Origin of the sequence: Desulfovibrio sp. Fe33 (assembly GCF_028532725.1) — a bacterium.
In the GTDB taxonomy this organism is placed as follows: Bacteria; Desulfobacterota; Desulfovibrionia; order Desulfovibrionales; family Desulfovibrionaceae; genus Pseudodesulfovibrio.
The window spans coordinates 341,180-397,258 of record NZ_JAQKGU010000001.1 but is presented as its reverse complement, the minus strand read 5'-3'; the positions used below and the strand labels follow the sequence as shown (position 1 = coordinate 397,258).

Sequence of the window (56,079 nt, the reverse complement as noted above, 5' to 3'; positions counted from 1 at the left end):
CGCCGTTCTTGCGCCGGTTGACGATGCGCCCCTTCCAGACCTTGCCGCCGGTGATGGTCTCCCATGTCCCGGAGGAAACGTTTCCGTTTCGCTCCCCGCCCTGGAAAAGGCCCGACGTCCTCCCCACGGCCTCCCCCCTCGAATAACCGGAGACTTCCTCGAAGGCAGGGTTCACGTAGGTCGTGATCCCGTCAAGGTCGGTCATGACGATCATCTCGGCAGCCTGGTCGATGGCCGCGGTCAGGCGGCTCATGGCCATCTGGGTCTCCTTGATCTCCGTGATGTCGGTGAAGGTGTGGATGTTTCCGGAGGGCTCGCCCCTGAGATTGCCCATCTCGACCACCTGCCACAGGGCCCAGACGAATTCCCCGTTGCCGGACATGAGCCGCAGCTCGACCTTGTCCGTGGCCGGGCCGACCCGTTCCAGCCAATGCTTCCAGACCAGCTTGCGGTCCTCGCGATGCACGCTGTTGAGCCATCCCTGGCCCGCCAACTGGACCTCGGTGGCCCTGGTCATTTCATGCATCTTCTCGTTGGCGTACAGCAGGTTCCCGGCGATATCCGTGATGATGATGGCCACCGGGGACGCCTTGGCCAGCCCGCGGAAGCGCTCCTCGGACTCCCGCTGCGCCTTGTTCGCCTTGTGGATGCGGGTGGCGTCGTTGCCGATGCACAGCAGCTCGGCGGGACGGCCCTGGTCCATGACCAGCTTGACCGTCCAGGCAACGTAGCCGTCCCGTCCGTCCGCCATGCGCACGGGGATCTCGTTCTGGCGGCCTTCGCCGCCGATGAGCTCCACCACCGCCTCCAGCCTTTCGCCCGCAGCCTCCACCATGAAGAAAGGCATGAGCTTGCGCCCCAGGAGCTCGCCGTCTTTCCCGACCAGGAAACCCCGGGCAAAGGAATTGGCGAAAGTGATCTCACCCTCCTCGTTGATGCGCAGGATCAGGTTGTTCGCGCCTTCCACCAGGTCGCGATAACTCTCCTCGCTCACCTCGATGTCCCGGATAAACGGCTCGCTGACCTTGAAAAACAAAAAGACGCCGAGCACGGTCAGGCCCACGCCCACGAAAAAGACGTTCAGGTTGGCCCGAATGAAGGGCGCGCGGATTTCGTCCAGATCGATCTGCGCCACCAGGCCGAAGCGTTCCCCGCCAAGAGGCAGGGGTGCATAGGCGGACAGGACATCGCTCCCCTGGCGGTCGGGTCCCACGAGGGTTCCGCTCTTTCCGGACAATGCCAGCATCATCGGTTCCACACCGAGCGCTTCGGGGGAAAAGCCCGCGCCCGAGGTGAATTCGCTCACGCCCCTGCCGTTGACCAACAGATAACGTACCTTGCCGCCGTCAAGCCGGGCCACGGCGAATTCGCCCGACCGGCTCTCCATTCCGAGCCTGCGCTGGGCGTGCGCCAAGCGGTCGAGAATCGCCTCGCGAGTGACGCCGGAACCGCCTGAATCCCCCCCGGCATGGGGCATTCGGCACATCTCGACGGCAAGGGCGACCTGGCTTCGCACCACATCCTGAAGCCTGACCCCTTCCTCCTCCATGGCCGTATGAAACATAAGTCTTGTGCCGTATATGGAAACCGCCGCCACCAGCGCCACCATGATGAACGACAACGACAATACCCTGCGATTCCGTCCCCGCATTCGTGTACCTCCGCGATCTCGGACTCCCGGGCAAAATGCCACACCTGGCGTCATTGTTCCTTTATTATTTGGAATCCTGACGGATCGAGGCTACAAAGGACATTGGCCATTCGCCGAGCGGTTGACTTCCTGTACAAAAATGAAGCATTTTATACTATGATGAACCGGGGGTTGCGCCCCCGAACCGGAGACGCGAATGAATACAATGGGGCCAGGGCTGCCAAGGGTCTTCCTGCAAACGGGCGACTGTTTCATCGGGGTGCAGCCCACCCTGGTGACGACCATTCTCGGTTCGTGCCTGGCCGTTACCATCCACGCACCCGGAATGGGCATCGGCACAATCTGCCACGCCTTTTTGCCGGACAGCACCGCTTCGGGCCATCACCCCCGCGGCGCGGAGCCGCAAATCTGCCGCTTCGTGGATACCGCCTTGCAGAACATGCTTGAAACGATGGATAAAATCGGCGTGCCTCGCAGGGACCTGGTTATCAAAATGTTCGGCGGGGGCCAGGGAGTGGCGATCGGCAGCGTGGAGCCGCCGGGCTCCTACAACGTCGGCAGGCGCAACATCGAGATGGCCAAGAAGCTGCTCAAATTCGCCCGCCTGGATATCAGGGCCCAGGACATAGGCGGGCCGCAGGGACGCAAGCTCATGTTCAACACCCTGACCGGCGACGTCTGGGTCAAGAAACTGGTCAAAACCCAATCAGCCGGAAACGGCAACTCGGCCGGTCCCGATTTTTGAGCGGAAGAATCGACAACGTTGACCGCAGTCATCAAGGAAGTAAACCGACTATGCGTATCCTCATGTTCGCCATCAACGACCCGGCCGGAACAGCCATCCAGTTCTGCAAGGCGTTGAACCGTCATACCGGGCACTCCGCCCGGCTCGTCACCCTGGAGACCCGCTACACCCATGGTTGGGAAAAGGATCTGCATATCCCCGACCTCGGCCCGGACGGCATGGAAGAGGTCGCTATCCTCATGCGCGAGGCCGACGTATTCCACTTCCATATGACCTGCGACGAGAACCAGTCCTTCGGGGGGCTGAAGCCCGCCGATCACCTCAAGGGCAAGGCGATCGTCCACCATCACCACGGACACCACGATTTCCGATCCAATCCCGAATCCTTCCGGGAGAAGTACCGGCGGCTCAAGCGGACCAACCTCCTCGTGTCCACTCCGGACCTGCTCAAGCTCCTGCCCGAAGCGCGCTGGCAGCCCAACCTGGTGCCCATCGACGACCCGCTGCTCAAGCCCATGTGGGGCCGCTTCGACGATCCCGGCCAGCTCAAGGTCTGCCACTCCCCCACCCGCAAGGACCTCAAGAACACCGAAGAGTTCATGGCCGCGGTCAAATACGTCAACCGACGCAACGTCTATCTTTCCGTGGACCTCATCGACGACGTGCCCAACTCGGAATGCCTGGCCCGCAAACGGCGCTGCCACGCCATGTTCGACCATATGCAAGGCTACTACGGCGTATCCAGCCTGGAAGGCCTCTCCCAGGGCCTTGCCGTCATCGCCGGACTGGACGACTGGAACCGCGCCCGCATCGCCGAATTCGCCGGGACCGGGGACCTGCCCTGGCTTACGGCGACCGGCCAGGACGACCTGGCGGCACTCCTGTTCAGATTGGCCAAGGACCGGGAATTTTGCGAGCGGACCGGCGAGGAGGGCCGCAGCTTCATGGAAAAATGCTGGTCGGACCGGCGCATAGCTCTTGAGCTGGCCGCCTTCTACGACGGCCTCCGATAGCGTCCGGCTTTGCCTTTGGACGGCAATTCCAGTATAGCCCTCTAGAGTTTTTCAATCAGCGAGGGGTACGCATGTCCAAAACGTTCAGGCACTTGTTCCTTTTACTGACGGTCTGCGCCGTGACCGCGCTCGCCGCCGGGCTTCTGTCCGCCCGGCAGGGGTTGGCCGATGACGCCGCGCGCCACCAGGTCCGCATGGCCGTCGACTTCACCGTCCTGCCCATGGTCATGCCCGACGGCAGCGAATTCCCGACCGCGCCGGGTCTTTCCCCGGAGCTCCCTGCCCCGGCGGCTCCTCCCGAGGCAGAGACATCCGCCCCCGCCGAAAGCGTCGAAAAGGCCGAAGCCGAGACAGCGCCCGCGCCAACGCCCGCGGACGGCGAGACGCCGGCCATGGCCCCTTCCGACGGCCCCGGCCTGATCCGGGCCGTGAGCCTGGACGAAACATCGCAGGGCTTCGGCATCGTCGTGGTCGCCGACCGCGCCCTGGGCGACACCTCCGTCATGAACCTGAGCGATCCCAACCGGCTGGTGGTGGACATCCTGGGCACGTGGCTACACTCGGGCGACAGCGTGATCCGGTCGGAAGGCATCGTCAAACACGTGGTCATGGGCGAACATCCGGACCGTTTCCGCATGGTCGTCCACTACCGCACCCCGCCGGACAAACCGGTCCGGCCCGATATCCAGAAAGCGGGAGAGGAACTCCATGTGCTGGTCGCCCTGCCCTAGCCCCGGCTGTTACGCAATTGTCACAAACGGGTCATTGACTCGTAACTCCACCGGGTTACTCGTGTTGCGTTGCGCTACAGGCGGAACACATCTTTTTTTATTTGCCACGGAGCACGAACAATGACGACGACCATAAAAGTGTCTTCCACCAACCTAGATTTCCACTACGGGGATTTCAAGGCGTTGGAAAACATAAGCATCGACTTCGAGTCCAATAGGGTCACGGCGCTCATCGGACCGTCCGGATGCGGCAAGTCCACATACCTTCGCTGCATCAACCGCATGAACGACCTCATCCCGGGCACCCGGGTGGACGGCAAGATGACCCTGGACGGCCAGGAAATCTACGCCCCCGGCCTGGATGTCGTGTCCCTGCGCAGACGCATCGGAATGGTCTTCCAAAAGCCCAACCCCTTCCCCAAGACCATCTTCGAGAACGTGGCCTACGGCCTGCGCGTCAACGGCGTGAAGGACAAGCAGTTCATGGAGCAGAAGGTCGAGGAAAGCCTCCAGGGAGCGGCCCTGTGGGACGAGGTCAAAGACCGTCTGCACACCTCGGCGCTGGGACTGTCCGGCGGCCAGCAACAGCGGCTGTGCATCGCCCGCGCCCTGGCCGTGGAGCCCGAGGTCCTGCTCATGGACGAACCCGCCTCCGCCCTGGACCCCATCGCCACCCAAAAAATCGAGGACCTGATCCACGAGCTCAAAAAGGAATTCACGATCATCATCGTCACCCATTCAATGCAGCAGGCGGCCCGCGTATCCGACAGGACGGCCTTCTTCTACATGGGCAAGCTGATCGAGGTGGACGACACCAAGACCATGTTCACGAACCCCGCCAACAAGCAGACGGAAGACTATATCACGGGCCGTTTCGGTTAAGCCCGGACGGCAAAGGACGCAACGCATTATGGAACAACGCGCACATTTCTCCAAGAAGCTCGAAGATTTGAAGGTCATGGTCCTGCGCATGGCGGCCCTGTCCGAGTCTGCCGTGCACAAAGCCATCCGCGCCTACCTCGAAAACGACGCGGACCTGGCCGAATCGGTCATCCTCGGCGACGAGGCCATCAACGAGATGGAAGACGACATCGACAACTTCAGCCTGGAACTCCTCGCCCTGGACCAGCCCATGGCAGTGGACCTGCGGACCATCGTCGGCGCGCAGCGCATCACGGTCAACCTGGAACGGCTCGGCGACGAGGCGGTCAACCTGGCGCATCGGGCCATCTTCCTGTCCACCAGGCCGCCCATGCCCCACAACCCCAAAATGGAAGATCTGGCCAACACCGCCAAGAAGATGCTCTCCGAGGCGCTCAAGGCCTACGTGGACGACGACGTCTCCCTGGCCGGACAGGTTTGCCGCATGGACGACAAGGCCGACGACCTGACCATCGCCATCCTGCGGCAGATGGTGGCCGACATGGTCGCCGAATCCCGCATCGTGGAACGGGGCGTGCACGCCATCATCGGTGCGCGCCACCTGGAACGGGTCGGCGACCTGGCGACCAACGTGGCCGAGACCGTCGTCTTCATCGTGGAAGGCACCAGCATGAAGCACAATTGCCGAGGCTGATCCTCTCCCGCATCGCATGAAAAAAACCCGCACGGTCCGGCTTGGGACGGTGCGGGTTTTCTCTTGAAACCTATAGGTTAACTTCCCGTTTTCGCGGCAGAGCGCGACGGAGCGAAAAACTCCCCGCCGAAGGCGCTTACAAGGGCTGCAAGGGTGCGAACCCTTGCCCGCCGGAGGCGAAATCATCCGACTATCGCCGCGAAGCGGCTTTCAACGCCTGATTTTTCTCTTCAACAACTTAAATTGACCGCTTCCTTTCAAACCGGACTTAAACGTCGTCCAACTCCGCCAGCAGTTCGGCGGCGCGCTCTTCGAGGCAGGTCAACATCCCTGCGCATCGCGCACACTCGCCCTCCTTGGCGCAACGCTCCATGGCGATGGCGGCATCGCGGACGGCTTCGGCCCGCAACGTAGCGACCACGCTCTTCAGCGTGTGGCTGTTCAGGGCCACCGCACGCAAATCCTCTTCGGCAACCCCCTGCCGCACGGCGTCGAGCCGGAACCGGATTTCCCTGGCGGCCTTGGCCAGAAGAGGAGTGAACTCCTCAAGCGTGAGACCCAAGGCCCGGCTGGCTTCGGCCGGATCGAAAACGGCTCCTCCAGGGGCCGGATTTCCTTCGTATCCCGATACATCGTTCATAAGGCTCCCCCTTACTGCCAATCATACCCCACCGCCTACCGCGAGAAAAGGGAAATCCCCTTCCGCTCGGTCCCGCTCTCGAACGGCCGCCGGGCAAACCACTCCTCGTACCGCTCCCCCCAGCGGCAGAGATTGCCGATGACCGGCATGACGCTCTCCCCCAATTCGGTCAGGGAATATTCGACCTTGGGCGGAACCTGCGCATACACTTCGCGCCGGACCACACCGTCCGACTCCAACTCGCGCAACTGCTGGGTCAGCATCTTCTGGGTGATGTTCGGGATGGACCGCTTGACCTCGCTGAAACGCATGGTCCCCTCGGAACCCAACCTGTGAATGATGATCGGCTTCCACTTGCCGCCAATGACCTGAAGGGTCAATTCCACGCTGCAATAGTATTTCTTTTCGCCGCAAACCTTCAGGGAACACGCTTCGCTCATGGTCCTTCTCCCGGTCCGACGATGCCGCGGAGCCCGTCGACCTAATGGTATATTTTTGGTTACTATAGAACTTCGAAGTGCGTACTTGAAATTTCTTCCCCATTAGCAGAAAACATCATTAAGATAAACAACGCTCCCCACCCCGAACCCGGAGGATGAATATGGAGACCCTGGAAGCCCTGCGCACCCGGCGCAGCGTACGAAAATTCGAAGACAAGCCCGTGTCCGAGGAAATGGTCCGCCAAATCCTCGAAGCCGCCATGATGGCTCCCAGCGCGGGCAACGGACAACCGTGGCAGTTCATCGTCATCAATGAACGGGAACGGCTCGACGCCATGGCCGATCTGCACCCATACGTGAAAATGGTCATGCAGGCGCAGGTGGGCATCATCGTCTGCGGCGACCTGACCAAGGAAAAATATCCGGGCTACTGGGTGCAGGACTGCGCCGCAGCCATGCAGAACTTGCTGCTCGCCGTCCATGCCCTCGGCCTGGGCGCGGTCTGGACCGGCATCTACCCCAAGGAGGAACGCGTGGCGGGATACCGGGCGATGTTCAACATCCCCGAACACGTCATTCCCCTCGGCTTCGCCCCCATCGGCTGGCCCGCGCAACGCCCGAAGTCCGAAAGCCGTTTCAATCCGAAGCGGGTCCACTACAACACCTATTAGGAGACGCCCCATGAAAGTCGTCGCGTTCAACGGCTCGGCCCGCAAGGGCGGCAACACAGCCGAATTGACGAAGCGCGTCCTGGCCAAACTGGAAGCCCAGGGCATCGAAACCGAAATGATCGAACTGGCCGGCAAGAAGATGCACGGCTGCATCGCCTGCTACAAGTGCGCCGAAAACAAGGACCGCCGCTGCGCCGTCAAAAACGATTTCGTCAATGAATGTATTGAGACGATGGACGCGGCCGACGGCATCCTCCTCGCCTCGCCCACCTACTTCGCCACCATCACCACCGAAATGAGCGCCCTTATCGACCGGGCCGGAATGGTCGGCCTGGTCAACGGCAACATGTTCGCCCGCAAGGTCGGCGCGTCCATCGTCGCCGCCCGGCGCGGCGGAGCCATGCAGACCTTCAACACCCTCAACTCCTTCTTCTTCATCCAACAGATGATCGTTCCCGGTTCCCGCTACTGGAACATGGGCTTCGGACGCGAAAAAGGTGAAGTCCTCAAGGACGAGGAAGGGATGCTCACCATGGATATCCTCGGCGACAACATGGCCTGGCTCATGCAGAAACTCCACGCCTGACGCCAAGATGACCGCCGGTAGGCATTTCCCGAAGGGACGCCTGCCCGGCGGTCTCCTTTTGAGAGACCAGAGCACCGCCTGCCCCCCCCATCGCCCCCTACGCGAAGGAAGACCGAGACAGAATCCCTTCCGCCATGCTGGAATACGAATCGGCCCGCCTCCTCCAAAAATAAAAAAGACAAACAACCTCTTCGACATCACCCAAAACCATCGCGTCCGACACCCCCGCGAAGCGGCGCCAAAAAGTTTGGGAGAGTCCAGAGGACCCTTTTCAAAGGGTTCTTTGGCGGGGTCCGGGGCCGCGCCCCGGCGGGTTGCAGGGCAGCGCCCTGCCCCCCGCTATTGCGGAAGGGTAATGATGACGCTGGTCTCGCCCGGAGCGCCGGTTTCCACGGAGATGTCGCCGCCATGCGTGCGGGCGATGAGGCGCGCCGAGTAGGTGCCGAGGCCGGAACCCCGCGCCGGGCTGGAAGTGGAATATTTGTCGAAAAAGGTTTCGCGCACGGACAGGGGCACCTCGCCCTGATTTCGGATGATGATGGTCAGCCCGTTGCGCTTTTCGAGGACTATGGAAACCGACCCGCCCTCGGGAGAGGCTTCCAGGGCATTGCTCACGAGATTGGAGAGCATGGAACGGAAGAGCTCGGCGTCGGCGGAAACGGGCAGGACTCCCGCCACCTCGCCGCCAAGGACCTCGATGCCCACGCTGATCCCCTTCCCGCTGATATGGGTCAGGGATTCGGCCTTGATCTGCTCGAGCACGTCGAGAACGTCCACGGTGGTCCGGTCGAGGACGTAGGTGCCGCACTCCATCTTGTAGAGGTCCAGGGAGCGGTTGATGAGTTCGAGCATGGAGGAGCCCGCGTTTTCGATGGTGGCGAGCATGGTCTCCTGCCCCGCGTCGAGATTGCCGCGTCGGCGTATTTCCTCGGGCAGTCCGATCACCGCGCCCAGCGGCGTTTTGAGGTCGTGACGGGCCATGCGTTCCACGTCTTCGCGCAGGGCCTCGGCCAGCTTGCGGTCGGTGATGTCGCGGCTGACGCCCTGTAGGCCGATACGCACACCTTCTTCGTTGAAAAGGATGCCGAGATGGGATTCGAGCCAAACGGAAGCGCCGTCGAAGCAGGTGAACTCGAGGTCCTCGGTGACGGAGGTAAGAGGCCCCTGGGTATCGGCCTGATCGTCGAGAACGCGAAGGATATCCTTAAAACGGGTCCTGGAGACGGGGGTGAGGAAGTCCTCGATATGGCGTCCCAGGACGTCGGACCGCTTGAAACCGCGCACGACCTCGTCCGATGGGCTCACGTAGGTAAAGCGGTAGTCCGCATCCAGCCCCCAGATGATGTCCGTGACGTTCTCGGCCAGAAGCCGATACTGCTTTTCGCGCTGGCGCAGGGCCTCTTCCATGAGTTTGCGGTCGGTGATGTCGGTTCCCACGCAGAGCAGGCCGATGGTCGCCCCGTCCTTGGAACGGACCGAATCGTTTGCCCAGGCCACCCATACGATTTCGCCGTTGCGGCGCAAGTTCATTGTTTCGTTGAAGGGATGAGCCGAAGGATCGAGGAGCAGCCTGTCCAGGTAACGGCGCATGGACCGCCCTTCCAGAGCCTTGCGCGGGACCAGGGTGCCCACCAGGGGTTTGCCGATGAGCTCGCCGGGCGCGTAGCCGTAAAAGTCCTCCGCGTACTCGTTGCAGAAAACTATGTCCCCGTCCATGTTGATGCGCAGGATGATGGACTTGGCGCTGTGCACGAGCTGATAGTATCGTTCCCGGTCCTTGAGGCGCCCCATGACGATGACCACAATGGCCCACAGCGTGGCCGGGATGAACACCACGGCCAGAAGGCCGACGACGAGGATCAGGTTGCGGCGGGGTGAAACCTGCCAGCCTCCCCCGGGGGCTCCGGCCAGGAGCCACTCGCCCGAGGGGACGGATATGCCCCGGACTACGGGGGCCATGTCGAAGACGACGGGATCGCCCGCAAGTATGGGATTCTGTCCTTCCTGGGGGGACTTGTCGCGCAGGGCCAGGAGGACGCCGCCCGACACGCCGATGCCCGCGCTCCGGAACAGCGTCAAGGCGTCGAGGTGGACGCAGGCGACCCCCCAATAGTTTGAAGGGGCCCCATCTCCGGGGAGGAATATGGGAGCCAGGAGGACTATCTCCTCCGGCTCGAAGGCGTGTCCGTCAGGGATCATCACTTGCCGCCGTCCGGAGACCTTGGCCCGCTGGAGCAGCACACGCACGGGTTGGATCTTGTTCAGGTCCGTTCCGATCACGCCGTTGGTATTCCAGAAAGGATAGGTATGGGAAATGGTGTCGTTCCGGGCGAGTTGCAGAGAGCGCACCGTTGGCATGTTCGCCAACAACGCTTCGGCCAACACCACAAACTGCGCCTGGTCCAATTCCGGGGAGACCTGAAGAAACGCCTCCAGGGCGGCGGCCAGATGAACGCCCGCATCGATGGACGCGTCAAGGCTCGCCTTGCTCCCGTTGATGGTCTGCACCACCTTGCCGCGCACCAACTGGGCGTAATTGTCCCGATCCGCGCGGTAGCCCACGTAGACGACCACGGCGACAAATATGCCGATCAGCGGAGGGATAAGGTAGGCGATGCGTTTGAGCATGAGAACAGTTATCCGTTATTGCAGCCGTTTTTTGCGCAGCATGGATACAAGCATAGCAAAATGGCGGTCGAAATGGAACGGATCGCCCGATTCCCGCGCGGCTAGCTCCCGACTCGCCCCAGAACGGGCTGCCCGCTGTCCGCAGCGGGACGCGGGATGGAGAGCAAATCCTCGTCCGGGACGAACTGCGCCACGGCCTGCCGTTTGAGGCGCATCTCGCGCACAAGCCGGAGGTTGCCGCTGCCGATGGGATCGAAGGACACGGCCGGGGAGCGATCCAGGCTGTTCAGGCAGTCGAAGACCAGGTTCTTCGACAGGGAGAACATCTCGTCCAGCCCGCGGTTGACCCTTGAGGAATGGAGGAGGCGATCGGCCAGCCGCAGAGAATCGGTCCAGGACTTGCGTCCGGTCAGGGAAAGGCTTCCCTTGAGCAATTGCTTCTTGACCAGGAAAGGCAGTCGGCGGCGGTGCATCGCCGAAAGCAGGGTGTCGTCCTGGGCGCGATTGGGCATACGGAGCAGGGCCAGTGCGGTCTCATGCTCATGCCGGAAACGGCGGTCGGCCTGGGCCTCCACGTACACGTGCGAAAGCTTGGAGCCGGACCGCATGTCGGCCAGGGAATTGGGCACGAAATAGTTGTGGGCCACAACGTCGGCCGCCAGGTGAGTCAGGTAGCCGTAGGCGTAAGCCGTGACGCGCGGTTCCGGGGCGGACCGGAGAAGCTTGAAGCCCGTCACCCAGTTGTGACTGTGGCCGGGCTTGATCCGGGTTCCCTTGCCGATGAATATGTCGGCGGACAGGCTGCCGTAGAGGAACGCCTCGCGATGGCGCGCCAGGAGAGCGGCCAGCAACGGAGGCAGGCAGCCAAGGTTGCCGAGCACGGCGTTGCCCAGGGCCAAGTGCACCCCAGGTCCCCAGGCTAGGGCCTGGTCGGGCAAAAGCGCGACAAACAGGCAGGCAAGAATCAGAATAAGCTTCATCCGCAAGTCTCTCTCCGAAGGAGAAACTAAGTGTCTGCACCGAAAAGTCAACGATAATCGTGCGGGCAACTCCGGCCCGGCGAGGGCCGTCGCGGGCAACCCACCGTTCGCCCTGAACAAAGGGGCAAAGGGAGAATTCAGCCTTTTTCCGGGGGGACGCGGTCCCGCCGTCGGCGCTCCGCCTCGGCCCGGTCCGCGATCCCGCGCAGGAATTCGGACTTGCCCCGCGTGTAGGCAACGCGGTCGCCGGGATGGCGGGCCAGCAGGTCCCGCTTGAGTCGCTCGTAGTCCGCCGCCGCATCCGGATGGGCGCGGAGATAGTCGCGGAAGACCAGCCCCTCCCACAGGGTGGAGTCGGCCACGGTCATGTGGATGTGGTGGGTGCGCTCCCCACCCGGACCGCGCCGGATGAACCAGGGATAGTGCGGCGGGGTCGCCCCCCCGGACTGGGGCCGCCAGAAGCCGTCGTAACCGAGCCCCTCCAGGGTGGGTATGGCCTCTTCCCGGGCCCGGTCCAGGTCCGCGACCTCCACGAGCATGTCCACCACGGGCTTGGCCCATATGCCGGGGATGGAGGTGCTGCCGAAGTGCTCCACGCGCACCACGAGCCCCGGAGGCAGACAGGCGAGCAAACGGGCCTTCTCCTCCTCGAACTGGCGGGGCCAGGCCGGATCGGGCGGGACCAGTTCGATGTGGTCCCGCAGGACCCGGGCGACCTTTTGCTCCAGGGTCTCGGTCATGCCGCGCCCGCCATGCCGCCCGTCTCCACTTCGAGGATGAAGGCTTCCACAAGGGCCGCGTCCAGGGTGGACCCGGCCAGGCGGCGGAGAATGCCGAAGGCCTCCTCCGGCGAGCGGCCCCGCTGATAGGGCCGGTTCGTGGTCATGGCGTCGAAATAGTCGACCACGCAGAGGATGCGCGCGCCCAGGGGGATGGCCTCCCCCGCCAGCCCGCGCGGATAGCCCGATCCGTCCATGAGCTCATGATGGGCGTAGACGTATTCCAGGGCCGGGCCGAGGAAATCGAGATTCTTGAGAATGTCGCGGCCCCATTCCGGGTGGCGGTGGATTTCGTCGACCATCTCCCTGGTCAGGGGCGTGTCCTCTCCGGCGAAAATCCGGTCGCTGAAGCCGATCTTGCCGATGTCGTGCAGCGTCCCGGCGATACGGATACGCTCCACCTCGTCGGCGGGCAGCCCAAGCCGTTGGGCCAGCCGCCGGGCGTAGACTCCCACCCGCTCGCCGTGCCCCTCGGTGTAGGCGTCGCGCGCGCCCAGAGCGTGCGCGACAGCGGTGATGGTGTTCACGGTGTCGCGGCGGATCTTGTCCAGCAGTTGTTCCAGCCGGTCCTCCCTGGCCTCGATCTTGGCCAGCATCACGGCCACGGCCTCGGCCAGCTCCTGGATATCCGGGTCGTATTCCGGTCCGGTCAGGGCGTGAATCCCGTCGGCCGGGCCGCCCGCCGAAATGGCCCTGATGATCCGAAGCAGCTCCTCCCGCCCCTTGAGCCCGACCACGCTATCTCCAGGCGTCCGCGTTTTCTTCGGCAAAGGCCGCGAAGGACCTCGCCGGAACGCCCGTCAGGTATTCCACGGCCTGGGTCACGTTGCCCATCATGCCGAGCTTTATCACCCGGCTCAGGCTGACCAGCATGTTCCGGTTCCATTCGGGCAAGCCCGCCGCATCCAGGCTTTCAATATACGCATCCTCGTCGGCCGAAACATATTCCACTTTGATTCCGGCCGCTTCGGCGATGGTCGAGGCCACGTCCGAGAGGGTCAGCCCCTGGGGGCCGGTCATGGCGTAGAAGCCGCCCGTGAACCCTTCGTTGTCCTTGAACAGCCGGGCCGCGCAGGCCGCGACGTCGCGCACGTCGATGTAGCTGACCTTGTAGTCCTCCTCGGGCAGGGCGATGGTCCCGGTTCTGACCATGGGGGCGAGGAAGGCGCTGAAATTCTGCATGAAGGTGTTGGGCCGCAGCACCGTGAACGGAATTTTGGAATCCTCCACGAACTGATCCACCATGCCCTGCTCCCGCCCCAGCCGCCAATGGGCGTCCGAAGACGCGCCGTACCGGCTGGACCGGACGATATACCCGATGCCGGCCTCCTTGGCGGCGTCCACGGCCAGCCGCCCGAACCGGGCCAGACGCTCCTGCATGGGAATGACCAGGAACATGCGGTCGCACCCGGCCATGGCCGCGACCATGGATTCCTTGTCCGCGAAGTCGAACACCCTCGCCTCCACGCCCTTCCCGGCCAGAAGTTGTCCCTGTTCCGGGGAGCGCACCCCGGCCACGATTTCGGACTTGTCGGCAAGTGTATCGATCAGCGCCGAACCGAGATTCCCGGCAGCGCCAGCTATGAATATCCTGCTCATGGAAACGCTCCTTTTCAAGCGGGCCGGACCGGCTCGCGATGATTTTCCTTGTGACTCCCGCACGCTACACGAAGAAGGCAGGGAAAGGCAAACGACCCGCCCCGGACTTTCCGCGAAAACCGACCGGACCATTCCCCGCCCGGATTCGACCGCTTACCGAATGGATGCTTGCGCGCCGCGCCCAAGGAGGTTACCCCGAAAGGAAGCCTGAACAAATACGGAGTGGAAATGTTATTAGGAATCGACGTGGGCGGCACTCACACGGATGCGGTCGCCATCGACCTGACGGACGTTCCTTCGGTAGCGGCCTCATGCAAAGTGCCCACCCGGCATGACGACCTGCTCTCCTCGGTCACCGAGGCCCTGGCCGTCATACTCGGCAAGGTGGACAAGGACGCCGTCACCCAGCTCAACCTGTCCACCACCCTGTCCACCAACGCCATCGTCCAGAACAAGACCGAGGACGTGGGCGTCATCGTCTCGTCCGGGCCGGGCATCGACCCGCACAATTTCATGCCCTGCAGGGATTTTCACGTCATCGAAGGGTCCATCGACCACCGGGGCAACGAGGTCCGCGCGCTCTCCTCGCGCCAACTCGCCGAGGCCGTCGACCGCTGCCGCGAAAACGGCGTGCGCGTCTTCGCCGCGGTATCCAAGTTCTCCACCCGCAACCCGCGCCACGAGAACCTCATCCGACGCACGATCTGCAACTGCAAGAGCGTGGACGTCTGCGAACACGCCGACTTCGTCACCTTGGGACACCAGCTCGGCGGAGCGCTGAATTTTCCTCGCCGCGTGGCGACCGCCTACTTCAACTGCGCGGTCTGGCGGCTCTACAACGAGTTCGCCACGGCCGTGGAAAAGGCCCTGGCCGACATGGGGCTGGCCAAGGTCAAGGTCAACATCCTCAAGGCCGACGGCGGGACCATGCCCCTGCCCCAGTCCCGGACCATGCCCGTGCAATCCATCTTTTCCGGTCCCGCCGCCTCGGTCATGGGCATCATCGCCCTGACCGACATCTTCCACGACTCGATCATCCTCGACATCGGCGGCACCACAACCGACATCGCGGTCTTCGCCGACGGCGCGCCGCTCATCGAACGCGAAGGCATCGACATCGGCTCCCACCCGACCCTGGTCTCCGCGTTGAAGGTCCACTCCATCGGCATCGGCGGCGACTCGGCCATCTCCGTGGCGGGCAAAGACGTCCGCGTCGGCCCCAACCGGCTCGGCCCGTCCGTCTGCCTGGGCGGCGGACACGTCACCCTGACCGACGCCCTGAACTGCGCGGGAGCCTGCGCCGTGGGCGACGTTCAGGCTTCCCGGACCGCCATGGAGGCCTTCGCCTCGGCCCGAGGCCTGAGCGTCGAAAAGCTGGCCGGAGACGCCGTGAGCTACGCCGCCCGGACAATCCAGAACGCCACCCGCGACCTGGTGGAGGAGATCAACTCCAAGCCCGTCTACACCATCCACGAACTGCTCGAAGGCAAAAAGATCGTCCCCAAAAAGGTCTACCTCATGGGCGGCCCGGCCGAAGCCCTCAAGGACGAGCTCCGCGACTGCTTCCAGCTTTCCACCGAAGTGCCCGCCAACTTCGATGTAGCCAACGCCATCGGCGCGGCACTCACCCGGACCACCTGGGAACTGGAGCTCTTCGCCGACACCCAGCGGCACGTCCTGTTCATCCCCACCCTGTCGTACCGGGAAAACGTCCCCTCGGGCTACGACCTTGAAGACGCCAAGCGCGACGCCGTCAACCAGCTCACCATGCAGCTCGATTCCATGGGCGTGTTCCTCAAGTCCGAGGACGCCCAGATCACCCATGCTTCAAGCTTCAACATGGTCGAGGGCTACGATCAGGTGGGCCGGAACATCCGCGTCAAGTGCCAGGTCCGTCCCGGCGTAATCAAGACCTTCGGAGAGGGGTGCTAACTCATGCTCAAAGCCAAGAACTCCCTCGGCATCATTTTCTTTCCGGCCTTCGACTGGGCCATCTCGCCCACCCACCCGGAACGGCAGGAGCGGCTGCTCTACACCCAGGACCAACTGCGTGAGGAAGGCCTCTTCGATATCGAGGGCATCAGCGAATACAAACCGGACGTGGCTTCGGTCGAAGACGTCGAACGCGTCCATTTCTGTTTCCCGGACGTGCCTTCCGTGGCGACGCGCTCCCACCTCATCTCGGCAGGCGGAGCCATGAAGGCCGCCGACATGATTATGGAAGGCGTCTGCGAACGCGCCTTCGCCATGGTGCGTCCCCCCGGCCACCACGCCATGAAGGTGGTCCACGGCTCGCGCGGCTTCTGCACCATCAACATCGAAGCGATCATGATCGAGCGCATCCGGGAGAAATACGGCCGCAAGCGCATCGCCATCGTGGACACCGACTGCCACCACGGCGACGGCACCCAGGACATCTACTGGCACGACCCGGACACCCTGTTCATCTCGCTGCACCAGGACGGCAGGACCCTCTACCCCGGCACGGGCTTTCCCCGCGACCTGGGCGGGCCGAACGCCATGGGCCGCACCCTGAACATCCCACTGCCCCCCGGCACCTCGGACGAAGGGTTCCTCATGGCCGTCGAGCGCGTGGTCATGCCCATTCTCGAAGACTTCAAGCCCGACCTGGTCATCAACTCCGCCGGACAGGACAACCACTACACCGACCCGATCACCAACATGAACTTCTCGGCGGGCGGCTACGCGGCCATGAACGACATGCTCAAGCCGGACATCGCCGTGCTCGAAGGCGGCTACTCCATCCAGGGAGCCCTGCCCTACATCAACCTCGGCATCTGCCTGGCCATGGCCGGAGTGGACTACTCCCACGTGCGCGAGCCCAACTTCAACGCCGAACGCATCCGCCAGGACGCGCGCACCACAGCCTACATCGAGGAGCTCTGCAAACAGCTTCCGAAGCTCTACTTCGATCCGCCCAAGTTCGTTTCCAAGGACGACAGCCGCCAAGGCGTCATCTCCGGCAACAAGTTCATCCGCCACAAGCAGATCTACTACGACACCGACGGCATCAACGAGGTCCAGCAGGAATCCGTCACCCTGTGCAAGCACTGCCGGGGCCTCTACAAGGTCGAGACGCGCGCCGATTCCGGCCCGCTCTGCCTCGGCGTCGAAATTCCCATCGACGCCTGCCCGCAGTGCCGCGACATGGGCTACAAGACCATCGAGGACGCCCAGATCAAGGGCACCTACCGATACACCCAGCTCATCAACCGACTGGACAAGGAATACGTTCGGTACGGATTTTAGGATCGCCTCAGACGACAGGAAAAAGGGAAACGCTTTCCAGGGCGTTTCCCTTTTCCTTTCTTTCGATACCGCCATCTCCCGATTTCTCAACACCGCCTCGCGGGCAATCCATGCAGGGATGTTTGCGCGGTCGGTGGAGCGAAAGGCTTCCGCGCCTACTCCGACGACGTTTCCGTGAGCCCCAGCTTGCGCATCTTGCTGCGCAGCGTACTCGGGTTGACGTCCAGCAGCTCGGCGGCTCCCCCGGGACCGCTGATCTTGCCTCCCGCGCGTTCAAGGGCCGCGCGAATGGCTTCCGTGACGGTCTCGGCGAGGGTGCGCATTCCGACTTCGACGGGGAGAACAACACCCGGCACGTCCCTGCCCTTGAGGCCGTGCATCGAAGCAAGGTGCCTGTCCAACGCGGCCTGCACGCGGGCATCGATGGTTTTCTCGAAATAACTCGGCTCCTCTTCCGGGGTGAGGTACCACCCCTCGTCCTCAGGAAGGAGCTTTTCCAGGAGCAGGGGAGCGCCAGGATTCATAGTGACGCCCCGCTTGACCAGGTTTTCCAATTCCCGGACGTTGCCGGGCCAGGAGTACTGGAGCATCCGCTGGAGCGTCTGGGTGGGCACGACGGGATATCCCTTCACCCCTAGCTTGGCGTAGGCCCGCTGGGCGAAGAAATGAATCAGTTCAGGCAGGTCGTGCGGCCGGTCGCGGAGCGGCGGAACCCGAACGGGATAGACGTAAAGACGGTAATAGAGGTCCTCCCGGAACGTGCCCTCCTGCATCATCTGCTCCAGGTTCCTGTTGGTGGCCGCGATGATCCGGACATCCACCGCAATGGAGCGGGTGCTGCCCAGCCGAACCACCACGTTGTCCTGAAGCACGCGCAGAAGGCGGACCTGCACCGACATGGGCAACTCGCCGATTTCATCCAGAAACAGGGTGCCGCCGTGCGCCTGCTCGAACTTGCCCGGCCGTGAGGCGGTGGCCCCCGTGAAGGCGCCCTTCTCATAGCCGAACAATTCGCTGTCCACGAGGGTATCAGGTATGGCGCCGCAGTTGACCTTGATGAAGGGCTTGTCCTTGCGGGGCGAAATGCGCTGGATGACGTCGGCGATAAGCTCCTTGCCCGTTCCCGTTTCCCCGAGAATCAACGCCGGGATTTCGCTGCCGCGCAATTGGTAGACCGTATCCATGGTGGCCTTGAGCCCCGCCTGCTCGCCCAGGATGCGCTTGTCCCGAAAACGGCCGCAGTCCTCTTCCGGCCGGTCCCCGCCCGAATACAGTTTTTCCTGAAAATAGATGCTCCGCTTGCCCTTCAACAGATTCGCCATGACCAGTGTGAACGGCTTGACGAGTAGGGAGAGCTTTTTCAGGTGGTCCTCGTTGAAGCAGGCCACATGCGTGCCCATCAGGCACAGGTGGCCGATGACCTCTTCCTCGGACTGCATCATGGCGATGAGGTAGGCGCGGTCCTTGTAGGGCAGAAAAGGCTCAAGCGCCTTGCTGTGCGCGAAGGTCACCGCATTGTCCCTGTTCAACGGAATCGACTTGAAAAGCTCAAGCCCCCTTTGATGCAGGATCTGTATGGGGATATGCGCCTCGTCCACGGGAACCGTCGTTTCCACGAAATGGAACCTGTCCTTGGTTATCAGGAAGAACAGCTTCAGGCTTTTCAACGGCACGGAATACTGGTGCAGCGATATGGCGTCGATGGGGAAATGCCGCTGCAAATAGCCGAAGGTATTCACCAGGGCTTCCGGAAGATTCAAGCTCCCGGCCATGCAGTCCATCGTCTTGCGAAGAAAGTCGAGATCGTCGGAATTGGTCCAAACCACTACAGATTCTCCTTTGTGAACAATAGATCACGTATGCGTTTAATATAACGTATTGACGCGAAATAACACAATACAAATCGTCATATTCCACGGAACAGCATATATCCGCGGCTTGTCGTATTCATAACACATTATAATTACTAATTATATTTTATGGCACACTGTTTGTTAATACATTCACAGTGAGGAAACAATGCAAGCACTTCAACATTTTATAGGCGAACAACGATTCGGAGAGGCCGTCCGGGCCTTCAAGACGGAGCGGGACTATGCCGGATTGGCGGCATACCTGACCGACGCCCTGGCTTCGGACGACATGCCGTCCGCGACGCAGGCCAAGGCGCATAACGAACTCGGCCTGGCCCTGCTGCAATTGGAACAACCCGCCGAGGCGGAAAGGGCCTTCCGCTCCGCCATCGAGCGCGACCCGAAAAGCGTCAACCCGCGCTTCAACCTGGCCAATCTCGCGCTTTACGCCCGCAACTACGTCCGCGGTCTGGATTTGTTCCGTGAGATTCTCGAAATCGATCCCGCCCATGCGGGCGCGCTGCACCACGCGGGGCTGTGCTGCGCCATGCAGGACAAGTTCGAGGAGGCCTTGCCCTACTTCGAACGGAGCGCCGAGGCCGCGCCGGGCGTCATGGGGCCGGACTTCTGGGCCGGGGAATGCCTGGTACGGCTCGGCCGGTTCGAGCAGGGCGTCCCCCATTTCAGGCGCGCCCTGGAGATCATGCCCGACCACACGGAATCCATCCGGGGGCTGGCCATCTGCCTCTACGAGACAAAGGAATACGCGGAGGCGCTGACCGCCTGCGACACGCTCATCGCCGGGGGCGGCGGGGCCGAATACCTAGCCCTGCGAGTCAAGGGCGACGTGCTCCTGGCCCTGGGCCAGGGCGAGAAGGCCGCATTGTGCCACCTCGGCATGGCCGAACTCGATTTCGACGCCCGCGAATACCTGCACCTCCGCTCCAGGAATCTGGCCGAACTAGGCAGCGACCAGGCGGAGATATACGCAAAAACCATAGCCGACCATCTCCGGGGGATGGACGCGGAATTCCTCGAACTGCTCCCGGAACAACAATAGAAATACAAACACAGAGATACCGACTTCATTTTGCCCAGGAGGTACGACATGGCAAATGAGCAAAACGCATTGGATATCATCAACGACCCGAAAAACCGCGTGACGGACACCGCCGACGCGGAAGCCGGGGAAAACAGAAACGACGCCGGAGAGCCCGGCGGGGAGAAGAAGGGAGTCTCCCGCCGCAACTTCCTGAAATTCGGCGGCGTGGCGGCTGCCGCGGCCACCATGGCCGGAGCAGCGGGCGCGGGGTTTGCCGTGGGCCGCTCCGACGACGCCTACACCGGCTATGGGCGCACTTACCAGGGCGGCGACCAGTTCTTCAACCGCGAGCCGTTCCGCTGCGACGTGCCGGTCATGATGGAGCCGGTGGGCAAGGTGGAGCGGCCCGAATGGACCGAGTATCTCTTCCTGCGTCTGCGGGCGCTGGTGGACATCATCAAGAGCGGCAAATGGACGCCGGACATGGGCGTGGAGGCGCTGCCCGGACCGGTCGGCGACCACTACCGCGCGCGCCCCGGCGAGTTGGAGATCATGCTCGAAACCCTCAAGCGCAACGTCAAGCGGGCGGAGGCATGGAAGAAGGACAAGAACAAGCGGTACGCCCTGGCCGGAGCCTACAACATGGCCCTGCGGCTCGGCGGCATGGAGCTGCCCGGCCACGTCCAGCGCATTCCGGAGGACCCGCATGACGAGCACATGCGCACCGGCAAGCCCATTCCGCCCGAGGACTGGGATTTCCGGGGCATCTGGCGGGAAAAGCCGCTGGAATTCAAGTCGCCGAAGCACGCGTCCGTGCTCATCAAGCGCGTCGCGCACCAGTTCGGCATGTCCCTGGTGGGCATCACCAAGTTCGACCCGCGCTTCATGTTCAAGGGCCTCATGCGCGGTATGCCGGACAAGGGGCACTACACCTGGGGCGACAAGGTGCCCGAGCACTGGAAGTCCATCATCATCTTCGGCGTGCCCATGAACTGGGACGGCACCTATTCAGCCATCGGCTACTCCACCTCGTTCGACGCGTACTTCCGCTCCCGGTGCGCGGCGAGCCTCATGGAACGGTTCATCCGCGAGCTCGGATACCCGGCGCGGGCGCAGTTCCCGGGTTCCAACTACGAGATCATGATGAGCCCCTACGTGCAACTCGCCGGACTCGGCCAGTACAGCCGCGCGGGCGTGGTCATGGTGCCGGAGCTGGGCTCGAACTTCCGTCCGGCCGCCATCGTGACCAACATCGAATTCGAGTACGACAAGCCGATCGACGTCAAGATGGCCGACTTCTGCAAGAAGTGTAAGATCTGCGCCGAACAATGCCCGTCCGGGGCCATCTCCTTCGACGACGAACCCCAGACCGTGGTGCGCGGCTTCAAGCGTTGGAAGCTGAACGAAGAGAAATGTTACCAGCAGTGGGCCAGCGGCCCCACCCAGGACGGCCTCGGCTGCCGCGTCTGCATCGGCGTCTGCCCCTATTCGCGCAAGAACACGTGGATTCACGCCATCTCCCGCGAGGCGGAACCCCGCGACCCCACAGGGCTCGTTTCCCAGGGATTGCTGACCATGCAGAAGAACTTCTTCAAGTTCCACGAGGCCGAGGACTACCGCTCCGACTGGGACGGCGGCAAGGAAGCTTCCTACCACAATCCGCCGTGGTGGATGCGGCCCGAAAACTTCCTCGAAATCGAAAAGGATTGGGAATACCACGGGATGGAATAGGCGACGGCCTTCCATCGGACGAAATCAACAAGGAGTCAAAATATGTTTCCCGGAACCACGATGCTCAACTACATATTCTGGATGGTCATGGGCGCGTTGCAGGTCCTGATCGTCATGGGACTTGTGGAATGGCTCAAATCCCGCGGCCGCAAGCCGGTCTGGTGGCAGGTGGCCCTGCTCTACGCAGGCTTCGCCTCCCTGTGCGCCGTCGTCGCGGGCGGCACGACCCTCATGGGCGAGTTCGAATCCATCGCAGGATGGTACTTCATCGGCGTGCTCGGCCTGCCGGTGGTCATTTGCCTGGCCATCGCCGTTCGCCTGTTCGTCATGAAAAAGCCCACCCAGGGCTAAGACAAGATCACAACCGGCGGCCCGCCCCTCGTGCGGGCCGCCGACATTTTTCCAAGGAGACGCGAGTTTGTCCGGAAAGACCGTCGAACGAATATCGGCCATCGCCGCCCTCATCATCCTGCTCGCCGCATGGGTCGCGGGCGGAGTGCGCTCTAAAGGGGCGACCCTAGAACGCATCGGCAACATATCCGAGGAAATCGTCGGCGTCAGGCAGATCGGCCCTTCGGTCTACGAGGGGCACCGCCGCGGAGACGCCGGGGACAAGCTCTGCATCGCCGTGGCCGAGCATCCCGGATACGGCGGCCCGCTCCAGGTCGCCGTGGTCATGAACTCGTCCGGGGTGATAGAGCGTATCGCCCTCGTCGACACCACCGACACCACCACCTACGTCAGCCGCGTGCTGGACGCGGGCGTGCTGGACGCCTTCCTCGGCGCGGACGCGGCGAAACCGCCCAAGGTGGACGCCGTCACCGGCGCGACCCTCTCCTCCACGGCCATGATAAAGGCCGCCAACAAAGCCGTCGCGCGCATCCGGGGAACCGCCGGGAGCGACGGCCCGACCGCCGTTTCCCCTGACGAGATACTCAAGGCGGGCCTGACGATCGCCCTGTTCCTCGCCGCGCTCCTCATTTCCAGCCGCTTCTTCCGCTGGAACAAGACATACGCCCGGCTGGGCCTGCTGGCTGCGGCCACGGCGATACTCGGCTTCCTGTACGGAACCCAGCCTTCCCTCGCCTCACTCGTCCTGCTCCTGGCCGGATTCTGGGCCAAGGGGTTGGCTTCCTACACGGCATTGCTCTGCCTCGTCCTGGCCTTCGCCGTGTTCTTCCTCACGAAGAAAAACCTGTACTGCGCCATGATCTGCCCCTTCGGCGGCCTACAGGAGGGACTGGGCAGGATCACCAAAAGGACTCCGCCCGAAAGAACGGCCTGGATGAAATGGGTTTCCCGAGGGTTTGCCCTGACGGCCCTGAGTGCCGCGCTCTATTTCCGCAACCCTTCCGACGCCGAATACACGCCCTTCGGAATGGCCTTTTCCTTCATCGGCTCCGCGGCGATTTTCGCCCTCACCGTGCTGATCCTGGTGGCGTCGCTGGTGGTCAAACGGCCCTGGTGCGCGCTCCTGTGTCCGGCCACGCCCGTTTTCGACTACCTCGCCTTCATGCGCAACTGGCTCACTCACGGATGGAAGAAGGAGAAACAGTCATGACCTTCAAAAAAATATTCACCTTGGCGCTTTTCATCGCCTTTGTCGGCCTCTGCGGCTTCGAGCTGACGAGCCAGATCAAGGAAGGCGCGGAGCGGGACCTGGCTTCCGTGCGCTACGTGCGCGGCATCGAATCCGCGTCGGACGCCCCGGCGAACGCGCAGGGGATTCCATCCGAATCCTCACCGGAAAAAAGCCAGGAATTCAATTTGGACGACATCTTGAAGGAGACCGATCTCGATGGTTAGCAGACGCGTATTTCTCGGAGCCCTGGGCGCGTTCGGCGCAATCGCCTGCGCCGCCCCCTTTGCCGGACTGACCGGCGCGGTCCTCGGACGGGAGCTTCCCGAACGCACCGAAACACGGCTGATGATGGGCACCTATGCGACCATTTCCGTCCGCAATGCAAGCCGCGCCCTGGCGGACGAGGCCGTGGAACGCGCCTTTGCGGCCATGGGCAGGGCCGAAACCCTGTTCACGAGACGCGGCGGCTCCAGCCCGCTGGGAGTGCTCAATGCCCAAGGCGTGTTGCGGGAGGCTCCAGGCCCGGTGGCCGAACTGCTGGGCGACGCCATCCTCTTATCGAAACGGTCCGGAAACGGATTCAATCCCGCCACCGCTCCTGTTCTCGAAGCCCTCGCCGCCCACGGCGCGCGATCCATCGAGGACCTTCCTGCCCCAGTGCGGCGCGACCTAGGCGTCCTGGCTTCCCCCGACGGCATCGTCATGACCGGCACCACCATCCGGCTAACGCGCACGGGTATGGGCGTCTCGCTGGACGGCATCGCCAAGGGACGCATTGTGGACATCGCGGCGCGGGAACTGGAAAAAAGCGGCATAGCCGATTTTCTGGTCAATGCGGGCGGCGACATGCGAACCGGCCCGGACAATACCGCGGGATGGATGGTAGGCATCCAAAACGCGGCCGACCCGGCCCGGAACCTGTCGACCTTCCGCCTGTGCTCCGGCGCGGTCGCGACTTCCGGCAACTATGAAAGTCGGGCGTCCAAGGGATACGACCATCTTGTCCGAACCGACCCCGCCGAACCGCCGGTACGCGCCGTCACGGTGATCGCGCCCACCTGCGTCCAGACGGACGCGCTGGCGACGGCCCTGTTCGCCATGGGCAAGGAAAAGGGATCGGCGTTCATGCGGCGCAACCCGGGATGCGGTTGCCTGTGGCAAACCGAAAACGGACTCGTTCCCTGCGGAGACCGGCCCTTCCGAGCCTGACTTCCCTGTCGGGAAAACGCTTATTTATAGAAGAAGGTCCAGCCCTGATGAAGGCTGGAGGTGAGATCGATCTTGAGCGCGCCCATAAGCTCCCGGACAAACGACTGTTTGGTGACGGGACCTTCCACGAGCGCGGCGCGGCCTTCTATGCCCGATTCCCGCTTGAGCTCGGCGATGGCGTCCGACTGGGTGCCGATGCGGTCCACAAGTCCCAGGGAAAGGGCCTGACGGCCGGTGACGGCCCGTCCGTCGGCAATGGCGGCGACCCGGGCGCGATCCATGCCGCGCGCCTCGGCCACGTGATCCACGAACTGGTCGTGGAGGTCGTGCATGAGGTCGAGCATCTGTTCGCGCTGCGCATCGGTCAGGTTCCGCAGGGGGGTGCCCGCGGCCTTGTACTTGCCGGTGGTGAGGACCTCCGGCTTGATGCCGAATTTTTCCATGGCGTCGGCCACGGTGACGAACTCGGCCATGACGCCGATGGAGGCGGTGATGGACCCGGAGTTGGCGTAGATGATCCGCGCCGGGCAGGAACAGTAGTAGCCGCCGGAAGCGGCCATGGAGCCGTATGAGGCGACGACCGGCTTGACCGCGTTCAGTTTCTTGACCGCCGCGTAGATTTCCTGGGAGGGCGCAATGGCCCCGCCGGGGGAATCCACGCGCAGAAGCACGCCCTTGACGGAATTGTCCTCCTCAAGCGTGCGGATGAAGTCGACGACCCGCGAGGAGTCGAGGATCATGCCGTCCACGTGGACAACGCCGATCTTGTCGCCCGACAGGGCGAAGGAGCCGGGCATCCACCCCATGGCGCGGAAAAAGGCCATGACCCCCGTTATGAGGGCCATGGCCAATATAATCATCATCACCCCAAACAAGAAGGGGTGGCGCTGGGAGAAACGGTCTTTGGTTCCTGCCATGCGCATGACGCTTCAACCTACTTGGTCTCTTCTTCCTCGGCCGGGGCCTCGGCTTCGACAACCTCGTCGGCTGCTGCGGCTTCTTCCTTTTCGGCAGCGGCCAGGGCGTCCCCGGCGGCTTCCTCAAGCTTCTCGCGGAGCAGGTCGCCCAGAGTGGATCCGGCGCTCACGCTGTCGCCGCCAAAGGACTTGGACTTGCTGCCGCCGGTGCGGACGGGCTCTTCCTTGGTCTGCTTGATGGACAGGCCGAGACGACGCTCGTCGGCGGACACGTGGATGACCTTGGCTTCGATGGTGTCGCCTTCCTTGAACATCTCGGAAGGGGACTTGATCTTCTTGCGGCTGATCTCGGAAACGTGAACCAGGCCTTCGATGCCTTCCTCGACCTCGACGAAGAGACCGAAGTCGGTGATGTTGGTGACGACGCCGGTGACCTTCTGGCCCACGGGGTACTTGGCCGGAACCTGGGACCACGGGTCTTCGGTCAGCTGCTTCACGCCCAAGGTGAACTTCTCGTTCTCCTTGTCGACGGTGAGGACCTTGGCCTGGACGGAATCACCGACCTTGTAGACCTCGGAGGGGTGGCGGATCTTCTTGGTCCAGGAGATGTCGGACACGTGGATCAGGCCGTCGATGCCCTCTTCGATGCCGATGAACACGCCGAACTCGGTGATGTTCTTGATGGCGCCCTCAAGGACGGTGCCCTCGGGGTACTTCTCGGCCACGACATCCCACGGATTCGGGGAGATCTGCTTCATGCCGAGGGAGATGCGCTTCTTGTCCGGGTCCACGCCGAGGACGACGACTTCGACTTCCTCGCCGACCTTGACCATCTGGGACGGGTGACGGAGCTTGCGGGTCCAGGACATCTCGGAGATGTGGACCAGGCCCTCGACGCCGTTCTCCAGCTCGACGAACGCGCCGTAGTCGGCCAGGTTGGTGATGACGCCGGTGAAGCGGGAACCCTCGGGGTACTTCTCGGCGATGTTCTCCCACGGATCGGGAACGAGCTGCTTCAGGCCGAGGGAAACCTTCTGGCCTTCGCGGTCGAAATTGAGGATCTTCAGCTGGAGATCGTCGCCCAGGCCGACCATTTCCTTGGGATGCTTGATGCGCTTCCAGGACATGTCGGTGATGTGCAGCAGGCCGTCGAGGCCGCCCAGGTCGATGAACACGCCGTATTCAGTGATGTTCTTGACCTTGCCTTCCACAACCTGACCCTCTTCGAGGGTTTCCAGCAGCTTGTCGCGCTGTTCGCTGCGCATCTCTTCGAGGAGCACGCGGCGGGAAACGATGACGTTGGAGCGGCGGCGGTTGATCTTGAGGATCTTGAAATCGAATTCCTGGTTGACCAGGGCGTCCATGTCGGGGACCGGACGCAGATCGACATGGGAACCGGGCAGGAATGCCTCGACGCCGCCCAGATCGACGGTGTAGCCGCCCTTGATGCGGCGGATGATCCGGCCGACGACTTCGCCGTCCTTCTCCTGGAGTTCTTCCAGTTTATCAAAAAGCTGCATCCGCTTGGCCTTGTCGCGGGACAAGTAGATGGTGCCTTCGGCTTCGTTCTTGCGGGCGACGAAAACGTCGACCTTCTCACCGACGGAAACGGCCACGGTGCCGTCAGCCTCGGTGAATTCGGAAACGGGGATTTGTCCTTCGGACTTGAAGTTCACGTCGACGAGCACGTAGTCCTTGTCGACCTTGACGACTTCACCGGAAACAATGGTTCCCTCGTCCAGATCACCGAAATCGGAATTCAGATACTCGTCGAGCGCGTCGGCGAAATTCATTTCCATTTCGGGCATTTCAACAGATTCATTAGTTTTTTCCATGGGTTACCTCCACAACGGACCTCGGGCAAAGTAGTATTAACGTATATTTTCAAGATGAGGGTTCCGAGTTGGCGGGTCATCGTTTCCGAGGCAGGCGAGCCCCGTTCACTCGGTCGACGCGTGCGGCCGATCCCGACATCTTTACGTTCTTAGACAGGAAAACGTGCGATTCAAACAACTTATGAAATAGCCATTCTCCCATTATAAGAAGAGCCATGTACGTATCGGAAATAGCGCACACTGTAAACCTTTTTTTGACAAGGATTCGACGCGTCCAGAGCGTTCCGCGCACGCACCCTTTGCCTAACCGGCACGAGTTGTGTAATGTGCCGTCATAACGTGATATGGAGGGCGTAATGTCTGAAGAACGTTTTGAAATCTTCCTGACCGAAGCGCGGGCCGGATGGCTGGAAGCCCGCCTGGTTTCAGGCGATTCCCACTTCGACCTGAGCGTCAACTCCAATTTTTCCGAGCCCATCAAGGACCTGTTCCGCTGCCTGTGCGACGTCCGCGGCCTGGACGCGCCCACCGACATGGAAACGGACTATCGGCACACCGAATTCGAATGGGGCGGCGAGGGCTGGCTCTACTACTGGGTCATCACCCCCCGGCCGAACGGCGTGCTCGACATCGCGGTCGACTTCAAGGGCAAACGCGAGGTGGGCGGCGAGGAATACCCGGTCTGGAAGATAGAGACCTCGACCACCTGGGACAAGCTTGCCGGACAGGTCTTCACGCAGGCTTCGGAAATGCTCTGGATGTACGGCTTCACCGGCTATTACGCCCGCTGGCAGAAGGACTTCCCGGCCGGGGACATGATGCGCCTCGGGCACCTGCTCCACGGCCGCCCGGCCGATACCAACGACTTCTCCCGCGAGTTGGGCTACCTGGCCGAGACGAGGTAGCGCCCCTTGCGGCTGTGGACCCTCCATCCCCGGTTCCTCGACACCAAGGGGCTGACCGCCGTCTGGCGCGAAGGGCTTCTCGCCCGCAAGGTCCTGCGCGGCGAGACCAGGGGCTATACCAGACACCCCCAGCTCATCCGCTTTCGCGCCCACCCCGACCCGCTGGCCGCCATCGACGCCTATCTCGCGGCCATCCTGGGCGAAGCCCGCGAACGGGGGTACAACTTCGACGCCTCCAAGATCGACGAGCGCGCCGCAGCGGCCCCCATCCGCGAAACCACCGGCCAGCTCGGCTACGAATGGCTCCACCTGCTCGACAAGCTCCGGCGGCGCGCCCCGGACCGCTTCAACGACTTGCACGGCCAGCACCCGGCGCCCCACCCCCTTTTCGTCCTTGAAGACGGAGACGTGCAGGACTGGGAAATCCGCTAGCCGCGTTCGCCGTAAAGATTTTGCCGAAAATGCGAAAATCGTGATTTCCGAGGCATTCCACCAGTCCTAACCGGCGTTTGATGATCGAAATTGTTGCACGTGGAACGGAAGTGAACTATCAGGTGACAAAATGCGGATTGCCGAAAATCCGGACTGATACGCGCGCGGAGGGGTCCGGCGGTGTACGGTCGATAGAATTTTTCATTCCAAAAGCCCTGGAGGGGGATATCATGAAACGCATCGTCCTGTTGGCCTGCGCACTTGTTCTCTGTGCTTCCACAGCCTTCGCCGGCACACCCGTCAAGGTTGCCCACGCCACCTGGGTCGGCTACGGCCCGCTCTATATTGCGAAGGAACTCGGCTGCTTCGACAAGGAAGGCCTGGACGTCGACATCGTCATCATCGAGGACGAGGCCCAGTACGCCGCCGCGCTGGCCTCCGGCAACATCGACGGCCTGGGCAACGTGCTCGACCGCGAGGTCATCCACTACGCCAAGGGCACTCCCGAGGTCGTGGTCTTCGGCATGGACGAATCCTCGGGCGGCGACGGCGTGGTCGCCTCGGGCGAGGTCAAGACCGTGGCCGACCTCAAGGGCAAGACCGTGGGCATGGACAAGTCCTCCACCTCCTACTTCTTCTTCCTGTCCATCCTGGACAAATACGGCGTGGACGAAAAGGATATCAACATCATGGAGATGGGCGCTTCGGACGCAGGCGCGGCCTTCGTGGCCGGACGCATCGACGCCGCCGTGACCTGGGAGCCCTGGCTGGCCAACGCGGGCCAGCGCGAGGGCGGCCACGTGCTCGTTTCCTCCAAGGACATGCCCAAGACCATCGTTGACGTCTTCGTGCTCAACGCCGACTACGTCGCGAAGCACCCCGAAGTCCCGGCCAAGATGACCAAATGCTGGAACGAAGCCATCGACTGGTATGTGCAGAACCCGGACAAGGGCAATGAAATCATGGCCAAGGCCATGGGCCTCGACACCCAGGAAATGGCCGACATGGCCGCGGGCGTGACCTTCCTCGGCAGGGACGACAACAAGGTCTTCTTCGACAAGGCCACGGCCAACAGCATCTACGAAGTAGCCGATCGCGCCATATCCTTCTGGAAGTCCAAGGGAATCATCACCAAGGACGTGAGCGTGGACAAGCTCATCAGCTCCGACTACGTCAACGCCGATTAACATGCGACAAAAATATCCGGCGGGAAAAGGGGCGTGGCTGGCGGCCGCGTCCCTGTCCGCCGTCTTCTGCATCTGGGCCGCTCTGGCCTACACGGGTTCGGTCAAGCCGCTGTTCCTGCCGCCGCCGCACAAGGTTTTTCTGTCCTTCGGGGAAATGTTCGAGGAAGGCATCCTCTTTTCCTACACCTGGGACAGCCTCTACCGGGTCATGGTCGGCTGGTCCCTGGCAGCCGTGACCGCCGTGCCCTTGGGACTGCTCATCGGCACGTCGCGCCGGGCTTCGCACATGATCGCCCCGGTCATGGAGTTCGCCCGCTACCTGCCGGTGGTCGCCCTGGTTCCGCTCACCCTGCTCTATTTCGGCATCGGCGACGCCCAGAAGTTCGCGATCATCTTCCTTGGCACCTTTTTCCAACTGGTCCTGATGGTCGCGGACAGCGTGGCCTCCGTGCCCGCCGACCTGAGCCGGGCCGCGGCCACCCTCGGGGCCAACCGGGCGCAGACCTACCGGCTGGTCCTGTTTCCCGGCGCGCTGCCGGGCATCATGGACGACCTGCGCATCACCGTGGGCTGGGCCTGGACCTATCTGGTGGTGGCCGAACTGGTGGCCGCAAACTCGGGCCTGGGCTACATGATCCTGCGCGCCCAGCGATTCCTGGCCATCGACCGGATTTTCGCCGGTCTCATCATCATCGGCGTGCTCGGCCTCTTGACCGACTATTTCTTCAAACTGCTCGGGCGCATCATAACCCCCTGGAGCGACAAGCAATGACCATGCTCTCCATAGACAATCTGGGCAAGGTCTTCGACTCCGGCAAGGGGCCCGTGACCGCGCTTGAGGACATCAACCTGACCGTGGACCGGGGCGAATTGGCGGTTATCGTCGGTCCGAGCGGCTGCGGCAAGTCCACGCTGCTGAACATCGTGGCCGGACTTGAGCTGGCCTCTTCGGGCCAAGCCACGCTCGAAGGCAGCCCCATCACCGGCCCCGGCGCGGACCGGGGCATGGTTTTCCAGTCCTACACGCTTTTCCCCTGGTTGACCGTGCAGAAGAACGTGGAATTCGGCCTGCGCCTCAAGGGGGTGCCCACGGCCGAACGCGCCGCGACCGCCCGCCGCTATATCGAAATGGTCGGGCTGGCCGGATTCGAGAATTCCCTGCCCAAGGAACTATCCGGCGGCATGAAGCAGCGCGTGGCCATCGCCCGCGTGCTGGCCAACAAACCGGCCATGCTGCTCATGGACGAGCCGTTCGGCGCGCTGGACGCCCAGACCCGCCTGCTGCTCCAAGAGCTGCTGCTGAAGGTCTGGCGCCAGGAGTCGAGCACCATCCTGTTCATCACGCACGACATCGACGAGGCCATCCTGCTGGCCGACAACGTCTACATCATGTCCAGAAGGCCGGGCCGCCTCAAGGCGCGCGTCCCCGTGGACATCCCGCGCCCCCGGGACCACAAGGCCTCGCTGACCCCAGAATTCTCGCGCATCAAGTCGCAGATCATGGAACTTCTCTGGGAAGAGATCGCCACAGACTGACCCGCGCCCCGGAAACCGCCGCCAAAACGGCTACAGCCCGAGATCAGCGGCAAACGCCCCAAAGGAATATCCTTGACCTCAGCCGCTCCCCTTGATTATGGAATGTCCCACGCGCCAGTAGCTCAGGTGGATAGAGCATCGGCCTTCTAAGCCGACGGCCGTGGGTTCGAATCCTACCTGGCGCGCCAAAATTTAAAGCGGTTACGGCGGTTCGTCGTGACCGCTTTGTTTTGAGAGGCCTGTAAGAAGGTTCCCTTTGAGGTTACATTGAGACGTTCAGCCATCCTCTTGAGCATTGTCCTGTTGCTGCCCCTCAACGCCTGGGCGCAGTCCATCCTGCCGCTCTCCTGCTCCGACGTAACCAAAATCGAAATATGGCGTTTGCGTGGCGAGGCTTGGCACCGCCCCTCCAAAGAGGGGTATAGTTATGCCGTCATCGTCTACCTTACGAAAGAGGCGCAGGAACGAATGGCCAAGGTCTATGCATCTACCGAGGAGACGCCGTTCATGGTTGATGGATGCCGTTTCATCATCAGGCATGTGCAGCTATCGGCTAACGGAAAACCCATCCGAAGCGACGCCCCGGCCTCGGACAGTTTTAGCGGAAAGCAAGCCGTCATAAGCAAAAAGACGGAAGAAGCCGCCTTTGAAGCGGCAAAACGAATTTGCCCCGCCAAGGTATCGGAGACCTTGCTCACAGACGGAAGCTAACAGGAACTTGAAAAGAGCTAACCCGCGAAATCAACTTATCTCCCGAAGGACATCCCACACTCCCCCTAAACACTGGACAGGTCCGGCAAAGGGAGTACAGACTTACAGCCGTCCGGATGGAGCTCGGACGCGCATCTAGACCAATTTCCCCTTTTGAACCCCCTCCACTCAACATACTCAAGGAACGCATATGAGCTACGATGTTGTTTTTCATTTCGACCATGATCCGAAGGCGTTGAAGATTTCCTTCAACAACATCAAGAACTACATGGCGCATTTCACCGGGCCCAAGCCCGCGGTGTCGCTGGTGGTCAACGGGCCGGGCGTGCAGCTTCTGCTCAAGGACGGCGAATATGCCGCGCAAATCAGCGAGGCGCACCAGCTCGGCGCGGAAATCAAGGTCTGCAACAACGCCCTGAAGAGCTTCGAGATCGCCCCGGAGCAGCTTTGCCCCGAGTGCGTCGTCGTGCCTGCCGGTATCGTGGAGCTCGTGGAATTGCAGAACAAGGGTTTCAGGTACATCAAGCCGTAGCTCCGCGCCGGAATTCCCTGCCCATAAGCCCCGGCTTCCACCGGGCGAAAAGCCCCCGCGAACACTCTTCCGGGGGCTTTTCGTTCGAGGGACGCCGCCTGCGCCTTCCCCGCGCCTTTACGGGACGGGTGACGCGTGACGCCGGGAATGCTATCGTGCGCGGCATGGATGAATACGGTTCCATCGCCACCCTGTACGACCCTGTCGTGGGCCCGGCCCTGCTTCCCGTCCATCGGGCCATGGCCCAAAGGCTCGCGCCATGCGGAGGCTCCATCCTGGACCTGTGCTGCGGCACCGGGCTGATGGCGGCGCAGGCTCTTCGGCTCGGGCTGGCCGTTACCGGCGTGGACCTCTCCCCGCATATGCTCGCCGTGGCCCGGCGAAAACGCCCGGGCGCGCACTACATCCGAGCCGACGCGGCCATCCTGCCCCTGCCCGATTCCAGCTTCAACGGCGCGGCGATCAGTTTCGCCCTGCACGAAAAGCCCCTGTCCGCCGCCCGCGCCATTCTGGCCGAAGCGCACCGGGTGGTCCGTCCGGGCGGCCTCATCCTCGTTGCCGACTATCTGCCGCCCGCGCCGGACCGGTCCCTGTTCACGGGCGCGGCCATTCGCCTTGTCGAACGACTGGCCGGGCGTACCCATCACGCTCTCTTCCGCCGCTACATGGACGATGGCGGCGCGGCCCCGCTCCTTGCGCAAGCAGGACTCTCCGCCCGCTGCGAACAGACCTTCATGGGCGGATGGGTCGGGCTTTACGCGGCCGTCCCGGCTTGAGCGGATTGATTTCACTCCCGGCTTTATTCATACTGGCGAAATCAAAACTCCGACCAAGGACGCGTCATGCTCGAAGGATTGTGGACCCTGGAAAACCTCATTGCGCTCATAACCCTGTCCGGGCTGGAAATCGTGCTCGGCATCGACAATATCGTCTTCGTGGTGGTGGTCACGAACAAGCTGCCGGAGGCGTCCAGGGACACGGCGCGGCGTCTCGGCATCGGCCTGGCCATGTTGAGCCGCATCGTGCTCCTGCTGGGCATATCGGCCATCATGGGGCTGACCGCGCCGCTCTTCTCGGTGTTCGGCCATATCGTCTCGGGACGCGACCTGGTCCTGCTCACCGGCGGCCTGTTCCTCCTGGCCAAGGCCACCCACGAGATTCACGACAAGCTCGAAGGACCGCCGCCGGGCAAAGGCGTGGCCAAGGCCGTACACTCATACGCCGGGGCGATGATCCAGATAGTACTTTTGGACGTGGTTTTCTCCCTCGACTCGGTCATCACCGCCGTGGGCATGGCCCAGCACCTGACCGTCATGATCGCGGCCATTGTCCTCGCGGTGGGCGTCATGCTGCTCTTCGCCGGACCGGTCTCCGACTTCGTATCTGCCCACCCCACGGTGCAGATGCTCGCCTTCTCCTTCCTGCTCCTGGTGGGCATCTTCCTCATGGCCGAAGGTATGCACAAGCACATCGACCGCGGTTACATCTACTTCGCCATGGCGTTCTCGCTGTTCGTGGAATTCCTGAACCTGAAGGTCCGCAAGCGGCGGAAGGCGGCCTCCGGTTCGTAGTAGTCGAGAGGATTGATTGGGGAAAAGGGGAAGCCGCCCTTAACGCCCTGAAGAGGAAAATCAGGAGTTGAAAGCCGCTTCGCTGCAATAGTCGGATGATTTCGCCTCCGGCGGCCAAAGGGTTATGACCCTTTGGAGACCCGTTAGCGCCTTCGGCGGAGGCTTTCATCTATTCAATACGGAGTGGATGCGGCTTTTGGTGCGAATGCAAAAAAAGACGCGGCCCGAAATGGACCGCGTCTTGCTTTCTCGTTGCCGCGCCGAACGGTTAGATGACCTTGTTCAGCGGGTATTCGATGATGCCCTCGGCGCCGAAGCTGACCAACCTGGGGATCAGCTCGCGGACGATCTTTTCCTCGACCATGACCTCGACGGACAGCCAGTTGGGGTCCTGAAGCTCGGCCACGGTGGGCGAGTTCAGGGACGGCAGGGTGCCGTTGAGTTCGGACAGCTTTTCCTTGGGCAGGTTCATCTTCAGCCCGACCATCTTGCCCGCGCGCAGCGCGCCCTGGAGGAGCATGTTGATCTCCTCGATGAGCTGCCGCTTTTCCGGGTTGGCCCAGGCTTCCTTGTTGGCGATGATCTGGGTGTTCGTCTGCATCAGCTCGGCGATGATCCGCAGGCCGTTGGCCTTGATGGTCGTGCCGGTCTCGGTGATCTCGACGATGCCGTCGCACAGCCCTTCCACGACCTTGGCCTCGGTGGTGCCCCAGGAAAAGGAGACGTCCACGTTCACGCCGATGGACTCGAAGTATTCCTTGGTGAAGCCCATGAGCTCGGTGGAAATCTTCTTGCCTTCCAGGTCCTCGGGCCGCTTGTATGGAGAGTCGCCGCGCACGCACAGGACCCAGCGGGCCTTGCGGTTGGACACCTTGGAGTAAATGAGGTCGTCGACCACCACCACGTCGGACTTGTTCTCGCGAATCCAGTCCATGCCGGTCAGGCCGACATCGAAAGTGCCGTTCTCGACGTACATGGACATTTCCTGGGCGCGGGCCAGGGAGCACTTGATGCGGTTGTCGTCGATGTCGGGGAAGTAGTTGCGCTCGTGCAGCTTGATCTTCCAGCCCGCTTTTTCGAAGAGCTTGAGGGTCGCATCCTGGAGGGAGCCTTTGGGAACGCCGAGTCGAAGAAATTGTTCACTCATTATTTATAAACCTCTCTGGGGTCGAAGACGAGGGGCGAACACGGGCTCACCTCGCCGTCCTTGAGTTCACGGTAGAAGCAGGAGCGGTAGCCTTTGTGACAGGCCGCGCCGCCGATCTGTTCAATGAGAAGTACCAAGGTGTCGTCGTCGCAGTCAATGCGGATGGACTTCACCTTCTGCGTATGGCCCGAGGTACCGCCCTTATGCCATAGCTCCTGACGGCTGCGGCTCCAGTAATGAGCCTCGCCGGTCTCCAGGGTTTTATCCCATGATTCTTCGTTCATGTAGGCCATCATCAGGACCTCGCCGGTTTCGGCGTCCTGGGCGATGGCGGGCACAAGCCCATTCATCTTTTCGAAATCTGGTCTGATCACTTGCGGTACCTCGTATCAGATGGTGTTTCCGGGGCCCTGAATTGGGCCGGGGTCGCTATATAGCCAATACCGTGCCAAAGCGCAACCTGCGCGCCCGGACGTCACCCGATCGTCATTTGCCGTCCCGATCGCGGAGCATACCGGCCGTCAGTTTACCCATGCCCCGGGCAGCGAACCCCAGACCGTAAACGAAAAAAATCACGGCCACGGCCAGGGATATGCGGGACATGGGGTCGCCCGGATTGCCCAAATGAGCCGCTCCAGCCAGAGCGCAGAACACCCCGACCAGGCACAGGGCCGCGAACAGCAGGTCCATGGGGCCGGTCTCGTCACGGCACGCCTTGAGCCAACGCCTGAAGCGGCTGCGCTTGAGAGTCGGGTCGAGAGTTCGCGACCGGCTGGGCAGGACCCGGCTGAAGCCGAAGCTCGGCGGCGCGTCCTCACGCTGCATGGTCCTCATGGCTCGGGTCAGCACGGCCACATAGCGGACCAATACGAACATGACCACGCCGAAAAGCACGTTCAACCCCACGGTCACGGTACCCGGAATGGCGACGTTCATGGACTCGGCGGCCCGGAAGGTCAGCGGGACGAAATCATACAGCCCATGGAAGAGAACGGCCAGACCCAGCGCCTTGAGATACCGCGCGGCCCGCTCTCCGCGCGAGAATGCGGCCAGACCGACGTGGTAGCCCATGACCGCTCCCACCAGGGCGTGGCACGGCACGGCCAGAAACGCGCGCCCCACCGCCACGTTCAAACCGCCGTCCAGAACATAGAGGAGATTCTCGGCCGTGGCGAAACCCAGCGACACGGTCACGCCGTAGACGATGCCGTCCATGGGCTCGTCAAAGGCGGGATGGTTGACGCAATACCGCCTGAGCGCGATGAGCTTGAAGCACTCCTCGGGCAGGGCGGCCATGAGAAACGCCTGTCCCGCTCCCATCAGGTAGGGGTTGCCGGGAGGCAGGGCCGAAGCGATCAGGGAAAGAAAAGGGTAGAGCAGGTAAATGCCGAGGACGATGAGCACCCCGAGCAGAAAGGTCGAGATCAACGCTCCGGCCGGTTCGGGATACCTGTCGTTCGACAGGAACAGCCACAGGAGCACGGCGGACGGCACCACGGCCATGAGGAAGAGCAGAATTCCCACGGAGGCCCTCGTCGGTTTTGTTTGCGACCCGTACTGGATAGCCGACCCCGCACCGTGCGGTCAATGGTGTTCGACGCCTCCGGCGGCAGGGGGCAACGTCCCGCCTGAATGTGGATTGCGCGGTGCCTGACTATTCCCGCTGATTCTTGAGCCTCCCCGGCGGGACAGGTTGAGCCGGACGCGTCCCGGCCGTGCGCGACGCGGTCGACATTTACCGCCAAGCCATTATCTGCTACAGCTCGCCACACACAACCCATACAAGGAGAACACGGACATGCCCGTTCGTTCCAAGGATAATTTTCTGGTTTTCGGCGCGCCCCGCATAGAGCAGGAGGAAATCGACGAAGTCGTGGCCTCCATGAAGTCGGGCTGGATCGGCACAGGCCCCAAGGTCGCCCGTTTCGAGAAGGACTTCTCGCAATACGTGGACGCCCGCTACGCCGCGGCCTGCAACTCCTGCACCGCCGCCCTGCACCTCTCCCTGGTCGCCCTCGACCTCAAACCCGGCGACGAGGTCATCACCACGCCGCTGACCTTCTGCGCCTCGGTCAACGCCATCATCCACGCCGGGTGCACGCCCGTCCTGGCCGATGTGGACCCCGTCTCCCAGAACATCGACCCCGACTGCATCCGCGAGAAAATCACCTCGCGCACCCGGGCCATCCTGCCCGTGCATTTCGCGGGTCGCCCCTGCGACATGGACCCGATCATGGCCATTGCCGACGAGCACGGCCTCAAGGTGGTGGAAGACTGCGCCCACGCCATCGAGACCACCTACAAAGGCCGCCATGCAGGCACCTTCGGCAACTTCGGCTGCTTTTCCTTCTACGTGACCAAGAACGTCTGCACCGGCGAGGGCGGCATGGTCATCGCCCGCGACGAGGAAGACATCCGCACCATCAAGGTGCTCGGTCTCCACGGCATGTCCGCCGACGCCTGGAAGCGGTTCTCGGACGAAGGGTACAAGCATTACGAGGTGGTCCACGCCGGATTCAAGTACAACATGATGGACATCCAGGCCGCCATCGGCATCCATCAGCTCAATCGGGTGGAAGAGAATTTCAAACGGCGCTGCGAAATCTGGGACATGTACCAGGAGGCGTTCCGCGCCCTGCCTGTAGGCACTCCCGCCCCTGAGGAGCCGGACACCCGCCACGCCCGGCACCTGTACACCCTGATGATCGATCCCGTCGCCTGCGGCATCGACCGCGACCAGTTCCTGGTGCGGCTGACCAAGGAAAACATAGGCGCGGGCGTCCATTACCTGGCCATACCGGAGCACCCATACTATCAGGAACGGTTCGGCTGGAAGCTTGAAGACACTCCGCACGCCGTCGCGCTGGGCCGAGAGACCCTCAGCCTGCCGCTGTCTCCGAAACTCACCGACGACGACGTGGCCGACGTGATTAAAGCCGTGAATATCTGCCTGGGGGCGTAACAGCCCCCAGGGCCCCCGGCCCGCTACTCGTTCCCGGCCAGCCTGTTGCGCCCGCCCGCCTTGGCCGCGGCCAGGTATTGCTCGGCTCTGGCGACCATGGACGCCGCGCTGCTTAATTCCCTGTTCCCCGCGAGGCCCATGGAGACGGTCACCGTCAATTCGGGATGAATTTCATCCCATGGATACCGCTCGACGGCCTGCCGTATGTTCTCGCAAGCCACGGCAGCCCGTTCCCGGGCAGTGTTGGTGAACAGGACCACGAAATCCTCATCGCCGTAGCGCGCGACCACATCGCTCTTGCGGGTATGCCGGGAGAACAGCTCCGCCACCTTCTCCAGGACCAGATCGCCCACTTCCCTAGTGAAGGTTTCGTTCAAGGCCCGGAAACGGTCCAGGCTGCCCATCATGACGGACAAGGGCTGGTCGTACCGCTTGGCGCTCTCGAAAAATAGCCGCGCCTGTTCGTCGAAATGGCGGCGGTTATACAAGTTCGTCTGCGGATCGGTCACGGCCAGTTCGTCGCGCTCCACCCGACAACGGGCCAAATCCTCGTTTACGGCGTTGTAAGCCGCGGCAAGCTCTCCCAGCTCGTCGTCCGTCGACGCCTCGACGCGATGGGGCTCTCCTCCCTGTTCGCGCCCCATGCGGACGGCCGCGACCAAATCGCGGACCGGAGCGGATTGACGCCAGGCCATGCCCACGCCGAACAGCCCGACCACAGCCGCAGCCACCGCCATGCCCACGCCGAGAGACGCATCCAGCCTGCCCAGGAAGACCCCGTCGGCACCTGACGGCCGCACCACGCCCATACGCGTGACCAGCGCGGCCACACGCCCTCCCACGCTCACGGGCTCGGCGCGTGCAAGCACTTCACCGGACACGGTCTGGCCCACCTTGAACGAACCCGCCGGGTGCAGCACCGTGCCGCGCTCGTCCATTACCAGGAATCGGAACGGCATTCCCTGCCACTGCCTGGATACCCCGTCACCCGAGGTCGCGAAAACGCCGAACGGTTCGGCAAGCATGGCTTTGTCCAACCCGCCGTGCCGGGCCGCGTAGTCGGCCAGGTCCGCCTTGAACATGGCGAACTCGCGGGCCGAGACATACTCCGTGAAGTCGGACCGAACCAGTTGCCTGGCCACGAGCACGGCCGCCAGGCAGGCTACAAGGCCCACAACCAGGTAACTCACGGTCAATTTGGATTGCAGATGCATAACGGAGGCTCCCCGTCTTATATAGGAAAGACTATTCGGACGATGCCTATATTTCACCAATCCTGTCCGGGAGTCAATTACTACCGGGCTTACCAACAAAAAGGCCCGGATGACCGGGCCGTTGCAGCAATATGGCCTGGACCCCGCCTAACAATCGTGAAAGTCCTTGTTGATGTAGAAACAGAGATCGAACAAATTCTGAACCATTTCATCCACCATACCCTCCGGCCGCGTCCCCGCCGCCTCGACGCTGACGGTCTTGTTCACGATCTTGGAGAACAGCATTCCGATGAGCTGATCGTCATACAGAGTCCAGTACTTGCTTCCCGAGGGAAATTTCTTATCGAATCCGTGGTAATACATCGTCGCTCCGGTGGAGGCTGAAAGGTTCCTTCCGTTGCCTACTTATCGGCTGCGGCACCCCTTCGCTTTATGCCTTGAAACAAGATTGTCGCCAAATTAATTCAACAGGTTGCTTCAACCCAACCACGCCGCAAGTCCGCGCCGGAGCGGATTCCGCAAGGTTCCCCCGGGAACGCCAAGTTGCGAAATTGTTGCTCACATGTAACACTGAATGTTACAGACATGGGGTATAGCAGTCCCAATCACACCGAAAGGAGCCTACTGTGTCAGCCCAGAAAATCCTGGTGGTCGAAGACCACAGAGACACGCGAGAACTGCTGAAATACAATCTCACCGCCGCCGGGTTCGACGTGGCCGCCGCTGAAGACGGCCAGCTCGGCCTCAACCTGGCCCACGCCTTCAAGCCCGACATCATCCTGCTTGACCTGATGATGCCCGGTACCGACGGCCTTGAGGTCTGCCGCCAGCTCAAAGGGGATCCAGCCACGGCCCGCATTCCCGTCGTCATGCTCACGGCAAAGGGCGAAGAGGTCGACAAGATCGTCGGTCTTGAGCTCGGAGCCGACGACTACGTGGTCAAACCCTTCTCTCCGCGCGAACTCGTTCTGCGCATCAAGGCCATCCTGCGCCGCTACGGCGCGCCCGAGCCCAACGCTCCCAAGCTTTGGGAACGCGAAGGGCTGCGCATCGATTTCGAGGCGCACCAGATCACCATCGACGACGAGGAAACCGCCCTCACCGCCACCGAATTCAAACTCCTGACCGTCCTCGTTTCCGGGGCGGGCAAGGTCCAGACCCGCGACAACCTCCTGGACACCGTATGGGATACCCACTTCGAGGGCTACTCCCGCACCGTCGACACCCATGTTCGCCGGCTGCGCCAGAAGCTCGGACCGTACGCGTCCTGGATCGAAACCATTCGCGGCGTGGGCTACCGCTTCAAGGCCTAGTCCGCTTCACTGCCGTATTTTACCAAGAAAAAGGCCCCCGCAAGCATCGCTTGCGGGGGCCTTTTCACATCCACGGTCAAAGGGCCTGAGAGGCCCCATACCGGCGCAGGTGGGTTCACATCAGCGCTCAGGCGTCGTTTTTTCGTCCAGCCGGAACCACGCGCGTCGTTCAGGGAGCGCATGGCGGCGGACTCAAACCGACACCCTACGCTTTCCATCTTTAATGGGGGGCAACCCTGATGAAGTTCTACTCCTGAATGGAGACGCTCCCGGGACTAAGCCGCGACGCCCCCGGATCGCACGCGGAAAACGGTCCGGTAGCCTGAGCCAATCCCAAGCCAGGCCCACAAGGCATTTATCCTGAAAGCCCAAAAGACAAAAAAAGAAGAGAACGGACCAAACCGCGCGAGACGGTTCTCCGTAGACTCAGGGAGCTTCCCCGGAAGACCGGAGCAAGCCGAAAAGAGGGGGTGTCTTCTACCCTAATCGCTGCCGAGCGTTATCTGGAATGCAATGGAGTATAGGTGGTCGAAAAAGTCCACGTACTCGACGGGGATGTGCTTGGGCACATTGATCCTCGACGGCGCGAAGTTGATGATGCCGCGGATGTTGGCCTCAACCAGGTGGTTGGCTGCGCGCTGAGCGCGATCCGGAGGCGTGGCGATGATGCCGATTTCAAGATTCAATTCAGGCGCGCGTTCCTTGAGGTGGGTGGGGCAGACGATTTCCATGCCCTCGAACTCGAGCCCGATCTTGTCCGGGTCGCAGTCGAAGGCGGCGCAGATTTTGAACCCGCGCTTTTCGAAATCGTGGTGACGGAGCAGGGCGCTGCCCATGTTGCCCACGCCGATGAGGGCGCACTTCCAGAGTCGGTCGATGCCGAGCGACTGCTTGATGGAAGTAATCAATTCCTGAACGTAGTAGCCCACGCCGCGTACGCCGAATTCGCCGAAGTACGCCAGGTCCTTTCGAATCTGGGAGGAGTTGACTGAGCAGGCCCGGGCCAGGCGCTCCGAGGACACGACGTCATTGCCGTCCCGAAGGAGGTTCTCGAGGACCTGAATGTAGACGGCGAGCCGTCCAATGGTTGCTTTAGGGATATGTTCGCTTTTCATCATAATTTTGGGCTCTTTCCGGTCAAGAGGCTTTCCGGTATGTGAAATTCTTAACATGAAAGAGGCTGAAAAAGGGAGGCCGAAGCCTCCCTTTGAAAGGACTCCGTAAACCTGAAACTAGACGACGAAGAGCAGGATCAGGTTGACGACCAGGGCGTAAATGGCCAGGGATTCGATGAAGGCCAGGCCGAGGATCAGGGTGGTGGACAGCTGGCCACCGGCTTCGGGGTTGCGGGCGATGCCTTCGCAAGCGCCCTTCACGCCCATGCCCTGACCGATACCGCAGAGACCGGCGGCGATGCCCATGCCGATAGCGGTGGCGTAGGCCTTGGCGGACATGACGGGATCAGCACCTTCAGCGGCGAAGGCGACGGACGCGACCAGGACCATTGCCAGGGTGGTGAACAAAATCTTCGCGATTTTCATGTGAATCCTCCAAATGGATTACGTAATATTGTTGTGGTCCAAGGACCATTTCCCCAAATTAAGCAGACTTCTTCTAGTGGGCGTGTTCGATGGCGCCCTGCAGGTACAGCATGGTCAGCATGAAGAAGATGAACGCCTGAATGGTCTTCGCCAGGATGAACAGGAAGTACATCGGCAGGGAGCCGAGAACCGGCGCCAGGAAGAACATCAGGATCAAAACGATTTCCTCGCCGCGGATGTTGCCGAAGAGACGAAGAGTCAGGCTGAGCGGACGAGCAAGGTGAGAGATGGGCTCAAGGATAAGCATGAGCGGGGCCAGGAAGCCGACCGGGCCCATGAAATGCTTGATGTAGCCGAAGCCCCATTTCTTCATGCCCACGAACTGATAGAAACAGAACACGATGATGGCCATGGCGGCCGGCGTGTTGATGTTCGCGGTGGGCGCGTCGCAGCCCGGCACGAGACCGAGCCAGTTCATGCCCAGGATAAAAATGAAAATGGTGCACAGCAGCGGCATGAATTGACGGCCTTCTTCGCCCAGGTTGGCGACGACGAAGTCCTCAAGCCCTCCGATGATCGTCTCGAAGACGTTCTGGAGGCCGCCGGGGACCAACTGCAGGCGGCTGCGGACCATCAGTCCCAGCCCCAGGATGATGGCCATGACCAGCCACATGTAGAGCACATGGTTGATGCTTTGCACGCCGAGAGCGTGTTCAACCTGGGTGCCCCAATGGCCGATGCTTTTCAGCATGTCCATGTACAAGAGAGGATGCGGCAATCCGCCCGAAAAACCCATATCAAAGCCTCCTTAAGCAGTTCGGCTATTTTTCCCTCAACTGACTCAGGCCGGTCGCGGTGATGTTGACCACCACGGTTCCGAGCCCCGCAATCAACCCCCAGTGAGGAACTCGCTCAACTCCGATCAGCCACCAAAGTGCCAGCCCGCTCAGAGTCATTTTTCCCATGAATATGACAAACAGCAGATATGGTCCCCTCTTCTGGTCGTAGACCAACGACTGGGTCACGCGGGCGAGTGTCCAGAAGTTGACCAGGGCGATTACCGCCCCCGCCAGATAGGCCAGGGACCACCGGGAAAACAGTGTTGCCAGCATGATCACTAGAGAGGTCCCCAGCGACACATAAATCTGGTTGCGGACAACGATGCGCACATCCGGCTTGGTGAAGCCGCTTCTGACAAGCAGCCGTTCAAGCCCTTGGTTCATCCTGCCCAGCACTCTTTTCTCCGTCCTGTTTCAAAGAACCGGCTCTTTTAGCTTCTTCCCGCCTCTGGAGACGCCTGAAGTCCTCGAAAATCATCTTGAACCCGGCGATGACCCCCAGAAAGAAGAAGATCATTATCAACCAAGGCCTGGTCCCGAAGTATTCATCAAGAAAATACCCGATGGTCAGGCCGACGACGGTGGCCGATACGATGTGAAGTCCCATCGTGCCGGCGGTGCCCCCCAGCTGGGTGATGTTCACCCACCGATCGTCTTTTGAAAAGAACATGTTTACACCTCGCAAAGGCCGGGATACGCGAGCGTCGGCAGTGGGTTGCCACCCCGCGCAGGCATTTCGTGCAATCCTTCACAAGTGGAGGAGGAGTAGCACACGCCGTCAATTCCCGTCAACGTCTTTTTCAGAAACGATGATCCTTTTTCGAACTTTCTGCAACTGCTATAAACTATTAAAATCCGGCTGCTTAAACCATACGTACAGCCTATATGTGAAAAATATCCCGATTTTTGTAACGGGTCCGCGAAAAAGCGGATGGACAACCGTCTCCATCCGCAAAATCGTCCGTTTTCCAAGGCCCGGACGCCCCTATTTGGGGTCGCTCACGTCCACAACCTTGACCAGGAACTCCTTGACCCCCTCGGGAGGCGTGAAGAACACCGCCATGAAGGGTGTGGATGCGCCGGGCCGGATGAACGTGTTGTTGGAAAGAATGCCCACATCCGAAGCCAGCCCGTCCTTGATCTCCTTCTCGGTCTGCACCTGAAGCTGGAACTGCGACAGCACGTTGCCGCACAGGAGGGACTGGGAGGTCAGGACGTTGTTCCCGGCGTCGTAGAGAACCACCTCGACCTCGACCCGCTCCTTGGGCTTGGAAAACTTGTTGACGGCCTTGCCCTCGACCACGAACAGGTTGCCCACCTTTTCGTTGGCCACATAGTACTGCTTGACGTTCTTCAACTCGATCTTGCGCACGCGCTCGGCCGGAGATTCGCCCGGTGCGACGCTCTCGCCGCCGTTGTCCTCGGCGAAAATCTGCCCGACGAAGGGCACGTCCTTGAGCATGGCTCCGAGGTTCACGCCCGCATAGGTCCAGACACGGAAATAAATGGCCGCGCCGACGACCACGGCAAGGATGAGCAGAACAACCAGGCACCCCAGGGATTTGCGGCTGCCGGGCTGCGGCTCCTCGTCCAGCTCCAGGCTTTTGCCCAGGCCGCCGGACGCCGCTCCGTCCCCGTCCCCGTCCTCGGAGGGGAAAAGCGCGCGGGAATCGTCGATCTCGGCCTCGTCGGCGTCCTCGAACAGGTCGCCGTCGTCTTCATCGCCCTCGTCCGTGAACAGGTCTTTGCCGCGTCCGCTCTCTTCAACGAACAGATCATCGGATTCGGCTTCCTCCCCGCCTTCATCCTCGGCGAACAGGTCGTCGGACTCGTCGTCCTTTCCACTGCCCAAAGCGGCGAACAGATCGTCCTCTTCATCGGCCGGGGTTTCGTCGGCCGGGGTTTCCCCGTCCTCGTCGGAGGGCGTCTCGTCCGCGAAAAGATCGTCCGTGTCGGGCATTTCCTCGACGACCCTGTCGGCCGCGTCCGATGCCGTGGACTCGTCCTCATCGGCCGTCCCGGCCGTCTCTCCGGTCTCGGCGGCGCTTGCGGCCACGTCGTCGAACGTCCTGTCGAAATCCTCGCCCGCAGCGGAATCCACGCCGCGCTCATCGTCCTCAAGCAGCGCCTCGACCTCTTCCTCGGGAGTGGCCGGAGGCAACTCCACCTTGAACACGTGCGCGCACTTGGAGCACTTGACCTTGGCGCCGCCGGCCGGAACTTTTTCATCGGGCAGGTTGTAGCTGGTCTCGCAATTCGGGCAGGTGACGATCATAATTCGATCTCCAGAAAGTCCGGTTGGTTGGCTCTAAGATTCGTTGGACAGCTCGAAAATGCCGCCCAGTTCCCTGTACCGCTCGGCGTAATCCAGGCCATAGCCGACGATAAACCCGTCGCTCAACCTGAATCCGGCAAAATCGACGGTCACGGCCTTTTCCCGTCGTTCCTGCTTATCAATAAGCGCACAAATTTTCAAACTCTTTGGGTTTCTCCGCCTGAGCACGTGGAGCAAAAAGTCCATGGAGTGCCCGGTATCCACGATATCCTCGATTACCAGGACGTCCTTTCCCTCGATGGATATTTCCAGGTCCTTGGAAAAGACGATGTCCTCGGAGCGGGAAGTGGCCGAACCGTAGCTGGCCAGCCGCACGAAATCGATCTCGATTTCCCGGTCGATGCAGCGGATGATGTCGGCGAAAAAGAGAAACGCGCCCTTGAGCACGCAGATGCAGACCAGCGGTCCGTCGCCGGAGTACGACTCGGTGATTTCCCGGCCAAGTTCCGCATTGCGTCCTGCGATCTGCTCGGCGGTTATGAAAGGTGTCAGTTTGTGTGCCATTGCGCTGTTCGGGTTACAGGTTGATTGTCATGGCCACCTCGTTGCAGAGGTCGGGGAATCTCGGACAGTTGAGGCAGTCCAGAAAGATCTTCTGGTTCAGGTTGTCCATCTCTTCGGGCTCGAACCCCACCCGCTCGAAAAAGGCGGGAACCTCGGTCAGGGTGTACACCCGATAGATGCCGAGAGTCACGGCCTCGGACAGGCAAGTCTCGACCAGCTTGCGGCCGAGCTTCCTGCCCCGATGGGAGGATTCCACCACCAGGGAACGGATTTCGGCCAGGTTGTCCCAGATGATGTTCAGGGCGCAGCAGCCGATGACATTGCCGTCATCGTCCAACGCGACGACGAAATCCCGCAGATGGGAATACAGTTGGCTGAAGGAGCGGGGTAGGACCAGGCCGTCATGCTGATCGGTCAGCATGAGCAGCCCGTGAATGGACTTGACGTCCTCGATGCGTGCCTTGCGAATCATGACTGCCTTCTAGTTCAGCTTGTCCACCATGGCTCCGAGCATGGAGCCGGGGAAGACGCCCGCCTGGGAAAATATATGCTTGCCGGTCTTGTCGAAGATGACCAGCGTGGGAATGGCCTCGACGCGGAAGTCGCGCGCCAGCTCCTGGTCGCCCAGGTAGACGGAAACGTCCATGGGGTTCTTCTCCAGATACCGCTCCAGCGCTTCGACCCGCTCGTCCACGGACAGGGCGATGATGTTCACCTGGTCGCCCCTGACCTTGCGCAGCGCCTCCAACTCGGGAATCTGCTGCTTGCAGGAGGGACACCATGTTGCCCAGAAAAAGAGCATGGTCGGCCTTTCGCCGTTGTCCTTGAGATATTGGTCGAGTTCGGCCCGCCCCATGAAGGGGATGGAGCCGGAGGCCGCCGGAGCGTTCTTCGCGGCGGAGGATTGAGCCTCGCCGGCAGTCTTTTCGGCATCGTTGCCGGATTCGCCCGAACACGCCGTCATGGCCAAAAGACCCAGGACAAGGGCGAGGGTAAGCCACATTTTTCTCATGAAACACCTCGGGTGTGAATTTTCGGCACTCTAGCAGAGTTGAATGCCAAATAAAAGCGAGAGGCCCTCTCTCAAAACACTTGGGGCGGCAGAGGTCAAGAAACTTTCGTGCGACGCGGCGCAGCCCGGACGAAATCCTTCCGCGCCCCGTCGGAGTCCCGCAAACCCGCTTGCGGCCGGAGCGGCGGAAATCATCCGCTATCCGAGCCGGATGGGACAGGGAGACGGGGAGAACACCTTTGCGACGGTGCTCTCCCCTTCCCTGCGCGAAAGGCTACTGCGTCAGCCTTTGGGCGAGCTTGACGGCGGCCACAGCGTCCGTGGACCAGCCGTCCGCCCCGATGGCGTTGCAGAATTTTTCGGTGACCACGGCCCCCCCGATGATGACCTTGGCGGACAGGCCGCGTTCGGCGACCATTTTCACGGTGTCCTCCATGCGCACCATGGTGGTGGTCATGAGCGCGGACAGGCCGATGAGGGCGGCGTTGTGCTCCTCGGCGGCGTCCACGATCCTGGCGGCGGGCACGTCCTTGCCCAGGTCCACGACCTCGAAGCCGTAGTTCTTGAGCATGAGGCAGACGATGTTCTTGCCGATGTCGTGGATGTCGCCCTCCACGGTGGCCATTATCACCACAGGCCTGTCGCCCGCATTCCCATCCTCCTCGAGGAGCGGCTTGAGCCGCTGAAAGGCGGTCTGCATGGTCTCGGCGGATTGCAGGAGCTGGGGCAGGAAGTATTCCTTGGCCTCGTACTTGTCGCCGACCACGAGAATGCCGGGGATGAGCAGGTCGTTGACGATGCTCATGGCGGCCATGCCCTTTTCCAGCTCGGCCTCCACCAGTTTGACGACATTGTCCTTGTCGCCCTTGACCACAGCGGCCTGGACCGGCGGCAGGGACGGCCCGCCGGACTTGGCGGCAGGGGCCGAAGCGGCCTGCGCCCCGCCTCCCCCGACCCAGCCGGAGAACTTGTCGATGTACCGGGCGGCCTGGGGATCGCGGCCGAGCAGAACCTCGGCGGCGTGCAGGGACTCCTGGATGCGCGCGGAATTGGGGTTGGAAATGAACGAGCACAGTCCCGCGCCCATGGACAGGGCGAGGAAGGTGGAGTTGAGCAGCTCGCGGGCCGGAAGACCGAAGGAGATGTTGGACAGGCCGATGGTGGTGGGCAGCCCCCACTCGTCCCGGCAGTGGCGCATGACTTCCATGGAATGACGGGCGGCCTCGGGCTTGGACGAGACCGTCAGGGCCAGGGCGTCGACCATGATGAGACGGCGCGGGATGCCCAGGGCGTCGGCCCGGGCCAGGAGGTCGGCAATGACCGCCAGCCGTTCGGACGCGGTTACGGGCAGCTTCTTGCCCACGATGGGCAGGAGGATGAACGGCGCGCCGAAAAGCTTGCACAGGGGACCGAGCCGCTCCATCTTGCCGGGCTCGCCGGAGATGGAGTTGACCAGGGGGGAGCCGGGATAGGCCCACAATCCGGCCTCGACGGCCGCCGGGTCGTTGGAGTCGATGGAAAGCGGCGCGGTGGTGCGGCCAAGCAGGGAAACGATCAGCTCGGGCAGGAGCTGGACCTCGTCGACCAGGGGCGCGCCCACATTGACGTCGAGCACCGGCGCGCCCTGCTCCACCTGCTCGGCGGCGAAACGGTGTGCCTCGGCGAAAAGGGAATCCTGGAACTCGGCGGTGAGCTGCTTCTTGCCCGTGGGGTTGATGCGCTCGCCGATGATTACGCCGGGATGGTCGAAACCGATGGGCACGGACACGGAACGCGAAGTGAGAACCAGTTGGGCGTTGTCGGTCTTGACCGGACGCCGCCAGAGGGCGTCGCCGACCTTGTTGCGCAGGGCGCGGATGTGGTCCGGCGTGGTGCCGCAGCAGCCGCCGATGAACTTCGCGCCCAGCTCCGCGAAACCGGCCGCCTGTTCGGCGAACGGCTCGGGCTGCAAACGGAACACGGTGTTGCCGTTACCGTCCAGCTCGGGCAGGCCCGCGTTGGCCTCGGCAAAGGTCGGCGTTTCCAGCCTGGGCGCCCAGGAACGCAGGGTATCCCGCATCTGCTCCGGCCCGGCGGAACAGTTGGTCCCGATGAGGTCCACGCCCATGTTCTGCATGGTGTCCACGAAGGTCTGCGGCGAGGTGCCGGTCAGGGACGCCTCGCCCTCGAAAGTCATGGACACGGCCACGGGCAGGTCGCAGACCAGGCGCGCGGCGATGACCACGGCCTTGGCTTCGGCCAGATCGAAAAGAGTCTCGCCCAGGATGAGGTCCGCGCCGCCGGCAACGCATCCGCGTATCTGCTCCTTGAAGATTTCCACCAGCTCGCGGAAGGTCATCTCGCCGAGCGGCTTGACAAAATGCCCGGTGGGGCCGATGGAGGCCGCCACGAAGGCGCGGTCGCCCGCCACTTCGCGGGCGATGGCCGTCATGGCCCGGTTCAGTTCGAAGGGATCGGCGTTCAGTCCGAGCTTGGGCCTGGACCCGCCGAAAGTGTTGGTGGTCAGGATGTCCGCCCCGGCCTCCAGGTAATCGCGGTGCACGGAACGGATGACGTCCGGCTCCTTGAGGCCCCACAGTTCGGGGGAGAGACCCGCGGGCAGCCCCCTGCCCTGGAGCAGCGTGCCGTAACCGCCGTCGAAATAATAGATTTTGTCGTCGTCGAGTATGGACCTGAAATCGCGCACTTGTATCCTCCACGCGGGCGGCGGGCGCAGGGATTGCGCACCGTCCGATGTATTCATATATCAAGATATCTCGATATAGCTGCGACCCGGCTGGAAATCAAGCCTTTTATTGGAGCGGAATTCAGCGTTTTTCAGCCCCGGTTGCGCAGAGTCTTGCACAAGTTGCGCTTCCCTGAAAATCATTGATAAGGTCCGTCAAAATCTATAGTGTGGCCTTCTTGCTCTTATAATTTGTATTGAACCGCGCGCTTCGGCGCCGAATCCATAATTTGCGATGACATCTGAACAAACGACCGAAGTGGTCGAACCGGAAATTGTCGAAGAGGACGATTTCGAAGAGACCGACTTCAACGAAAACGACTTCAGCGAGAACGACTTCGGCGACGACGACTATGAGGACGTGTCGGCCGACATTCCCTCCAGCCCTCCAGCCAAAGCCGACGAACGAGGAAACAGGCTCCCGGCGCTGAATCCGGCCCCGTCATCCAAGGCGGTGCGGATTCGCGATCCCTTGCAGCTGTACCTCAAGGAAATCGCCCGGTTCCCCATGCTGGACCCGGAAGAGGAATACGCCCTGGCCAAAAGGGTCCAGGAGGACAACGACCAGGATGCGGCCTTCAAGCTGGTGTCCTCGCACCTCCGCCTGGTGGTCAAGATCGCCATGGACTTCCAGCGGCGCTGGATGCAGAACGGCCTCGACCTCATCCAGGAGGGCAACGTCGGACTGCTCAAGGCCGTGACCAAGTTCGATCCCGAGAAGGGGATCAAGTTCTCCTACTACGCGGCCTTCTGGATCAAGGCGTACATCCTGAAGTACATCATGGACAACTGGCGCATGGTCAAGATCGGGACCACCCAGACCCAGCGCAAGCTGTTCTACAACCTGAACAAGGAGCGCCAGCGCCTCCAGACGTTGGGGTTCGACCCCACCACCGAGGCCCTGAGCGAACGGCTCGGCGTGTCCGAGGCCGAAATCGACGAAATGGACCAGCGGCTGTCCAAGAACGACATGTCCCTGAACACCCCGCTGGCCGACGACTCCGACGCCACCAAGATGGACTTCCTGCCGTCCCTGGCGCCGGGCGTGGAGGAATCCATCGCCAACGACCAGATCGTCGACATGCTCCTGAACAACATCAGGGAAATACGCTCGTCCCTGAACGAAAAGGAAATGGCCATCCTGGACCGCAGGCTGCTCTCCGACGACCCCGTGACCCTGCGGGAAATCGGCGAGGAGTTCGGCGTCACCAGGGAGCGCGTCCGCCAGATCGAGGCCCGGCTCATGGCCAAGATCCGCGAGCACCTGACGGACAAGGTCAAGGATTTTTCCAGCGACTGGGTGCTGGAGCACGAATAATCGGCGGCTACGCCAATCGGGACGGACGGATGAAACTATTCTCTAGGCCTGACTCACACACCGCACTGGCTGCCCTGGCGCTCCTCGCGCTCTTGACCGTCGCCGGTTGCGCCGCCGGAAGAAACGCGGCCGAGCCCATGCCCGCGCAGCCCATGACCGAATCGGCCCAACTCGACTACGACTATCTGGTCTACCAGGACCTCCTTCACCAGTTGCAGCGCCACGCCCAGGAGGGCGGCCGCAGCGCCATGACCAACAAGGAGGCCGCCGAAATCCACGCCAGGGCCGCAGCGGCCCTGGACCGAATCCTGGCCCAGGCCCCCTCGCCCCAGCTCTATGTGGAAAAGGCCGGCCTGTACTGGAACCACCCCGACGGCACGGGCCGGTCCCGCGCCGCCCTCAAGGAAGGGCTCGACAAGTTCCCGGACAACCGGCTGTTGACTCTTTATCTGGCCAACTCCTACGTCGCCGATCACCGCGCGAACGACGCCATTTCGATCATGGACGGCTTCCTCGCCCGGCATCCCGACGACCTTGAAGCCCGCGAACGGCTGGGCCAGATGCTCATGGACGCGGGACAGGACGCCAGGGCCCTGGACGTGCTCAAGCAGATTCCCGAAAAGAAACGATCCGCCGACGCCCTCTACGCAATGGGGCGGGTCCAGGGCAACCTGGGAATGCGCAACGCGGCCATCGCCAACCTCAAGAAGGCCGTGGCCATGGACCCGGAGTTCACCGAAGCCCTGGTGGAGCTGGCCTACCAGTACGAGCTGGCCAAGGACTACGTGGCCGCCGAGGATATTTACGGCTCCATCCTGGAGCAGAGCGACTCCTTCCCCGAGGCGCGGCTCAGGCTCATCAACCTGAACCTCAAGCTGAACGACCCGGGCAAGGCGCTCGACCTGGCCCTGTCCGGCCCGCCCTCCAAGAGCTTCATCCTGGACGCGGTGCTCATGTTCATCAACGAGGGATTCTTCGCCCAGGGGTCCACCGTCCTCGACATGCTCACCTCCGGCGGCACGGTGCCCGCCGAATACTACTTCTACAAGGCGGTCATCGCCGACGAGGGTGAAAACGATCCCGCCAAGGCCCTGTCCTATCTGGGCGAGGTCAAGGAGACGGACCGCCTCTACCCCCACGCCCTGCGCTTCAAGGCGCAACTTCTCGCTGCGCAAGGCAAGGAGAGCGAAGCTCTCGCCGTGGCCGCCAAGGGCAAGAAGCTCTTTCCCAAGGCCGAAATATTCTACATCCTCGAAGCCGGACTACGCAGGCAGACCGGCGACCTGCCCGGCGCCGAAGCCTCCCTCAAGGAGGGGCTGTCGCTGCTCGAAAATGACCCCGAGCTGACCTATGAGCTGGCCATGGTCTACGAAGCCATGGGCCGCCGCTCCGAGGGCATGGCCCTGATGGAAACCCTGATCCGCACCCACACCGACCACGCCAACGCGCTCAATTACGTGGGCTACACCCTGGCCGAGGAAAACCGCGAACTGGACCGCGCCCTGGTCCTGGTGACCAAGGCGTCCTCCCTCGACCCGGAGAACGGCTACATTCTCGACTCCGTGGCCTGGGTCCATTTCAAGAAGCGGGACCTGGAAAAGGCGTGGGAGTACATCGGCTACGCCGTGGACGTCATTGAGAAGGACCCGACCATCTGGGAACACTACGGCGACATCGCCGCGGCACTTGGCAAGACCAAGGAAGCGCGCAAGGGGTACAACTTCTCCCTGAAATACCACTCGCCCCATTCCGACGAAGTCAGGGAGAAACTGAAAAAGCTATGAGCCGCCTCGGATCGACGCACGTTCCGGCGGCGACAGCGGCCGTCCTGATTCTGGCGGTCCTCTCGGGCTGCGCCACCAGGATACAGCCGGGCCTGGAGCTGGACACTCCCCGCGCCGCCTGGAACGCCTTCCGGCAGCACTACTGCGTCCGGCCCGCGGGCGACGCGCTCCGGGTCAAGGCCAGCCTGCACTATTCCAGAACCGAGCCCATCAAGCGGACCAACCGCACCCTGGTCTCCCTGTGGGGTGACTTCGACGGGCCCATGCGCCTCGACGTGTCCGCCTCCATCGGCAAGCTCCTGGCGCATATCCGCGAAGACGGGGACGGCCTGCTGGTCTTCTATCCGGCCGAAGGCGAGGCATACGCCCACCGCAACCCGGTCCTCGGGGCCACCCGCCTTGGCATGCCGTTTCCCTTTTCCCTTTCCCGGCTCGCCCACGCCGCCATGGGCGATTTTTCTGGACTGGCCCCCCGCCGCTACGCGGACGCAGCGCAGGACGGGGACCACTACGTCTATAATTTCGACAAGGGGTCTGTCCGCCGCATTATCCTGGACCGCCTCGGCCGTCCGCTGCGGCTGGAAGGGACGACGGACCGGACCGGCGGAGAAGTCCGGTGGTCCTTCACCCTGGACCGCTTCGAGGAAGCCGCGCCCGGCGAAATACCCCTGCCCGACAGGCTGACCCTGTCTCTGGACAACGGAGAGCAGGGCGTCTTGCACATAAAGAGCCGGGAGCTTATGCTTGCCCCCTGGCCTGCCCGGTCCCTGGCCCTCGAATTGCCCGGGGACATCGCCCCCATCCGTTTGGACAACGGATACACTGAAGAAAAAACAGGGGAACTCCCCCTTATCCGCGAGGACAAGCAATGAGCACACAGCCGAAGGAAACGGTCATGGACATCTTTCTGCTCGGCCTGAAGACGTGGCTTGCCGAGATGAAATGGCTTGCCCGGTCCCTGTCCGGCCGCTTCGAGGTCGGCAGGCTTGAAAAAGAATTGGATCGGGAATATGGCATCCTCGGCCGCATCGCCGAAACGCCCCGAGGCAGAAAGGACGAAAAGGAACTCTGCCTCAAGCAGATCAGCTTCCTCAAGGAGGAGATCGCGGCCCTCAGGGAAGAACTGTCCAACGACCGCGAAGAACGCATGAAGCACGTCCGCCGGGAAGGCGGCGCATCCCAAGGGGGAGAACTGTGAGCAAGACCATAGTCATCGGCTCCGATCACGGGGGCTATCATCTCAAGACCGCCTGCATCAAGGCACTCAAGGAATGGGGCTTCACCGTGGAGGACGAAGGGCCGGACTGCCTGGATTCCTGCGACTACCCGATCTTTGCGGCCAAGGTGTGCAACAAGCTCAAGGCGGACGACGAAAAGCTCGGCGTGCTCATCTGCGGCACGGGCCAGGGCATGACCATGACCGCCAACCGCATGGGCGTCCGGGCGGCGCTGTGCACCAACGAATTTCTCGCCCGCATGGCCCGCGAGCACAACGACGCCCGCTGCCTGTGCATGGGTGAACGCGTCACCGGCCAAGGCCTCGCCCTGGAAATCCTCAAGGTCTTTCTCGACACGCAGTTCGGCGGCGAGCGGCACCAGCGGCGCATCGACCTCATCGACACTGTCTCCCTATAACCTCACTAAAAAAAGGTATCCAACAATGACACAGACGGACAAGACCATCGCCGTGGTCAAGGGACTGATCATGGACGGCGTGGCCAAGGCCAACTCGGGCCACCCGGGCGGGGCCATGTCCTCGGCCGACTACGCCACCATCCTCTTTTCCGAATTTCTGAACTTCAACCCCGACGACTCCCGGTGGTTCAACCGCGACCGCTTCATCCTCTCCGCCGGGCATGAGTCCATGCTGCTCTACAGCCTTCTGCACCTGAACGGCTTCATCTCCATGGACGACATCAAGAATTTCCGCCAGTTCGGTTCCCTGACCCCGGGCCACCCCGAGGTGCACCTGACCAAAGGCGTCGAGGCCACCACCGGCCCGCTGGGCCAGGGCTTCGCCATGTCCGTGGGCTTCGCCTCGGCCGAGGCGTACCTGCGCGAAAAGCTCGGCGCGGACGTCATGGACCACTACACCTACGTGCTCTCCTCCGACGGCGACCTGCAGGAGCCCATCGCCCTGGGCGCGGCCTCCCTGGCCGGACTGTGGAAGCTGGGCAAGCTCATCGTCTTCTACGACTCCAACCGTATCCAGTTGGCCGGTCCCACCTGCAAGGCTGACTGCACCGACCACCGCAAGGTCTTCGAGGGACTGTGCTGGCAGGTCCTGGAAGTGGACGGCCACAACCACGACGAAATCCGCGAGGCCATCAAGGCCGCGCAGCTCGAGACCGGCAAGCCCACCCTGATTATCGGCCACACGGTCATGGCCAAGGGTTGCGCCACCCTGGAAGGCAGCCACAAGACTCACGGCGAGCCCCTCAAGGCCGACGAGATCGCGGCCACCAAGAAGAAGCTCGGCCTGCCCGAGGAATCCTTCTACGTCCCCGAGGACGTGGTCGCCTCCTACCGCGCCCGGTTCGACGGCCTGCGCAAGAACGCCGCCGACTGGCAGTCCATGCTGGACTCCAAGCTGAACGACGCGTCCTTCGCCGAGATGTGGGGCCACGTGATCCGCTCCCGCTCCGAGCTGTCCATCGACTGGCCCGAGTTCACCCCCGGCGAAAGCATGGCCACCCGCAAGGCGTGGGGCACCTGCCTGGACGCCGTCATGGATTCCCTGCCCACCCTGGTGGGCGGCTCCGCCGACCTCGACCCGTCCAACCAGACCGCTAATTTCCGGAACACCTACGGCGACTTCGCCGTGGACGGCTACGGAGCGCGCAACTTCGCCTTCGGCGTGCGCGAGTTCAACATGGCGGCGATCATGAACGGTATGCAGCTGCATGGCGGCCTGCTCCCGTTCGGCGCCACCTTCCTGACCTTCTCCGACTACTGCCGCAACGCCATCCGCATGTCCGCCCTGCAGGAGCTGCCCGTCCTGTACGTCTTCACCCACGACTCCTTCTGGGTGGG

General features: G+C 62.2%; 58 protein-coding genes and 1 tRNA gene (2 of these 59 only partly in view). 33 read left to right on the top strand and 26 right to left on the bottom strand.

Features of this window, described 5'->3' with window-relative positions; translation table 11 throughout:
- Positions 1-1,651, bottom strand: partial view of a PAS domain S-box protein gene (locus PSN43_RS01920; protein ID WP_272699025.1) — the 5' portion only. The gene continues 953 nt to the left of window position 1, outside the view; the window shows 1,651 of its 2,604 coding nt (coding positions 1-1,651); it begins with the start codon at positions 1,649-1,651; its stop codon lies beyond the left edge, outside the window.
- Positions 1,652-1,847: 196 nt separating this feature from the next.
- Between PSN43_RS01920 and PSN43_RS01915 the strand changes: the two genes are divergently transcribed.
- From PSN43_RS01915 to phoU, 5 genes are all read left to right on the top strand, one after another.
- Positions 1,848-2,396, top strand: a complete 549-nt coding sequence (locus PSN43_RS01915; protein ID WP_272699024.1) for a chemotaxis protein CheD — start codon at positions 1,848-1,850, stop codon at positions 2,394-2,396.
- A gap of 50 nt (positions 2,397-2,446) precedes the next feature.
- On the top strand, positions 2,447-3,409 hold the full coding sequence (locus PSN43_RS01910) for a glycosyltransferase (RefSeq protein WP_272699023.1): 963 nt from the start codon (positions 2,447-2,449) through the stop codon (positions 3,407-3,409).
- A 71-nt stretch (positions 3,410-3,480) separates the two neighbouring features.
- The gene (locus tag PSN43_RS01905; RefSeq protein ID WP_272699022.1) at positions 3,481-4,140 is read left to right on the top strand and encodes an AMIN domain-containing protein; all 660 of its coding nucleotides are present in this window, start codon (positions 3,481-3,483) and stop codon (positions 4,138-4,140) included.
- A gap of 120 nt (positions 4,141-4,260) precedes the next feature.
- Complete coding sequence (pstB, locus tag PSN43_RS01900; RefSeq protein WP_272699021.1) at positions 4,261-5,022, top strand: phosphate ABC transporter ATP-binding protein PstB; 762 nt, start codon at positions 4,261-4,263, stop codon at positions 5,020-5,022.
- Between the two features lie 28 nt (positions 5,023-5,050).
- Entirely contained in the window at positions 5,051-5,716 is a 666-nt protein-coding gene (phoU, locus tag PSN43_RS01895) for a phosphate signaling complex protein PhoU (protein ID WP_272699020.1), read from the top strand.
- Positions 5,717-5,984: 268 nt separating this feature from the next.
- Here phoU and PSN43_RS01890 read toward each other — a convergent pair whose 3' ends face one another.
- Positions 5,985-6,356, bottom strand: a complete 372-nt coding sequence (locus tag PSN43_RS01890; RefSeq protein ID WP_272699019.1) for an Hpt domain-containing protein — start codon at positions 6,354-6,356, stop codon at positions 5,985-5,987.
- Positions 6,357-6,391: 35 nt separating this feature from the next.
- Positions 6,392-6,796 (bottom strand): winged helix-turn-helix transcriptional regulator, encoded by a 405-nt coding sequence (locus tag PSN43_RS01885; RefSeq protein ID WP_272699018.1) that lies wholly within the window; start codon positions 6,794-6,796, stop codon positions 6,392-6,394.
- A 161-nt stretch (positions 6,797-6,957) separates the two neighbouring features.
- Between PSN43_RS01885 and PSN43_RS01880 the strand changes: the two genes are divergently transcribed.
- Positions 6,958-7,467 carry a nitroreductase family protein gene (locus PSN43_RS01880; protein ID WP_272699017.1) on the top strand — a complete coding sequence of 170 codons (510 nt, stop codon included), beginning with the start codon at positions 6,958-6,960 and terminating at the stop codon, positions 7,465-7,467.
- 10 nt (positions 7,468-7,477) lie between these two features.
- Positions 7,478-8,053 (top strand): flavodoxin family protein, encoded by a 576-nt coding sequence (locus tag PSN43_RS01875; RefSeq protein ID WP_272699016.1) that lies wholly within the window; start codon positions 7,478-7,480, stop codon positions 8,051-8,053.
- Between the two features lie 339 nt (positions 8,054-8,392).
- On the opposite strand, the gene PSN43_RS01870 is transcribed toward PSN43_RS01875, so the two are convergent.
- The 5 genes from PSN43_RS01870 to PSN43_RS01850 all read right to left on the bottom strand — a co-directional run bounded on the left by PSN43_RS01870 (position 8,393) and on the right by PSN43_RS01850 (position 14,039).
- A complete protein-coding gene (locus PSN43_RS01870; RefSeq protein ID WP_272699015.1) occupies positions 8,393-10,681 on the bottom strand; it encodes a PAS domain S-box protein in 2,289 nt (762 codons plus the stop codon).
- 101 nt (positions 10,682-10,782) lie between these two features.
- Positions 10,783-11,661, bottom strand: coding sequence for a zinc dependent phospholipase C family protein (locus PSN43_RS01865; protein WP_272699014.1), 879 nt, complete (start codon positions 11,659-11,661; stop codon positions 10,783-10,785).
- A 137-nt stretch (positions 11,662-11,798) separates the two neighbouring features.
- Entirely contained in the window at positions 11,799-12,401 is a 603-nt protein-coding gene (locus PSN43_RS01860; RefSeq protein ID WP_272699013.1) for a GrpB family protein, read from the bottom strand.
- Entirely contained in the window at positions 12,398-13,177 is a 780-nt protein-coding gene (locus PSN43_RS01855; RefSeq protein ID WP_272699012.1) for an HD-GYP domain-containing protein, read from the bottom strand. Before PSN43_RS01855 ends, PSN43_RS01860 begins: the two co-directional genes overlap by 4 nt.
- Position 13,178: 1 nt before the next feature.
- A complete protein-coding gene (locus PSN43_RS01850; RefSeq protein WP_272699011.1) occupies positions 13,179-14,039 on the bottom strand; it encodes an NmrA family NAD(P)-binding protein in 861 nt (286 codons plus the stop codon).
- A gap of 228 nt (positions 14,040-14,267) precedes the next feature.
- Here PSN43_RS01850 and PSN43_RS01845 point away from each other — a divergent pair, with 228 nt between their 5' ends.
- Both PSN43_RS01845 and PSN43_RS01840 read left to right on the top strand, forming a co-directional pair.
- Positions 14,268-15,971 (top strand): hydantoinase/oxoprolinase family protein, encoded by a 1,704-nt coding sequence (locus PSN43_RS01845; RefSeq protein ID WP_272699010.1) that lies wholly within the window; start codon positions 14,268-14,270, stop codon positions 15,969-15,971.
- 3 nt (positions 15,972-15,974) lie between these two features.
- Positions 15,975-17,309, top strand: coding sequence for a histone deacetylase family protein (locus PSN43_RS01840; RefSeq protein ID WP_272699009.1), 1,335 nt, complete (start codon positions 15,975-15,977; stop codon positions 17,307-17,309).
- Between the two features lie 155 nt (positions 17,310-17,464).
- Here PSN43_RS01840 and PSN43_RS01835 read toward each other — a convergent pair whose 3' ends face one another.
- The gene (locus PSN43_RS01835; RefSeq protein ID WP_272699008.1) at positions 17,465-19,135 is read right to left on the bottom strand and encodes a sigma-54 interaction domain-containing protein; all 1,671 of its coding nucleotides are present in this window, start codon (positions 19,133-19,135) and stop codon (positions 17,465-17,467) included.
- A gap of 193 nt (positions 19,136-19,328) precedes the next feature.
- On the opposite strand from PSN43_RS01835, the gene PSN43_RS01830 reads away from it, so the two are divergent.
- From PSN43_RS01830 to PSN43_RS01805, 6 genes are all read left to right on the top strand, one after another.
- The gene (locus PSN43_RS01830) at positions 19,329-20,222 is read left to right on the top strand and encodes a tetratricopeptide repeat protein (RefSeq protein ID WP_272699007.1); all 894 of its coding nucleotides are present in this window, start codon (positions 19,329-19,331) and stop codon (positions 20,220-20,222) included.
- A gap of 48 nt (positions 20,223-20,270) precedes the next feature.
- A complete protein-coding gene (locus tag PSN43_RS01825) occupies positions 20,271-21,935 on the top strand; it encodes a 4Fe-4S dicluster domain-containing protein (protein WP_272699006.1) in 1,665 nt (554 codons plus the stop codon).
- 42 nt (positions 21,936-21,977) lie between these two features.
- Positions 21,978-22,286, top strand: coding sequence for a hypothetical protein (locus tag PSN43_RS01820; RefSeq protein ID WP_272699005.1), 309 nt, complete (start codon positions 21,978-21,980; stop codon positions 22,284-22,286).
- Between the two features lie 67 nt (positions 22,287-22,353).
- On the top strand, positions 22,354-23,496 hold the full coding sequence (locus PSN43_RS01815; protein ID WP_272699004.1) for an FMN-binding protein: 1,143 nt from the start codon (positions 22,354-22,356) through the stop codon (positions 23,494-23,496).
- Entirely contained in the window at positions 23,493-23,741 is a 249-nt protein-coding gene (locus PSN43_RS01810) for a hypothetical protein (protein WP_272699003.1), read from the top strand. The genes PSN43_RS01815 and PSN43_RS01810 overlap by 4 nt, the downstream gene beginning before the upstream one ends.
- Positions 23,734-24,726 (top strand): FAD:protein FMN transferase, encoded by a 993-nt coding sequence (locus tag PSN43_RS01805; protein ID WP_272699002.1) that lies wholly within the window; start codon positions 23,734-23,736, stop codon positions 24,724-24,726. The genes PSN43_RS01810 and PSN43_RS01805 overlap by 8 nt, the downstream gene beginning before the upstream one ends.
- Positions 24,727-24,746: 20 nt before the next feature.
- Here the strand turns inward: PSN43_RS01805 and sppA are convergent, their stop codons facing one another.
- Positions 24,747-25,589: a signal peptide peptidase SppA gene (gene sppA, locus PSN43_RS01800; protein ID WP_336314020.1), complete on the bottom strand. Its 843-nt coding sequence runs from the start codon at positions 25,587-25,589 to the stop codon at positions 24,747-24,749.
- Positions 25,590-25,660: 71 nt separating this feature from the next.
- Positions 25,661-27,478: a 30S ribosomal protein S1 gene (locus tag PSN43_RS01795; RefSeq protein WP_272699000.1), complete on the bottom strand. Its 1,818-nt coding sequence runs from the start codon at positions 27,476-27,478 to the stop codon at positions 25,661-25,663.
- A 356-nt stretch (positions 27,479-27,834) separates the two neighbouring features.
- On the opposite strand from PSN43_RS01795, the gene PSN43_RS01790 reads away from it, so the two are divergent.
- From PSN43_RS01790 to PSN43_RS01745, 10 genes are all read left to right on the top strand, one after another.
- The gene (locus tag PSN43_RS01790) at positions 27,835-28,383 is read left to right on the top strand and encodes a hypothetical protein (protein WP_272698999.1); all 549 of its coding nucleotides are present in this window, start codon (positions 27,835-27,837) and stop codon (positions 28,381-28,383) included.
- A gap of 6 nt (positions 28,384-28,389) precedes the next feature.
- Positions 28,390-28,815 (top strand): pyrimidine dimer DNA glycosylase/endonuclease V, encoded by a 426-nt coding sequence (locus tag PSN43_RS01785; protein ID WP_272698998.1) that lies wholly within the window; start codon positions 28,390-28,392, stop codon positions 28,813-28,815.
- A 230-nt stretch (positions 28,816-29,045) separates the two neighbouring features.
- A complete protein-coding gene (locus tag PSN43_RS01780; RefSeq protein WP_272698997.1) occupies positions 29,046-30,002 on the top strand; it encodes an ABC transporter substrate-binding protein in 957 nt (318 codons plus the stop codon).
- A gap of 1 nt (position 30,003) precedes the next feature.
- Positions 30,004-30,774: an ABC transporter permease gene (locus tag PSN43_RS01775; protein WP_272698996.1), complete on the top strand. Its 771-nt coding sequence runs from the start codon at positions 30,004-30,006 to the stop codon at positions 30,772-30,774.
- Positions 30,771-31,538: an ABC transporter ATP-binding protein gene (locus tag PSN43_RS01770; protein WP_272698995.1), complete on the top strand. Its 768-nt coding sequence runs from the start codon at positions 30,771-30,773 to the stop codon at positions 31,536-31,538. Before PSN43_RS01775 ends, PSN43_RS01770 begins: the two co-directional genes overlap by 4 nt.
- 111 nt (positions 31,539-31,649) lie before the next feature.
- Positions 31,650-31,726: transfer RNA gene (locus tag PSN43_RS01765), tRNA-Arg, on the top strand.
- A 100-nt stretch (positions 31,727-31,826) separates the two neighbouring features.
- Positions 31,827-32,249, top strand: coding sequence for a hypothetical protein (locus tag PSN43_RS01760; protein ID WP_272698994.1), 423 nt, complete (start codon positions 31,827-31,829; stop codon positions 32,247-32,249).
- A gap of 190 nt (positions 32,250-32,439) precedes the next feature.
- Positions 32,440-32,781, top strand: coding sequence for a DsrE family protein (locus PSN43_RS01755; protein ID WP_272698993.1), 342 nt, complete (start codon positions 32,440-32,442; stop codon positions 32,779-32,781).
- 164 nt (positions 32,782-32,945) lie between these two features.
- On the top strand, positions 32,946-33,557 hold the full coding sequence (locus PSN43_RS01750; protein WP_272698992.1) for a class I SAM-dependent methyltransferase: 612 nt from the start codon (positions 32,946-32,948) through the stop codon (positions 33,555-33,557).
- Positions 33,558-33,623: 66 nt separating this feature from the next.
- Complete coding sequence (locus PSN43_RS01745) at positions 33,624-34,352, top strand: TerC family protein (protein ID WP_272698991.1); 729 nt, start codon at positions 33,624-33,626, stop codon at positions 34,350-34,352.
- 268 nt (positions 34,353-34,620) lie between these two features.
- On the opposite strand, the gene hisG is transcribed toward PSN43_RS01745, so the two are convergent.
- The 3 genes from hisG to PSN43_RS01730 form a co-directional block, all read right to left on the bottom strand.
- Positions 34,621-35,499: an ATP phosphoribosyltransferase gene (hisG, locus tag PSN43_RS01740; protein WP_272698990.1), complete on the bottom strand. Its 879-nt coding sequence runs from the start codon at positions 35,497-35,499 to the stop codon at positions 34,621-34,623.
- Entirely contained in the window at positions 35,499-35,873 is a 375-nt protein-coding gene (gene hisI, locus PSN43_RS01735) for a phosphoribosyl-AMP cyclohydrolase (protein ID WP_272698989.1), read from the bottom strand. Before hisI ends, hisG begins: the two co-directional genes overlap by 1 nt.
- Before the next feature lie 112 nt (positions 35,874-35,985).
- On the bottom strand, positions 35,986-37,023 hold the full coding sequence (locus PSN43_RS01730; protein ID WP_272698988.1) for a PrsW family glutamic-type intramembrane protease: 1,038 nt from the start codon (positions 37,021-37,023) through the stop codon (positions 35,986-35,988).
- Between the two features lie 274 nt (positions 37,024-37,297).
- Here PSN43_RS01730 and PSN43_RS01725 point away from each other — a divergent pair, with 274 nt between their 5' ends.
- The gene (locus PSN43_RS01725; protein ID WP_272698987.1) at positions 37,298-38,461 is read left to right on the top strand and encodes a DegT/DnrJ/EryC1/StrS family aminotransferase; all 1,164 of its coding nucleotides are present in this window, start codon (positions 37,298-37,300) and stop codon (positions 38,459-38,461) included.
- A 23-nt stretch (positions 38,462-38,484) separates the two neighbouring features.
- On the opposite strand, the gene PSN43_RS01720 is transcribed toward PSN43_RS01725, so the two are convergent.
- Together PSN43_RS01720 and PSN43_RS01715 are read right to left on the bottom strand one after the other, a co-directional pair.
- A complete protein-coding gene (locus PSN43_RS01720) occupies positions 38,485-39,675 on the bottom strand; it encodes a GGDEF domain-containing protein (protein WP_272698986.1) in 1,191 nt (396 codons plus the stop codon).
- A gap of 147 nt (positions 39,676-39,822) precedes the next feature.
- A complete protein-coding gene (locus tag PSN43_RS01715) occupies positions 39,823-40,038 on the bottom strand; it encodes a hypothetical protein (RefSeq protein ID WP_272698985.1) in 216 nt (71 codons plus the stop codon).
- Positions 40,039-40,301: 263 nt separating this feature from the next.
- Here PSN43_RS01715 and PSN43_RS01710 point away from each other — a divergent pair, with 263 nt between their 5' ends.
- Positions 40,302-40,988, top strand: a complete 687-nt coding sequence (locus PSN43_RS01710; RefSeq protein ID WP_272698984.1) for a response regulator — start codon at positions 40,302-40,304, stop codon at positions 40,986-40,988.
- A 482-nt stretch (positions 40,989-41,470) separates the two neighbouring features.
- Here the strand turns inward: PSN43_RS01710 and PSN43_RS01705 are convergent, their stop codons facing one another.
- From PSN43_RS01705 to PSN43_RS01660, 10 genes are all read right to left on the bottom strand, one after another.
- The gene (locus PSN43_RS01705; protein ID WP_272699203.1) at positions 41,471-42,103 is read right to left on the bottom strand and encodes a redox-sensing transcriptional repressor Rex; all 633 of its coding nucleotides are present in this window, start codon (positions 42,101-42,103) and stop codon (positions 41,471-41,473) included.
- Between the two features lie 117 nt (positions 42,104-42,220).
- Positions 42,221-42,529 (bottom strand): ATP synthase F0 subunit C, encoded by a 309-nt coding sequence (locus tag PSN43_RS01700; protein ID WP_071545633.1) that lies wholly within the window; start codon positions 42,527-42,529, stop codon positions 42,221-42,223.
- Positions 42,530-42,602: 73 nt separating this feature from the next.
- On the bottom strand, positions 42,603-43,325 hold the full coding sequence (gene atpB, locus PSN43_RS01695; protein ID WP_272698983.1) for a F0F1 ATP synthase subunit A: 723 nt from the start codon (positions 43,323-43,325) through the stop codon (positions 42,603-42,605).
- A 25-nt stretch (positions 43,326-43,350) separates the two neighbouring features.
- Positions 43,351-43,752 (bottom strand): ATP synthase subunit I, encoded by a 402-nt coding sequence (locus PSN43_RS01690; RefSeq protein ID WP_272698982.1) that lies wholly within the window; start codon positions 43,750-43,752, stop codon positions 43,351-43,353.
- Positions 43,736-44,038, bottom strand: coding sequence for an AtpZ/AtpI family protein (locus PSN43_RS01685; protein ID WP_272698981.1), 303 nt, complete (start codon positions 44,036-44,038; stop codon positions 43,736-43,738). Before PSN43_RS01685 ends, PSN43_RS01690 begins: the two co-directional genes overlap by 17 nt.
- Positions 44,039-44,353: 315 nt before the next feature.
- Positions 44,354-45,643, bottom strand: coding sequence for a DUF3426 domain-containing protein (locus tag PSN43_RS01680; RefSeq protein ID WP_272698980.1), 1,290 nt, complete (start codon positions 45,641-45,643; stop codon positions 44,354-44,356).
- Between the two features lie 33 nt (positions 45,644-45,676).
- Entirely contained in the window at positions 45,677-46,207 is a 531-nt protein-coding gene (gene hpt, locus PSN43_RS01675; RefSeq protein ID WP_272698979.1) for a hypoxanthine phosphoribosyltransferase, read from the bottom strand.
- 13 nt (positions 46,208-46,220) lie between these two features.
- Positions 46,221-46,679, bottom strand: coding sequence for an N-acetyltransferase (locus PSN43_RS01670; RefSeq protein ID WP_272698978.1), 459 nt, complete (start codon positions 46,677-46,679; stop codon positions 46,221-46,223).
- 9 nt (positions 46,680-46,688) lie between these two features.
- Positions 46,689-47,219 carry a TlpA family protein disulfide reductase gene (locus PSN43_RS01665; RefSeq protein WP_272698977.1) on the bottom strand — a complete coding sequence of 177 codons (531 nt, stop codon included), beginning with the start codon at positions 47,217-47,219 and terminating at the stop codon, positions 46,689-46,691.
- Between the two features lie 274 nt (positions 47,220-47,493).
- Positions 47,494-49,905: a homocysteine S-methyltransferase family protein gene (locus PSN43_RS01660; protein ID WP_272698976.1), complete on the bottom strand. Its 2,412-nt coding sequence runs from the start codon at positions 49,903-49,905 to the stop codon at positions 47,494-47,496.
- A gap of 274 nt (positions 49,906-50,179) precedes the next feature.
- Between PSN43_RS01660 and PSN43_RS01655 the strand changes: the two genes are divergently transcribed.
- The 6 genes in view from PSN43_RS01655 to tkt are tightly spaced (at most 29 nt apart) and all read left to right on the top strand, a layout consistent with a single transcriptional unit that may run on beyond the window.
- A complete protein-coding gene (locus tag PSN43_RS01655) occupies positions 50,180-51,262 on the top strand; it encodes a sigma-70 family RNA polymerase sigma factor (RefSeq protein WP_272698975.1) in 1,083 nt (360 codons plus the stop codon).
- A 29-nt stretch (positions 51,263-51,291) separates the two neighbouring features.
- Positions 51,292-53,046 (top strand): tetratricopeptide repeat protein, encoded by a 1,755-nt coding sequence (locus PSN43_RS01650; RefSeq protein WP_272698974.1) that lies wholly within the window; start codon positions 51,292-51,294, stop codon positions 53,044-53,046.
- Positions 53,043-53,918 carry a hypothetical protein gene (locus PSN43_RS01645; RefSeq protein WP_272698973.1) on the top strand — a complete coding sequence of 292 codons (876 nt, stop codon included), beginning with the start codon at positions 53,043-53,045 and terminating at the stop codon, positions 53,916-53,918. Before PSN43_RS01650 ends, PSN43_RS01645 begins: the two co-directional genes overlap by 4 nt.
- Complete coding sequence (locus tag PSN43_RS01640; RefSeq protein ID WP_272698972.1) at positions 53,915-54,244, top strand: hypothetical protein; 330 nt, start codon at positions 53,915-53,917, stop codon at positions 54,242-54,244. The genes PSN43_RS01645 and PSN43_RS01640 overlap by 4 nt, the downstream gene beginning before the upstream one ends.
- Positions 54,241-54,681 (top strand): ribose 5-phosphate isomerase B, encoded by a 441-nt coding sequence (rpiB, locus tag PSN43_RS01635; protein WP_272698971.1) that lies wholly within the window; start codon positions 54,241-54,243, stop codon positions 54,679-54,681. Before PSN43_RS01640 ends, rpiB begins: the two co-directional genes overlap by 4 nt.
- 25 nt (positions 54,682-54,706) lie before the next feature.
- Positions 54,707-56,079, top strand: partial view of a transketolase gene (gene tkt, locus PSN43_RS01630; protein ID WP_272698970.1) — the 5' portion only. 589 nt of this gene lie beyond the right edge of the window; 1,373 of the gene's 1,962 nt are visible here — the first part of the coding sequence; it begins with the start codon at positions 54,707-54,709; its stop codon lies off the right edge, out of view.

Excerpts from the sequence above, each read along its gene's own strand:
- PSN43_RS01915 (WP_272699024.1), top strand. The coding sequence starts at position 1,848 with ATGAATACAATGGGGCCAGGGCTGCCAAGGGTCTTCCTGCAAACGGGC.
- PSN43_RS01910 (WP_272699023.1), top strand. The coding sequence starts at position 2,447 with ATGCGTATCCTCATGTTCGCCATCAACGACCCGGCCGGAACAGCCATC.
- PSN43_RS01905 (WP_272699022.1), top strand. The coding sequence starts at position 3,481 with ATGTCCAAAACGTTCAGGCACTTGTTCCTTTTACTGACGGTCTGCGCC.
- pstB (WP_272699021.1), top strand. The coding sequence starts at position 4,261 with ATGACGACGACCATAAAAGTGTCTTCCACCAACCTAGATTTCCACTAC.
- phoU (WP_272699020.1), top strand. The coding sequence starts at position 5,051 with ATGGAACAACGCGCACATTTCTCCAAGAAGCTCGAAGATTTGAAGGTC.
- PSN43_RS01890 (WP_272699019.1), bottom strand. The coding sequence starts at position 6,356 with ATGAACGATGTATCGGGATACGAAGGAAATCCGGCCCCTGGAGGAGCC.
- PSN43_RS01885 (WP_272699018.1), bottom strand. The coding sequence starts at position 6,796 with ATGAGCGAAGCGTGTTCCCTGAAGGTTTGCGGCGAAAAGAAATACTAT.
- PSN43_RS01880 (WP_272699017.1), top strand. The coding sequence starts at position 6,958 with ATGGAGACCCTGGAAGCCCTGCGCACCCGGCGCAGCGTACGAAAATTC.
- PSN43_RS01875 (WP_272699016.1), top strand. The coding sequence starts at position 7,478 with ATGAAAGTCGTCGCGTTCAACGGCTCGGCCCGCAAGGGCGGCAACACA.
- PSN43_RS01870 (WP_272699015.1), bottom strand. The coding sequence starts at position 10,681 with ATGCTCAAACGCATCGCCTACCTTATCCCTCCGCTGATCGGCATATTT.
- PSN43_RS01865 (WP_272699014.1), bottom strand. The coding sequence starts at position 11,661 with ATGAAGCTTATTCTGATTCTTGCCTGCCTGTTTGTCGCGCTTTTGCCC.
- PSN43_RS01860 (WP_272699013.1), bottom strand. The coding sequence starts at position 12,401 with ATGACCGAGACCCTGGAGCAAAAGGTCGCCCGGGTCCTGCGGGACCAC.
- PSN43_RS01850 (WP_272699011.1), bottom strand. The coding sequence starts at position 14,039 with ATGAGCAGGATATTCATAGCTGGCGCTGCCGGGAATCTCGGTTCGGCG.
- PSN43_RS01845 (WP_272699010.1), top strand. The coding sequence starts at position 14,268 with ATGTTATTAGGAATCGACGTGGGCGGCACTCACACGGATGCGGTCGCC.
- PSN43_RS01840 (WP_272699009.1), top strand. The coding sequence starts at position 15,975 with ATGCTCAAAGCCAAGAACTCCCTCGGCATCATTTTCTTTCCGGCCTTC.
- PSN43_RS01830 (WP_272699007.1), top strand. The coding sequence starts at position 19,329 with ATGCAAGCACTTCAACATTTTATAGGCGAACAACGATTCGGAGAGGCC.
- PSN43_RS01825 (WP_272699006.1), top strand. The coding sequence starts at position 20,271 with ATGGCAAATGAGCAAAACGCATTGGATATCATCAACGACCCGAAAAAC.
- PSN43_RS01820 (WP_272699005.1), top strand. The coding sequence starts at position 21,978 with ATGTTTCCCGGAACCACGATGCTCAACTACATATTCTGGATGGTCATG.
- PSN43_RS01810 (WP_272699003.1), top strand. The coding sequence starts at position 23,493 with ATGACCTTCAAAAAAATATTCACCTTGGCGCTTTTCATCGCCTTTGTC.
- PSN43_RS01805 (WP_272699002.1), top strand. The coding sequence starts at position 23,734 with ATGGTTAGCAGACGCGTATTTCTCGGAGCCCTGGGCGCGTTCGGCGCA.
- sppA (WP_336314020.1), bottom strand. The coding sequence starts at position 25,589 with ATGATGATTATATTGGCCATGGCCCTCATAACGGGGGTCATGGCCTTT.
- PSN43_RS01795 (WP_272699000.1), bottom strand. The coding sequence starts at position 27,478 with ATGGAAAAAACTAATGAATCTGTTGAAATGCCCGAAATGGAAATGAAT.
- PSN43_RS01790 (WP_272698999.1), top strand. The coding sequence starts at position 27,835 with ATGTCTGAAGAACGTTTTGAAATCTTCCTGACCGAAGCGCGGGCCGGA.
- PSN43_RS01780 (WP_272698997.1), top strand. The coding sequence starts at position 29,046 with ATGAAACGCATCGTCCTGTTGGCCTGCGCACTTGTTCTCTGTGCTTCC.
- PSN43_RS01775 (WP_272698996.1), top strand. The coding sequence starts at position 30,004 with ATGCGACAAAAATATCCGGCGGGAAAAGGGGCGTGGCTGGCGGCCGCG.
- PSN43_RS01770 (WP_272698995.1), top strand. The coding sequence starts at position 30,771 with ATGACCATGCTCTCCATAGACAATCTGGGCAAGGTCTTCGACTCCGGC.
- PSN43_RS01755 (WP_272698993.1), top strand. The coding sequence starts at position 32,440 with ATGAGCTACGATGTTGTTTTTCATTTCGACCATGATCCGAAGGCGTTG.
- PSN43_RS01750 (WP_272698992.1), top strand. The coding sequence starts at position 32,946 with ATGGATGAATACGGTTCCATCGCCACCCTGTACGACCCTGTCGTGGGC.
- PSN43_RS01745 (WP_272698991.1), top strand. The coding sequence starts at position 33,624 with ATGCTCGAAGGATTGTGGACCCTGGAAAACCTCATTGCGCTCATAACC.
- hisG (WP_272698990.1), bottom strand. The coding sequence starts at position 35,499 with ATGAGTGAACAATTTCTTCGACTCGGCGTTCCCAAAGGCTCCCTCCAG.
- PSN43_RS01725 (WP_272698987.1), top strand. The coding sequence starts at position 37,298 with ATGCCCGTTCGTTCCAAGGATAATTTTCTGGTTTTCGGCGCGCCCCGC.
- PSN43_RS01720 (WP_272698986.1), bottom strand. The coding sequence starts at position 39,675 with ATGCATCTGCAATCCAAATTGACCGTGAGTTACCTGGTTGTGGGCCTT.
- PSN43_RS01715 (WP_272698985.1), bottom strand. The coding sequence starts at position 40,038 with ATGTATTACCACGGATTCGATAAGAAATTTCCCTCGGGAAGCAAGTAC.
- PSN43_RS01705 (WP_272699203.1), bottom strand. The coding sequence starts at position 42,103 with ATGAAAAGCGAACATATCCCTAAAGCAACCATTGGACGGCTCGCCGTC.
- PSN43_RS01700 (WP_071545633.1), bottom strand. The coding sequence starts at position 42,529 with ATGAAAATCGCGAAGATTTTGTTCACCACCCTGGCAATGGTCCTGGTC.
- atpB (WP_272698983.1), bottom strand. The coding sequence starts at position 43,325 with ATGGGTTTTTCGGGCGGATTGCCGCATCCTCTCTTGTACATGGACATG.
- PSN43_RS01690 (WP_272698982.1), bottom strand. The coding sequence starts at position 43,752 with ATGAACCAAGGGCTTGAACGGCTGCTTGTCAGAAGCGGCTTCACCAAG.
- PSN43_RS01685 (WP_272698981.1), bottom strand. The coding sequence starts at position 44,038 with ATGTTCTTTTCAAAAGACGATCGGTGGGTGAACATCACCCAGCTGGGG.
- PSN43_RS01680 (WP_272698980.1), bottom strand. The coding sequence starts at position 45,643 with ATGATCGTCACCTGCCCGAATTGCGAGACCAGCTACAACCTGCCCGAT.
- hpt (WP_272698979.1), bottom strand. The coding sequence starts at position 46,207 with ATGGCACACAAACTGACACCTTTCATAACCGCCGAGCAGATCGCAGGA.
- PSN43_RS01670 (WP_272698978.1), bottom strand. The coding sequence starts at position 46,679 with ATGATTCGCAAGGCACGCATCGAGGACGTCAAGTCCATTCACGGGCTG.
- PSN43_RS01665 (WP_272698977.1), bottom strand. The coding sequence starts at position 47,219 with ATGAGAAAAATGTGGCTTACCCTCGCCCTTGTCCTGGGTCTTTTGGCC.
- PSN43_RS01655 (WP_272698975.1), top strand. The coding sequence starts at position 50,180 with ATGACATCTGAACAAACGACCGAAGTGGTCGAACCGGAAATTGTCGAA.
- PSN43_RS01650 (WP_272698974.1), top strand. The coding sequence starts at position 51,292 with ATGAAACTATTCTCTAGGCCTGACTCACACACCGCACTGGCTGCCCTG.
- PSN43_RS01645 (WP_272698973.1), top strand. The coding sequence starts at position 53,043 with ATGAGCCGCCTCGGATCGACGCACGTTCCGGCGGCGACAGCGGCCGTC.
- PSN43_RS01640 (WP_272698972.1), top strand. The coding sequence starts at position 53,915 with ATGAGCACACAGCCGAAGGAAACGGTCATGGACATCTTTCTGCTCGGC.